The sequence below is a fragment of the Brevundimonas sp. ABV4_179 genome (genome assembly GCF_056311945.1).
On record NZ_CM149976.1, the window covers coordinates 3,016,856 to 3,070,792 of the forward strand.

Here is a 53,937-nt window from a genome sequence, read left to right on the forward strand (position 1 = left end):
AGGAATTCCATCAGGCGCAGGCCCTGTCCAAGGCCCGCCTGATCACCAATCAGGTCGAACATCACCCCTATCTGGGCATTGACCAACTGGTGGCGACCGCGGCCGAGTTGGGGTCGTCGATCACCGCCTGGTCGCCGCTGGCTCAGGGCAAGATCGCCGACGACGCCACGATCAGCGAACTGGCCAAGGCGCATGACAAGACCAACGGCCAGATCACCCTGCGCTGGCTGATCCAGCACGGGATCATCGCCATCCCGCGCACGACCAAGGAAAGCCGGGCGCGCGAGAATTTCGACATCTTCGACTTCGAACTGTCGGACGAGGAGATGCAGCGGATGGATGCGCTGGATCGTGCGGAACGGATCGGGGACTGGCTGGACCCGGCGTTCGAATGGGACAAGACTGACGCCTGACGTAGCGGAGGCGCGGATGCTGAGAGACCGGGACCGGCCGCGACTGTGGCGGGCGACCTTTGCGGTCGTGGGCTGGGCGACCCTGGGTCTGCAATACATCCTGATGGTCGGCCCCAGCCAGGGTTGGGACGTCGTCGAGCGGACCGTCAACTATTTCAGCTATTTCACCATCCTGACCAACATCCTGGTCGCCCTGGCCTTCACCGGCCCGCTGATCGACGCCGATCGCAGGCTGGCGCGCTGGAGCGCCAGCGAAGGCGTGCGGGCGGCGGTCGCCATGTACATCGTCGTGGTCGGGGTGGTGTACCACCTGCTGATCGCGCCGCACTGGCAGCCGGAGGGCCTGCTCTACGGGGTCAATCTGGTGCTGCATTACCTGATGCCGGTCGCCTTCGTGCTGGATTGGCTGTGGTTCACGCCCAAGGGTCGGCTGCGCTGGATCGACCCGGTGAATTGGCTGACCTTTCCGCTGATTTATGGCGGCTGGACGCTGGTTCATGGACTGGCGACCCACTGGTGGCCCTACGGGTTCGTGAACGTGGATGCGCTGGGCCCGGTGCGAGTGATCGCCGTGTTCGCCGGGCTGCTGGCCTTCTTCGGGCTGGTGGGGATGGCGTTGGTGGGGCTGGACCAGCTGTTCGGGCGAACGGCGCGTGACAGCGGGCCGAGAGCCGCCTAAGCCACCGCGCATGGCCTACAAATCCCTGCGTGACTTCATCCAGCAACTGGAAGCCGACGGCGAACTGGTGCGGGTGTCCGAGCCGGTGTCGACCGTGCTGGAGATGACCGAAATCCAGACCCGGCTGCTGCGGAACGGCGGCCCGGCGGTCCTGTTCGAAAAGCCGGTGATGCCGGATGGGACCATCAGCCCCATCCCCTGCCTGGCCAACCTGTTCGGCACGGTGAAGCGAGTGGCGATGGGGGTCACGCTGGAGGGCAAGGCGCGCACCACCACGGCGGAACTGCGCGAGGTCGGGGAACTGCTGGCCTTCCTGAGAAATCCGACGCCGCCGCGCGGCTTGGGCGATGCGATGGAGATGCTGCCGCTGGCGCAGACCGTCCTGTCGATGCGACCCAAGACGGTGAAGAAGGCCCCGGTGCAGGAGGTGGTTCTGAAGGGCGACCAGATCGACCTGACCGCCCTGCCCGTCCAGTCGTGCTGGCCCGGCGAGCCCGCGCCCCTGATCACCTGGGGTCTGGTGGTGACCAAGGGGCCGTCGGACGACCGCGAGGACGATTTCAACCTGGGCATCTACCGGATGCAGGTGCTGGGCAAGGACAGGGCCATCATGCGCTGGCTGGCGCATCGTGGCGGGGCGCAACACTATGCCCGGCACAAGAAGGCCGGAAAGCGCGAGCCCCTGCCCTGCGCCGTGGTTCTGGGCGCCGATCCGGGCACGATCCTGGCCGCCGTGACGCCGGTGCCGGACACCCTGTCTGAATACCAGTTCGCGGGCCTGATGCGGGGCGCCAAGGCCGAGCTTGTTCCCTGCAAGACCGTGCCGCTGATGGTCCCGGCCCAGGCCGAGATCGTGCTGGAAGGCCACGTCCTGCTGGACGAGTTCGAAGACGAAGGCCCCTACGGCGACCACACCGGCTATTACAACTCGGTCGAGAAATTCCCGGTCTTCCAGGTCAGCGCCATCACCATGCGCCGTGACCCCCTCTATCTGACCACCTTCACCGGCCGCCCGCCTGACGAGCCCAGCGTGCTGGGCGAGGCCCTGAACGAGGTCTTCATCCCCCTGCTGCGCCAGCAGTTCCCCGAGATCGTCGACTTCTGGCTGCCGCCCGAGGGGTGCAGCTATCGGATCGCGGTGGTGTCGATGAAGAAGGCCTATCCGGGCCACGCCAAGCGGGTGATGCTGGGCGTCTGGAGCTATCTGCGCCAGTTCATGTACACCAAATGGGTCATTGTCGTGGACGACGACATCGACGCCCGCGACTGGAAGGACGTCATGTGGGCCATCTCGACCAAGATGGACCCGGCGCGCGACATTACCCTGATCGAATCCACCCCCATCGATTATCTGGACTTCGCCTCGCCCGAGAGCGGTTTGGGCTCCAAGATCGGTCTGGACGCCACCGACAAGTGGGAGCCCGAAACCAAGCGCGAATGGGGCGAGGAGATCCGCATGGATCAGGTCGTGATCGACCGTGTTTCCGACATGTGGGACCGCCTGGGCCTGCCCGGCGACGGCAAGCCGATCTGGAAGTGAAGCCCATTCAACGACTTGCGAACTCATGGCAAGACGGCGGCGTTTTTTGAGAACCCAACCTTGACCGTGGCGTTGTCTTCCCGCTCCGGCGGAGGCTGAGCCTTCGCTTCATCAGGGAAGGGAAAATCCATGAAGTCTCGGACAGCGGTTAGCGCCATGGCCTTGGTCTGCGCGATGACGATGGGCCTGGCGGCCTGCGGACAGGGCGACGGAAAGAAGACGGAGGGCCGCCCGCAATCGATCGCCGCCGCCACGGGCAACGAAGCGACACAGCAGAAGCTGGGCCTCTACACCGAAGCCTTCAACAAGCTGATCGACAAGAACTGGGGCGTGCCCGAGAACTTCGACAAGTACCAGAAACTGGATATTCCGTCCGCCGATGCAACCGGTTCGATCTACTTCCCTGAGAACATCACGACGCTGGAACAGGCGATCGAGAAGCTGAAGGAAGGCAAGGCCCTTTCGGGCGGCGCGCAGAGCCAGCGGGCCGATGCGGCGGTGGACAAGCTGATCCCCCAATTGGAGGCCCTGCTGGCCCAGTGGAAGACGCTGGACCCCTATTTCGAATCCCGCGCCTATCGCGAAGACGGTCTGGCCAAGGCCAAGGCCGCGCACCCGGCGGTGATGACGGCCTATCAGGGCGCAGTCGCCGGGATCGGCGAACTGGACGCAGCCCTGTCGGAATATCAGCGCGCCCGAAACGCCGCCCAGATCACCGCCCTGAACAAGGCCGGCCACGCGGCGGAGGCCAATCTGGTCGACGCCATGCAGAAGGCCGACCACTTCACCACCGCCGTAATGGAGGACAAGGCGGAAGAAGCCGACCGCCTGCTGCCTGGCCTGGTGGCGGCGACGGCCAAGGTGCGCGAAGCCGAGGCGGCCATGGCCTCAGACGCCAAGAACAAGTCGGAGTTCAGCTCCATCGCCGACCGCCTGGATTCAATGGTCGGCTCCTGGCGCGACTACAAGCAGAGCAAGTCCGACTACGAGCGCGAAAGCATCGTCGACGACTACAACCGCGCCATTGAAGAGATGGGCGACGTGGAACTGCCAGCCTGACCAAGCGGCGCCGCCTTCGTGCATGACGGAGGCGGCGATCCCACGGTGCGGCAAAGGTTGAATGCTTGTCAGGGCGGACCAATCGGCTCACGAAAGCCGATATGAAATCCCATCTCGCAATCTCGGCCCTGCTGGCCGCCCTTGCCTGTAGCGTGAGCCCCGCCATGTCCCAGACGCTTCCCAACGCCGCCCCCTGGGACCAGGCCTTCCTGCCGCCCGTTCCCGCCTGGAATGGCGCATCCAAGGCCCTGCTGCGCGACGCCGGCGATCCGTGGGTCACGGCGTTCGAGGCCGATCCGGGCCATGACTTTTCGCCGAACTACGCCGACACCCGCGCCTGGTTCGACCGGCTGGATCAGGCCAGCGACCTGATCCGCATCGAACAGTTCGGCGTCTCGCCCGAGGGGCGGCCCATCTATGCGGTGATCGCCTCCAAGGATGGCGCGACATTTGATCCGGCAAAGCCGGTGCTGATGATCCAGGCGGGCATCCATCCCGGCGAGATCGACGGCAAGGACGCGGGCATGATGCTGCTGCGCGACATCGCCTTCTATGGAAAGGACGCCCTGCTGGATCGGGTCAATCTGATCCTGATCCCGATCCTGAGCGTCGATGGCCATGAGCGCGCATCCGCCTATTCCCGCCCCAACCAGCGCGGACCGCGCATTCAGGGCTGGCGTAACACGGCGACCAACCAGAACCTTAACCGCGACTATCTGAAGCTGGACCAGCCTGAGATGAGGGCGGTCCGGGGCCTGATCCTGAAATACCGGCCGGACCTGTATGTGGATGTGCACGTCACCGACGGCATGGATTACCAGTACGACGTCACCTACGGCTTCAACGGCGAGGACGGGGCGTTCAGCCGCTCACCCAACGGCTCGGCCTGGCTGGATTCGGTCTTCAAGCCGGCGATGAACGCGGCGTTGGAACGCGAGGGCCATATTCCCGGCGAACTGGTGTTCGGCCTGGACGACGACGATCCGAAAAAGGGCCTTTCGGACGGCGGGCTTGGCGAGCGATTCTCGAACGGTTGGGGCGCGGCCGCCCATGTGCCGACCATCCTGATCGAGAACCACAGCCTGAAACCGCACGAGCAGCGGGTCTTGGGCACCTATGTCTTCATCGAGGCGGCGATGCATTTGCTGGCCGACCAGGGCGCCGCCTTGCGGGCCGCCACCGATCAGGACAAGGCCCTGCGCCCGACGCAGATCCCCGCCAACTTCGAGGCTGACGACGCCCCGTCGTCCACCCGTCCGTTCAAGGGCATCCTGTACGAGATGTACGACAGCCCCGCCTCGGGCCGGAAGGAAATCCGTTGGCTGGGCCAGCCCGATCCAGACCTGTGGCAGATGCCCTTCTATGGCTCCAAGCCAACCCTGACCCTGACGCGCCCGGCCGCCTATTGGGTGCCGGGCTATCGCACCGACATCATCGAGCGGCTGCGCGCGCACGGGATCGAGATGGAGACTCTGACGGCGCCGCGCACGGTGAACCTGTCGATGCTGCGGCTGGTCGAGCCCAAGCTGGCCACGCGCGCCAACGAGGGTCACGTCCAGGCCTCGGTCAAATCGGTCGAGGTCGAGACGCGCGACTGGACCTATCCGCCCGGCTCGGTGCGGGCGCCGACCGACCAGCCGCTGGGCGACATCGTCGTGCTGCTGCTGGAGCCGCAGTCCAGCGAGAGCTTCTTCGCCTGGGGGATGTTCCCCGAGGTCATGAGCCGCGTGGAATATATCGAGGCCTACGCCATCGCGCCCCTGGCCGAGAAGATGCTGGCGGCGGACCCGGCGCTGAAGGCCGAGTTCGAGGCCAAGCTGGCCGCCGAGCCCGCGTTTGCGGCCGATCCACAGGCGCGTCTGGCCTGGTTCTATGAGCGCACGCCCTTCTACGACGACCACTATCTGCTCTACCCGGTCGGGCGCGAGGACTGATCGATGACCACCCCCCTCATGCTCGCCATTCAGGCCGCCGCCCTGTGGAGCGGCCTGCTGATCCTGATGATGCTGGTGTTGTCGGGCATCGTGGTCAGCGGGCGGCGCAAGCACATGGTTTCGCTGGGGGATGGCGGGAACGCCGATCTGATGGCCGCGAGCCGGGCCTTCGGCAATCTGGTGGAATATGCGACGCCCGGCATGATCGCCATGCTGCTGCTGGCCGCCGTGGGCGCGCCCGCCTGGATGGTGCATGGGGTGGGCGCGACCCTGCTGGTCGGGCGGATCGCCCATGCGCTGGGCCTGCTGTTCCAGACCGGGCCGTCGCTGGGCCGGGTCGTGGGGATGTTGCTGACCTGGGTGGCGCTGCTGACGGCCGCCGTGGGCCTGATCGCCTTCGCGGTGGTGTGAGGCGAGGGGCGCGACAGGTTGCGGTGCAGCAGGGCGTCCGCCATATCGGGGCATGACTGAAACCCTGGCTGCGCCCGTTTCCACCGATCTTCTTAACGACATCGTCAAGGCGGCTTTGAAGGCCGGCGCCGACGCGGCCGAGGCGGTCAGCGCCGACCGCCGGTCCCTGTCGCTGGGGGTGCGCAACGGTAGGCTGGAAGATATCGAGCGCGAGGAATCGCGCGACCTGGGCCTGAGAGTGTTCGTGGGTCAGCGTCAGGCATCGGTGTCGGCCTCAGATCTGTCGCCGGCGACGCAGGCCCGGCTGGTCGAACGCGCCGTCGCCATGGCGCGGCTGGCGCCGGAAGACCCCAATGCCGGCCTGGCTCCGCAGGAGCGGCTTGCGCGCGGCCCCCTGCCCGACCTGGACCTGTTCGACGCCAGAGAGCGCAGCGCCGAGGCGCTGGAAGCCGCCGCCGCAGAGGCCGAGGCCGCCGCCTTGGCCGTGACCGGCGTGGCGCGGTCCGAGGGTGGTCACGCCTCCTGGTCGTCCAGCCGTTGGCGGCTGGTGACGTCGCACGGGTTCGACGGCGCCTATGAGGGTTCGGCCTTCTCGCTGGGCGTCGGCGTCATCGCCGAAAAGGACGGGGCGATGGAGCGCGGCGGCGAAAGTCGTTCGACCCGCCACCTGTCCGACCTGCCGGGCGCCGACCAAATCGGGCGCACCGCCGGCGCGCGGGCCGTGGCCCGTGTGGGGCCGAGGAAGATCGCCTCGACCACCGCCCCGGTCATCTTCGACAATCGCATGGCCGGCCAGATCGTTTCGCCCGCGCTGGGGGCCATATCCGGCCCATCCATCGCGCGCGGCACTTCCTTCCTGAAGGATCGGTTGGGCCAGCGGGTGTTCGCGCCGGGCGTCACCCTGATCGACGATCCGTTCCGCCCGCGCGGCATGGGGTCGACCCCGTTCGACGACGAAGGCGTGGCGGTCGAGCGGCGCGCCCTGTTCGACGACGGCATTCTGACCACCTGGCTGCTGAACAGCGCATCGGCTCGTCAGTTGGGCCTGGAGACGACCGGCCATGCGTCGCGCGGCCTGGCGGGTCCGTCGGGCGTCTCGACCCATAATCTGCATATGGAGGCGGGCGAGCGCGATCTGGCGGGTCTGATGGCGGATGCGGGGTCGGGCCTGCTGGTGACGTCGATGTTCGGGCCGTCGCTGAACGGCAATACGGGCGACTGGTCCGCCGGGGTGTCAGGCTTCTGGTTCGAGAACGGCGCGATCGCCTATCCGGTCAGCGAAGTGACCGTGGCCGGCAAGCTGACCGACCTCTATCTGCGCATCCAGCGCGGCTCGGACCTGGAATTCCGGGGCGGATTCAACGTGCCCAGCCTGATGTTCGACGCGGTGGCCATCGCCGGCAAATGACGGACCTGAACGACGATCTGGAGCTTATCCGCCAGGCCGCCATCGACGCGGGCGCCCTGGCCATCGCCGAGCGCGAGGCGGGGCTGAAGATCGAATCCAAGCCGGGCGGTTCGCCCGTCACCAGCGGCGACCTGAAGGTGGACGCCATGCTGAAGGACCGGCTGCTGTCGGCGCGACCCGACTATGGCTGGCTGTCGGAAGAGACGGCCGATTCGCCGGATCGCCTGTCGAAACGGCGCATCTTCGTGGTCGATCCGATCGACGGCACGGTGGCCTATATGAAGCGGACGCCGTGGTGGTGCGTGCCCATCGCCGTGGTCGAGGACGGTGAGGTCGTCGCCGCCGTCATCCATGCGCCCGAGGTGGACGAGACCTATGTCGCCGTGCGCGGCGGCGGGGCGCGACGCAACGGCCGGGTCGTCACGGCCTCAGATGTCGATACGCTGGATGACGCCTCGATCCTGGGCGACGCGCGGCTGATCGAAGCGCCCTATTTCGACGAACCGTGGCCGGCGATGCGGTTTTCAAAGCGCAACGCCCTGGCCTATCGCATGGCCCTGGTGGCGTCGGGGGCGTTCGACGCGGCTCTGGCCCTGACGCCCAAATGGGACTGGGACGTCGCCGCCGGCTGGCTGATCGCCACGGAGGCGGGGGCCAGGGTCAGCGATCATCACGGCCGCGCCTGGGCCTTCAACCGGCCCGATCCGCGTCAGGCCAGCCTGGTTTGCGCCGCCCCTCTGATCCAGCCGATGATCGTGCGGCGCTGTAAAAACGTGCCGTTTTCGACCTGAGCCGGGGGCGGAAAAACCCCTCCCGACATTGATCCGAGGCCGTTCTCGGCCTATTGCGCGCGCAAAGCTCCCTCCCCCAATGCCTGGATTGTCGATGACCGATCAAAACACCGTTCCGCCCCAGCTTCTGCACATCGTCATCGGCGGCGAGTTGCGTCACCTGGGCGAGCCGACCTTCCGCGACCTGTCGCAGGTCGAGTTCGTCGGCGCCTTCGGCAGCTACGACGAGGCCAAGAAGGCCTGGAAGGCCCGCGCCCAGGCCACCGTGGACAACGCTCACATGCGCTATTTCATCCTGCACGCCCACAAGCTGATCGACCCGCGCGGCGACGCCTGATCCTGCGACATCGGGGCGTCCGAACCGACGCCCCGATCCGACGTTCACTCCGTATGCGAGGACGACGATGAACCTGGAGCCGCAACAGATTTTCCAACTGGTCAGCCTGCTGGCCGTACTGGCGCTGTTCAGTTTTTCGCTGCGCGGCCACATGAACTACGCCCGCTGGTTCAAGAAGTGGGAGGCCGACCGCAAGGCCCGACGCGAGGCCGAACTGGCGGCCGGGGCGCGTGAAAACGATCCCGGCGCGCCAAAGACGGGGCCCTGGGGCTGAGCCGCAGGGCTGCCCCCCCTAATCATCGGCTTGCCTATTTGGCGAGGAGTACGGCTCAAGGAGCGGCGCCCCCTACTCCCGCCGCAGCAGTCTGTCGGTCAGCAGCGTGCCCCACCATCCCGCCTTGAACTCGGCTCGGATCGCCTTGGGTTCATATTCAGGGCTGTCGATCCAGTCGATGAAGCTGATCCCTTTCGGCTCGACCTCAGCGACATATTTTTCCAGCGTATAGTCCAGCACCCCCGTCAGCCCTTCGCGCGAGTGCAGGTATTTCTTGGACAGCTGTTTCATCGCCACCGAGATCGGTTCGCCCAGATGGAAGTGGCGATAGAAGACCGCCATCATCCCCGCCCGGTCCGCACCCGACTTGCAGTGGATCAGCACCGGATACTCGATGGTCTTGAACAGATCGCGGGCGCGGTGGATGCGGTCGGGCTGCGGCGGATCGCGCGAATCCAGGGGGGCGTCGATCAGGGTCAGGCCCAGACGTTCGCAAGCCTGTTTCTCCAGCCAGTAATAGCCTTCGTCCCGCTCGCCGCGCAGGTTGATGACGGTCCTGATCCCCTTGGCCCTCCATCCGGCCAGCTGGCGCGGCGACGGCTGGTTGGTGCGCACCAGGTCCGGTCCCAGCCAGTGGGCGTTGGAAAAGGCCACGCGAAGGAACGCATGGTCCGCCCAGAAATAGTGCCAATGGGTTTTGAACCGGCCCAAGGCGGTGGTGAGATCGAAACGCGACATGGAGGCCAGATAGCGGTCAGGGGCCGCCGCGTCATCCTCCACCGACGGCTGGGGCCGCGCGCGCCTGCGGGGCGCGATTCTCGATCCAGAAGATGAAGACAGAGGCGGCGACGATCAGGGCCGCCCCCGGCCAGAACCAGGGCGACGGCGTCTGCCCCAGCAGCGACCAGCCGATCAGCCCCGCCAGCGGGGCCTTCAGGTCTGCGAACGGCTGCAGATAGGCCGCATCCGCGCGCTTGTAGGCCGAGGCCAGCAGATACTGCGCCGCCGCCGTTAGCCCGCCCAAGACCAGCAGAAGCAGCAGCCCCGTCCCTTGAGGCAGGGCGAACGGCAGGCCCGTCGCCACCCCCGCCGGCAGGACGAAGGCGAAGGCGTTGGCCAGCAGCAGGATGGCCAGATGGTTGGGCGTGATCAGCACCAGCAGCGACACCGTCAGGGTCTCGGGCGTCTCCTCCCGCGCCAGCGCCTTGGTCAGGACGTCGGTCGCGGCCCACAGGGCGGCGGCCAGGATCGGGGTCAGCGCGGGCCAGTCCAGACGCTCGGCCCCGACGCCCGACACCACCACCGCGCCGACGAAGCCGGCCAGCGCCGCGCCGAGCCGGGCGCCGGACACCCGCTCGGCCAGAAACAGCGTCGATCCGACGATGACGAACAGCGGCCCGGTGGCCAGCAGCGTCACCATCTGCCAGATCGGCACGCCCGAGGCGAAGCCGTAAACGAACACATGCACCCCCAGCGCCGAGGCGAAGGCGCGGGCCTGGTGCGCCAGCGGATGGCGGGTCTTCAGCTTGCCCAGCCCGATCCGCATCACCACCGGCGCCATAAGCACCGAGGCGATCAGATATTGCCAGAAGGCCATGCCGGTGGAGCTCATGCCGAACTGCTGCGGCAGCACCGATTGAAGCGTGTTGCCGGCCGCGAACACCAGGCTGGCCGACAGCATCAACAGCGCGCCCATTGAGGCGGAGCCGGGGTTAGACGAGGAAATCTGGTTCAATGGTCGTCCTTTCCGTAACCAGTTTCCTCAGGGTTACGGGCGACGACGCGCCAGCTCGCCGCCCGGCAGGGGGCGGCGAACGCCGACGAGGCGTTGGTCCCGTTCTCTTTCATCCGGACTATACCGTCGGCCCCGGAATCGCACCGGATCTGCTGACCTCTCCAATGCTGGAGAGCGCTCGCGGGCTTGGCGTCGCCGCCTTACCGCCGGTGGGGAATCTCACCCCGCCCTGAGAACACTGCGGGCGAACCCGCAGCCCCTAGTTAGAAAAGGCGGGTGGACTGTTCAACCACCCCGGCGTTCGGGCGTTGGATTTCCATGCCTGACAGACTGCTCCCGATGATGATCGCCGCCGCCCTGGCCCTGTCCGGTTCGTTCCCGGCGGCCGCCGCAGCCCAGGCCCCGCCGCCCGAAGACCCCGGCCTGATCGCCTATCTGCGGCAAAGGGCGCTCGGGGCGCTGGACACGACCCGCTACACCGCCGCCCTGACGCCGGACGGGCGGACAATGCTGGTCTATCTGACCGGACCGAGCTGGTGCGGATCGGGCGGATGCCGCCTTCTGGTGCTGGACCGGGCGGGCGGGACCTATCGGTCGGTCGGCGAGATCAGCGTGGCGCGGGCGCCCATTCGCCTACTGGAACGCCAGAGCCACGGCCGGCGTGATCTGGGCGTCCAGGTCGCCGGCGGCGGGATTACCGAAGCCTATGAGGCCGCCGTGCCCTTCGACGGTCGCCGCTACGCCCGCAATCCGACCGTGGCGCCCGCTGTCAGAATCGAGGATGCGCCGGGCGAGACCCTGATCCGCGCCGACGAACCGGGCCGCCCGCTGGTCCCGTCGCCCGACAAGCCTTGACTCGAGGGGCGGGTCGGACGACCGAAGGCCGATGAAAGACCCCGTCGACCAGACCATGCCCCTGCGCGTCCTGCTGGCGCGAATCTGGCGCGATTACCTGTCCCTACACCGCTGGACCCTGATCACGGCCGTCGTCTGCGCGGCCGTGACCGGCGTGCTGACCGTCACCCTGCTGCAACTGTTGCAACCCGCCGTGAACGGACTGTTTCTGGGCGGCGACCAGCCGATCACCCTGTTCAGATACATTCATGTTCAGGCCAGACACGCCTTGATCGCCATTCCCATCGCCATCCTGACAGTGGCCCTCATCCGAACCGGCGCGGCCCTATTGCAGGCAGCTCTAGTCAATCGGCTTGGCCACAGCATCGTCGGCGATATCCAGGTGCGGCTGTTCGGTCGCATGATCCGCGCCGACCTGGCGCGTCTGCGCAGCCAGCACTCGGGCGGGTTTGTCTCGTCGGTCCTGTTCGACGCCAATCTGGTGCGGGAGGCCTTCACCTCGGGCGTTGTCACCTACACCCAGAACCTGCTGATGCTGGTCGGCACCATCGTCTTCATGTTCTTCAACGACTGGCAACTGGCGATGGTGGTGCTGCTGGGCGTGCCGCTGGTGGCGCTGGTGCTGCGGCGGTTCGGCAAGCGGACGCGCAAGGCCGCGCGCGGCGCGATGGCCGAGACCGAAAACCTGTCCACCGCCCTCATGGAGAACATGGACGGGGTTCGGCTGATCAAGATCGAGAACCGCGAAGCCGCCGAAGAAGCCCGCGTCGCCGAAGTCGTCGCCCGCCGCCAGCGCCACGTCATCAAGGGCGCCAACGCCCGCGCCTTCGCCGGACCCGCGTCGGACATGGTGGCCTATGTCGTGGTCGCCGCCGTGCTAGCCTACGCCGGATGGCGGGCGCAGTCGGGGGCCATGACGGTGGGCGGGTTCGCCGCCTTCATCGCCATGCTGCTGGCGGCCGGCCAGTCGCTGCGTCAGGTGACCAATCTGGCGACCGTTATGGCCGAAGGCTTCACCGCCGCGCGTCGTCTGTTCACGGCGCTGGATATCGAGCCGGAAATCCGTGAAGCGCCTGACGCCGCCACCTTGCCCCCCGGCCCGGTCGAGGTGGTGATGGACCGGGTTTCCTTCGCCTATGCGCCGAGGACCGAGGGCGGCGCCCCGACGCTGGACGACGTATCACTGAGGGTCGCGCCGGGCGAGACGGTGGCCCTGGTCGGGCCGTCGGGCGGCGGCAAGAGCACGATCCTGAGCCTGCTGCCGCGCTTCTATGACGTGACGGACGGGGCGGTGATGCTGAACGACCGCGACGTACGCCAACTGCGGCTGCATGACCTGCGCGAACACATCGCCCTGGTGACGCAGGAGCCCTTCCTGTTCGACGACACCATCGCGGCCAACATCGCCTATGGGCGGCCCGGCGCGACACAGGCGCAGATCGAAGAGGCCGCGCGTTCGGCCGCCGCCCATGACTTCATCACCGCCTTGCCCCAAGGCTATGACACCCGTGCGGGCGAGGCGGGCCTGCGCCTGTCGGGCGGGCAGCGTCAGCGGATCGCCATCGCCCGCGCCTTTGTGAAGGACGCTCCGATCCTGCTGCTGGACGAGGCGACCAGCGCCCTGGACACCGAAAGCGAAGCCTTGGTCCAGGCGGCGCTGGAGCGGCTGATGCAGGGCCGCGCCACCCTGATGATCGCCCACCGTCTGTCGACCGTGAAGAACGCCAACCGCATCTATGTGATCGAGGCCGGGCGCGTGGTCGAGGAAGGGTCGCACGACGCACTGGTGGCGCAGGGCGGTCTCTACGCCCGACTGGCGCGGCAGCAGTCGCTGGACGGCGCCCAGCCCAGCGTGGAGACGGTGGCGTGAGGCCGCTGCGTAACCCGTTCGTCCAGTCGGCCCTGGCCTGGACCCTTGCGAAGTGGATGCAGTTCTGCTTCGCCACCATCCGTTGGACCCATGAGAACCAAGAGGCGGCGCAGACGGTCTGGTCGCAGGGCGGCGGGGTGCTGTGCGTCTTCTGGCATTCGCGCATCGGCCTGTCGCCGTCGTGTTGGCCGCTGGACCGCGCGCAGCCGGCCAAGGCCCTGATCTCGCTGTCGGCGGACGGCGAGTTCATCGCCAAGGCGGTGGCGCGTCAGGGTTTTCCCGCCGTGCGCGGATCGTCGGCCAACAAGGACAAGACGGAAAAGGCCAAGGGCGGAACACAGGCCCTGCGCGACGGTCTGAAACAGCTGAAGTCGGGCGCCCTTGCGATCACGCCCGACGGCCCGCGCGGCCCGGCCAATGTCATGGCCGAGGGTCTGCCGCTGATGGCTAAACTGTCCGGGGCGCCGGTGCTGTTCATAGGCATGTCGTGCAGCCCGGCGATCCGGCTGAACAGCTGGGACCGCGCCGTCCTGCCCCTGCCCTTTGGCAAGGGCGCCATCGTCTGGGACCGCGCCGACTATCCTGAAGGCGCTCAGATCGCCGATGTGGTTGCCGACTGGACGCCCCGCCTGAACGCGGTCGAGGCGCGGGCCGATGCAATCACCGGCCTGAAGCCATGACGCCCCTGCCGCTGATCGCCTATCGCCTGGCGACCCGCGCGCTGGAGCCCCTGGCCCCGCGCCTGCTGGATGCGCGTGCGCGGCGGGGCAAGGAAGACCCCGTGCGGGTGGACGAGCGGATGGGCTTCACCCGCGCCAAACGCCCCGCCGGCGATCTGGTCTGGCTGCACGGCGTCAGCGTGGGCGAGAGCCTGTCGCTGCTGCCCGTGGTCGAGCGGTTCGTGAAGGCGCGGCCCGACCTGAACGTGCTGGTGACCTCAGGCACCGTGACCTCGGCCCAAATTCTGGCCGAGCGGCTGCCGGCCGGGGTGATCCATCAGTATGCGCCGGTCGATGCGCCGGGCGTGGTGGCGCGTTTCCTGGAGCACTGGCGGCCGGCCCTGGGGGTCTTCGTCGAGAGCGAACTGTGGCCCAATCTGTTGCTGGAGGCGCATCGGCGCGGGGTCGGGCTGGCCCTGATCAGCGCGCGCCTGACCGAAAGGACGGTCGAGAATTGGGCGCGGTTTCCCGCCTCGGCCCGGGCTGTGACCGGCGCCTTCGATCTGGTCCTGCCACAGGACGCGGCCTCGGCCCGGCGATTGGAGACGATGGGCGCGCGCGTCGATGGGCTAGTGAACCTGAAACTGTCGGGCGAGGCCCTGCCGCACGATCCCGCCGCCTTCAGCCGCCTGTCGGCCGCCATCGGCGACCGACCGGTGATCGTGGCCGCCAGCACCCATGAGGGCGAGGAGATCGCCATCGTGCGCGCCCTGGACGGTCTGGACGAGCGGATATGCCTGATCCTGACCCCCCGCCACCCCGAGCGCGGGCCGCATATCGCACAGGCCTTGGCGCGCGAGGGCTACGCCTTCGCCATGCGTTCGCGCAGCCAGACGATCGGGCCGGACACCGATATCTATCTGGCCGACACCCTGAACGAGATGGGCCTGTTCCTGCGGCTGGCCGATGTGGTCGTCATGGGCGGATCGTTCGCCCCCGCGCTGGGCCTGCCGCCGGTCGGAGGCCACAATCCGCTGGAGCCGGCGCGGCTGGGTCGGCCGGCGATCACGGGGCCGGACGCCTCGAACTGGGCGCCGGTGACGGCGGCGCTGAGCAGCGCGGGCGGCCTGACCCTGGTGCAGGCGCCGTCAGACCTGGCGGCGGTCATCGCGCCCTTGCTGGCCGATCCGGCGTCGGCCAAGGCGATGGGAGAGCGGGCGCGTCGCGCCGCCGCCGAGGCGGGCGGCGGGCTTGATCGGCTGTGGGCCGCCCTAAAGCCGCTGACGCCCCCCCCGGCGCGGGCTGGACGATGAAGCTGAACACCCCCCGCTGGTGGTATGTGCGCGACAGCAACCACGCGCGCATGACCCGCACCATGTTGAAACCCCTGGGCTGGCTGTGGGCCGGCGTCACCGCGCGGCGCATCGCCAAAGCCGCGCCTGTCGATCCAGGCTGCGCGGTCGTCTCGGTCGGCAATCTGACGGTCGGCGGATCGGGCAAGACGCCGGTCGCGCGCGAAATCCTGCGACTGTTGCGGGCGACGGGCGTTGAGGCCCAAGGCCTGTCGCGCGGTTATGGCGGGCGGCTGGAGGGGCCGATCCGTGTCGATCCGGCGGCGCATACGGCCGCCGACGTCGGCGACGAGCCCCTGATGCTGGCGCAGGGATCGCCGGTCTGGATCGCGCGTGATCGTGTGGCGGGGGCCAGCGCCGCCGTCGCGGGCGGCGCCCAGGCCCTGGTTCTGGACGACGGCCATCAGAACCCGGCGTTGAAGAAGACCATCAGCCTGATCGTGGTGGACGGCGAGACGCGCGGCGACGAATGGCCTTTCGGGGACGGATCGGTCTTTCCTTCCGGCCCGATGCGCGAGCCCTTGAAGGCCGGGCTGGCGCGGGCCGACGCCGTAGTGGTCATGCTGCCGACCGATGTGGAGGCCGCCGATCCCGAACTGCTGGCGGTGTTCGGCGCCCTGCCCGTCTTCATCGCCCGTCTGACGCCCGAGGGGCCGCCGCCGTCGGGGCCGCAGGTCGGGTTCGCCGGCATCGCCAAGCCCTGGAAGGTCGAGCGGTCGCTGAAGGCGGCGGGCTGCGACCTGGCGGACTTCGTTCCCTTCCCCGACCATGCGGCCTACAGCGCCGAGAACATGAGTTTCCTGGCCGACCGCGCGGCCGTCTATGACGCCGGCCTGGTCACCACCGAAAAGGACTGGGTGCGGCTGACGCCCGACCAGCGCGCCCAGGTCGTCGCCTGGCCGGTCGTCGCCCGGTTCCAGGATCAGGCGGCCTTCACCGCCTTCCTGAACGATTGGCTTCAGTCGGCGCGATAGACGACGCCTGACTTCATCACGAACTTCATCCGCTCCAGTTCGGTGACGTCCGTCAGCGGATCGCCCGAGACGGCGACGATATCGGCGGGCATTCCGGGCGCGATTCTGCCGGCTTCGTTCGAAATTCGCAGGTGTTCGGCGGCGCCGACGGTGGCGGCCTGGACGGCCTCCAGCGGCGTCAGGCCGGCGCGGACCAGCAGCGCGAACTCCTGGGCGTTGTCGCCGTGGGCCGAGACGCCGCTATCGGTTCCGAAGGCGATCCGCACCCCGCCCTGATGCGCGCGACGGGCCATGTCCAGCATCTTGGGCCCCGCCTCCAGCGCCTTGGCCGTCTGGGCCGGGGTGAAGAAGTTGTCGGGCCCCGACGCGATGCGGGCCACGAAATCGCCGGCCAGCAGGGTCGGGATCAGCCAGGCGCCGTTCGCCTTGAACAGGCGGATCGACTGGTCGTCCAGATAGGTGCCATGTTCGATGGAATCGCCGCCCGCCCGCAGGAAGGCGTTGATGCCGTCCACGCCGTGGGCGTGCGCCGTCACCTGACGGCCCATGCGGTGGGCGCTGTCGACGATGGCGGTCAACTCGGGATCGCTGAACTGCTGGTTCAGACCGGCGGCGGTGTTGGACAGGACGCCGCCCGTCGCGGTGATCTTGATGATGTCGGCCCCGGCGCGAACCTGGGTGCGGACCGCGCGCATGCAGTCCTCAGGCCCCGAACAGATGCTCTCGGACGACAACAGATGCATGACGTCGTCGCGATAGCCGTTGATGTCGCCGTGACCGCCGTGGATCGACACCGACGATCCGGCCGCGATGATGCGCGGCCCCGGCACGTCACCGTTCTTCACCGCGTTCCTCAGGGCGAATATGGCTTCGTTGCCCGCACCTAGGTCCGCCACGGTGGTGAAGCCCGCCATCAGGGTGCGGCGGGCGTAACGGGCGCCGACCATGGCCCGGTCTGCATCGGACAGGGTGACCTGTTCCAGCCGCCCATTCGGGTTCTGCTGGCTGGTCAGATGGACGTGGCTGTCGATCAGTCCGGGCAGGACGAAGGCGTGTCGCAGGTCCAGAACCCTGCCCTGGGAGGCGTCGCCGACGAAGCCGTCGCGCACTTCAACGACTTGGTTCCCTCTGATCACGAGAGTTTTATCGCGCTGCACAACGCCGTTCGACGGATCAGCCAGCAACCTTCCGGCCTCGACGAACGTTGTCGTGGGTTGCGACGAAACCCTAGACGCCGTGGGGGTTTGCTGGGCATGCGCGCTCATGGCTGACGCCATCAGCGCCGCCAATGCGATTCCAAAACGCTTCATCGATGTCTCCCCCCGGCCCGTCGGCCGCAAAAATGCCCCACAAGGCTCAGGTTGCCTCGCCCGTAACCTTTTGAAACAACCACGGCCCAAGACCAACCGCAACGAGGGCGTCGCATGCGGCTATCGAGACGAGGGCTGATTCTGGGCGGTTCGGCCATGCTGGCGGGATGCGCCAGCGCGAGCGCCAGGGCGCCGCTGACCACGGCTCAGACCTTGTCCCCTGTCGCGCCGCCACAGGCCGGTCTGCCGACGATCCAGACCGCCTCGCTGACGCCGCCGCCGCTGGATCCGCGCGGCCACGTCCGCAAGGAGTTGATGGAGCGCGCCATGACCGCGCTGGACACCCATCACCGCCATCTGCCGCTGCGCGACCGGATGTATCTGGTCGATTTCAAGAAGTTCTCGGGCGAAGAACGCCTGTACGAGGTCGATCTGGTCGCCGGCGAGGTCAAGGTTCTGCGCACCTGCCACGGTCGCGGCTCCGACCCCAGCCACAGCGGCTACGCCCAACGGTTCTCCAACACCCCAGATTCCAACATGTCCTCGGTCGGCGCCTACGCCACCGCCGGCGCGAACTGGGGTCGGCAGCAGGGGCCGAACGTGCTGCTGGATGGGCTGGAATACACCAATGACAAGGCGCGCGAGCGGGCCATCATTATCCACGGCGCCGACTACGCCGACCCCGACTTCCTGGCGCGCGAAGGCAAGCTGGGCCGAAGCTACGGCTGTTTCTCGGTCGCCCACACCGACCTCCCAGGCCTGCGCGAGCGAATGGGCGAAGGCCGACTGCTGTTCGCGGCGGCGTAGGGTTTTCCAAGAGGATCTCAGATCGCGCCCTGGTGGTTTGACTGTCCCGCAAAGCGGGAATACGGTCACAGTCTCAATGGGAGGACGCCATGCTGACGATCATTCTTGCTGCGATGTTGGCGATCACCCAAGACCCCGCACCACAGTTTTCTTCAGACCGCATCTCGAGGGGTGAAGTTCAAGAACCCGTTCGGTTAGAAGATATCGATGTCGTCGGCAAAAGTTCCAACAGACTGATCCGAGACTTTGTCAATGAAGTCGCGGCCCCCAATCCCGGCCGGGGAATAGCGCGTTGGGACAATGCGGTCTGCATCGGCGCGGCCAATCTTCAACATGAGGCGGCGCAGTACATTGTCGACCGAGTTTCGACGGTGGCCGAAGACCTTGGGTTGTCTCCTGGACTTCCCGGGTGCCGCCCGAATGTCTTGATCATTGCAACCAACCAGCCTTCCGCACTGGCGACAGAACTTGTTCGCACACGTCTGCGCGCGTTTCGCACAGGCGGATCCGGCATGGATCGCGGCGCGACGGCTCTCAGGGCGTTTCAATCGTCAGAACATCCTGTCAGATGGTGGCAACAGGCCATGCCGATCAACTCCAGCAACGGACAGCGCGCCAATCGTATCCCTGGCGAGTGCAGCGACGACTGCAGTGACGCTTTTGATTACGCTCCCATCATCCCTGTGTTCGCCGCCTCGCGACTTTCCTCGCAGATCGTCGACAATATCTTTCGAACAGTTGTTCTGATCGACACGACACAGACGTCCGGCTTATCCGCTCAGCAGTTAGCCGATTATATCGCCATGATCACTTTTGCTCAAATCGACCCGCAGTCTGACACCCGCCCCTACGCGTCGATTCTCAACCTGTTCGATGCTCCCGAAACGACACAGGGACTGTCGAGCTGGGATCAAGCCTACCTCAAAGGTCTCTACAAGGCTCAGAGAACGCGCCAGAATACGCGGGCCGGGAACGGCGAAATCATCGCCTCTATCCAAAGAACGCGCCAACACCTTCGCTCATCGACTGACGACGAGGCGCTACCGCAACCGTGAATCGAGGCCAAGGCTGATCGACATCCAACCCAAAACCACCATTTCGAGGCGTCCATAGGACGAACCCGGAATGACCGTCTGAGATTTCGACCGGCTGAATGTCGACTGAACCTAGCCCCGCTCCAGCGCGCGCCAGCCGATGTCGGAGCGGTTGAAGCCGCCGGGCCAGTCGATCTGCTTGATGGCGGCATAGGCGCGTTCGCGGGCCTGGGCGATGTCGTCGCCCTCGGCGCAGACGTTCAGCACCCGCCCGCCGGAGGCGCACAGCTGGCCGTCGCCGCGGCGTTTGGTGCCGGCGTGGAAGACCTGGACGTGAGGACCGAAATCCTGGTCGGCGCCGCGAATGATCGAGCCTTCCAGCGGGCTGTCGGGATAGCCCTTGGCCGCCATGACTACGCAGATCACCGTCTGGGGCTTGAAAGCCGGCGCCGACAGGCCCGACACGTCGCCGCGCGCGCATCCCAGCAGATAGGGCACGATGTCGCCGGCCATCCGCATCATCAGCACCTGGCATTCCGGGTCGCCGAAGCGAGCGTTGAACTCAACCACCTTGGGACCGTCCTCGGTCGCCATCAGTCCGGCGTAGAGCACGCCGCGATAGGGAGCGCCCTCCTCGGCCATGTGGCGGATGGTCGGCTGGACGATCAGTTTGTCGGCCTGATGCACAAGGTCGGGGGTGAAGACAGGCGCCGGCGAATAGGCGCCCATGCCGCCGGTATTCGGCCCCAGGTCGCCGTCGAAGGCGCGTTTGTGGTCCTGAGCGCCGCCGAACAGCAGGGCCTGTTTCCCGTCGCACAGGGCGAACAGCGAGCCTTCCTCGCCGTCCATGAACTCTTCGATCACGACACGGGCGCCGGCCGCGCCGAACCGGCCGCCCAGCATCCGTTCGATCTCGGCCTCGGCGTCAGGGCGGTCGGGGCTGATCGCCACCCCCTTTCCGGCGGCCAGGCCGTCGGCCTTGATGACAAAAGGGGGACGGAAGGCGTTCAGCGCCGCCTTGGCGTCCGCGACCGTCTCATGGACGCCGTAGCCCGCCGTGGGGATGCCGTGCCGCGCCAGGAACGCCTTGGAGAAGGCCTTGGATGTCTCCAGCTGCGCGGCCTTGGCCGTGGGGCCGAAACAGGGAATGCCCGCTGCGGCCAGTCGGTCGGCCAGACCGGCGGCCAGCGCCACCTCGGGCCCCACCACCACCAGATCGGCGCGGATTTCGCGCGCCAGGGCCGCCAACCCCTCGGCGTCGTCGACCTTGACGGCGCGAAGCTCGCACAGCTTCTCGATGCCCGGATTGCCCGGTGCGGCGACCAGGCGTTTGACCAGAGGCGACTGGGCGATCTTCCAGGCCAGGGCGTGTTCGCGGCCGCCCGATCCGACGAGAAGAATGTTCATGAGACCGGGCAATGACCGGCTGGCGCGGGCCGGTCAAGCGCCCGGCAGGCTTAACACGGAATTCAGCGCGCGGGCGGCGTCCAGGCCGGCAGAGCCTGCAGCTGACCTGGCGTCAGATCGGTGACCAGATCCTTGCCGCCGTTGCGGTCGATAGGGGCCACGTCGGCGACGGGCACAAGCACCTTCATGTCGCCCGGCCCGTTCAGTTCGACCACCAGATGGGTCAGGGCGCCCGAGGCGTCCAACACCAGGGTTTCGATGTCGCCCAGATCCGCCCCGGCGCGCGATACAATGTCGGCGTCCTCCAGCTGGTCGCGGGTCATGCCGAAGGCCAGGGCGGCGTTGGTGGCGGCGACATCCGCCTGTCTGGCCGGCAGGCTTGAGGGCGTCGCGCCCGGCGCGGGCGCCTGCACTATGTCGTCGTCACGGTCAGAACAGGCCCCGACGGACGCAGTCATCAACAGGGCGGCGGCGAACGGAAGAATACGGGTCATGGGGTGTCCTGACGGCGTCAAAGCAGGGCGAAAACGACATAGGCGCCCACGCCCAGCAGGGCGATGCCGCCAATGATCAGCCACGGGCTCATGGCGCCGCCCGCGCCCGAGCGGCGCATCAGATCGCGCTCGTGCGGATCCCGGTCGGCAGGGTCTGTGTTCGGGGGATCAGCAGCCATGGTGGTTCAACGAGACAACGAAGCCCCCGTTCCCGGACGCATCGACGCAGGCTAGAGTGCCGCGCATGAGCGACGACTATGTGTTCGAAGGCCCGGCCGAGGCCCCTGCCCCGCGCGACAACAATCCGCCGCTGTCGATCTCGGAACTGTCGTTCGCGCTGAAGCGGACGCTGGAGGATCGGTTCGGCCATGTTCGGCTGAGGGGCGAGATCTCCAAGGTCAACCGCCACGCCTCGGGCCACATCTATCTGACACTGAAGGACGACAAGTCGGCCATCGACGGGGTGGTTTGGAAAGGCTCGACGCGTGGCCTGGGGGTGCAGCCCGAGGCGGGGCTGGAAGTCATCGTCACCGGCAAGATCACCTCCTATCCCGCGCGCTCGTCCTACCAGATCGTGATCGAGAGCATGGAGGCGGCGGGCGCCGGCGCGCTTCTGGCCCAGTTGGAGCGGCTGAAGGTCCGGCTGCGCGAGGAAGGTCTGTTCGAGCCGGGCCGCAAGAAGCCCCTGCCCGCCTTCCCGGCCGTCATCGGCGTGATCACAAGCCCGACCGGCGCGGTGATCCGCGACGTTCTGCACCGGATCGCCGAACGGTGGCCCTGCCGCGTGATCGTCTGGCCCGTGGTGGTTCAGGGCGAGGCCGCCTGCGGCCAAGTATCAAATGCGATTCGCGGTTTCGACGCGCTTACGCCGGACGGGCCGATCCCGCGCCCGGACATGCTCATCGTGGCGCGCGGCGGTGGATCGGTGGAGGACCTGTGGTGCTTCAACGACGAAGGTCTGGCGCGCACGGTCGCGGCGGCGCGCATCCCGATCATCTCGGCCGTGGGGCACGAGACGGATACAACCCTGATCGACTTCGTGTCGGATCGCCGGGCGCCGACCCCGACGGGCGCAGCCGAAATGGCCACGCCGGTGCTGGCGGACCTGCGCTACGCCGTGGCCGACATGGATCGGCGCATGGTCCAGGCGGGCGGGCGGCTGATCGAGGATCGGCGCACCCGGCTCCGGGCCGTGACGCGCGGCCTGCCGGCGCGGCCGGAGGATCTGCTGGCCCTGGCGCAGCAGCGGCTGGACCATGTGTCGAGCCGTCTCGGCTCTGGCCTTCAACGTAACATCGCCCTGCACGAGCGGCATCTGGCCGTGACGGGCGGCAAGCTGAGCCCGGCCTTGCTGCGCACCCGGATCGAACGGGGACAGGACCGGCTGCGCGGCGCGGGCGACCGGCTGGGCTCGGCGCTGCAGGCGGGCGTGGCGCGCGGTGAGCGGCGTTTGCTGCAGGTTTCGGCCCGCCTGTCGCCCGCACCGTTGCATCGGCGGCTGGACCAGCGAGAGGCGCGGTTGCTGGCGGCGACGACTCGGCTGGACGCGGTGCTGCCGCGCCGGCTGGAGCGGGACAAGGACCGCCTGGCGGCCCTGTCGCGAGCGCTGGCCACGCTGGACCCCGGCCGACCCAAGCCCGGCTTCGCCCGGGTCGAGGACACGGACGGCGGCTGGATCACCTCGGCCGCCGCGCTTGAGGCGGGTCAAGCGGTTCGGCTGGTGTTCGGCGACGGGGCGAAATCCGCCACGATCGACGGCGGCGAAGCCCGGGCGGCGCCTGCGCGTCCGCCGGCGAAACCGAAACCGCCCGTGGCGGGTCAGGGCGACCTGTTCTGATGCGCGGTTTTCCGCTTCGCCCCGGCGGCGCTTCCTGCTAACCGGCCCGGCATGAAGATCACCCGCCTCGCCGTCACCGCCTATGTCTTCGCGCTTCTGATCATCCTGCTGGACCAGGCGACCAAGGCCTGGGTCATCAGCGGCCTGACCCTGCACGAGGTCGGGCGCATTCCCGTCCTCCCGCCCATCCTGAACTTCAGCTGGGTGGAGAACACCGGCGTCAGCTTCGGCCTGTTCGGCGGGGGCGAGGCGCGCTGGGGCCTGGCCATCTTCTCCATCATCGTCTCGGCCGGCCTGGGCTGGTGGGCGACAAAGTCGGATCGCCGCCTTCTGATCACCGCCATCGGCTTCGTCATGGGCGGCGCGCTCGGCAATGTGATCGACCGCATCCGCTTCGGCTATGTGGTCGACTTCATCGACTTCTCCGGCACGGGCGTTTTTCCCTGGGTGTTCAACGTGGCGGACAGCGCCATCACCATCGGCGTGGTCTTGCTTATTCTCGACAGCCTGCTGTCGGATAAGCCCGCCAAAGCCTGAGCGGCTTTCCATTTTCTAGGCCCTGATTCACGATCTCGGCGGGATCGCCCGCCTCGAACGATCAGGCTCTAGGTTGGCGCGGCCCCCGAAAAGTCGTAATCACCCCGTCTTCACTATGCCAACGGCGCCGTCGCGGCGCTTCGTGCATAAGCCGATCAGAGCCTGAAACCATGCGTATCCGCAGCGTCGCCGTCCTGACCCTCGTCGCCTCCTCCGCGCTCGCCGTTTCGGCCTGCGGCAGCCTGAAGCAGGGCATCGGTCTGACCAAGGTGGTGCCGGACGAGTTCGTCACAGTCTCGACCGCCCCGCTCAGCGTGCCGCCGGAATACGGCCTGCGTCCGCCCGCGCCCGGCCAGCCGCGCCCGCAGGAACTGGCCCCCGAAAGCGCCGCCCGTCAGATCCTGCTGGGTCAGCGTCAGGCCGTCACCCGCACGCCGGGCGAGCAGGTTCTTGTGGCCCAGGCCGGCGGCGAACAGGCCGATCCCCTGGCCCGCTACGTCGTGGACGACGAGTTCGGCGACCTGGCGCACAAGGACGAAAGCTTCGCCAATCGCCTGATGTTCTGGCGCAAGAACGACCCATCGACCCAGACGGCGACCGTTCGCCAGACCGCCGAGGGCCAGAAGACCATAGACGCCGCCACCGAGGCCGAGCGTCTGCAGGCCCTGACCGGCGGCCGTCAGGCCATCACCATCCAGCCGCGCCGCAGCGGCGGCTTCAAGCTGCCGGGTCTGTAAGACCCGCATCGGATCGGACGCTTGCCACCGCGGCGTCCGTCCTTATTGTGAACGGACCTGATGGAGCCGTTCCCATGACCGAAACTCTCGATATCGCCGCCCTGTCCGGGGTCGAACAGCTGCGCCTGGGCCTGAGCGGCGGCTTCGTCGCCCCCATCGCCCGCACGGTCGGTTTCGAGCTGACCGAAGTTGAGGAAGGCCGGGTGGTGTTCGAGGCGGTGCCGACGGCCGCCGTCTATAATCCGCTCGGTTCTGTGCATGGCGGCTGGATCGCCACCGTGCTCGATTCGGCCTGCGGCTGCGTGGTGCATTCGACGCTGCGGCCGGGCCAGACCTATACGACGCTGGAGCTGAAGACCGTCTTCCACAAGGCGTTGAGCGCCGGCACGCCGGTCCGCGCCGAGGGGCGAATCGTCCAGGCCGGCCGCCGCGCCGCCTTCGCCGAGGCCGATCTGCGCGGTCTGGACGGGCGGCTTTACGCCACCGCGACCTCGACCTGCCTGGTCATGGAGCGATAGGCCGCCAGCAAGCGTTTGCCGCGCCTCGCTTTAGCCGCTATCAGCGGCGAGCGTTCAATGATCGGCCGCCGATTGTCGTGCGCCCCTTTTCGCTGTCGGAAATATAAGCTGATGCGTCGCGTCCTCACCGCCCTGGCCGCCTTCTCGATCGCGGCCTCCGTCCTGCCGGTCGCCGCCGAGGCCCAATCCCAGCGTCAACGCCAACGCGGGGGCCAACAGCAGCAGGCGTCGGGCGACGACGCCGCTCCGCGCCGCGCGCCGCGAATCGCTCCCTTGCGCCGCCGCGTCAACGCCGGCCCCTGCCCCTATGTGAAGGTGTTGTACGACGCCGCCCGTTATGTCGAGCTGGAAGGCGGTCGCGCCGCCGTGGCCAATGTCGGCTATACCGGCGAGATCGAGGGCGTGTCGTCCGATTGTGAATACCGTGAGAGCGATCCGATCCGCGTGGACATGAGCGTGCTGTTCAACCTGGGCCGCGGCGCTCAGGCCGCCGGCGACCAGCGCACCTATCGCTACTGGATCGCGGTGACCGAGCGGAACACCGCAATTCTGTCCAAGGAATATTTCGACCTTCCGGTGAACTTCCAGGGCCAGCGCACGGCGTCCGTGACCGAAGAGCGCACCATCGTCATCCCGCGCGCCGAGGCCACCACCAGCGGCAGCAACTTCGAGATCCTGGTCGGTTTCGACGTGACGCCGGAAATGGCCGAGTTCAACCGCTCGGGCAGCCGCTTCCGCGTCAACGCCGGAACGACGCCCGCACCTGCGCCCGCTGCCGCCGCACCCACGAGCGAATAAATGGCTGATCTCAAGACCGTCCTCAGCGAAGCGGTCGGCGCCGCCTTCGCCGCCGAAGGCGTGGAGGCGGCCCTGGCGCGCGTCACCCCGTCCGACCGCCCCGACCTGGCCGACTTCCAGTCCAACGGCGCCCTGGCCGCCGCCAAGGCGATGAAGGCCAACCCGCGCGAACTGGCGGGCAAGATCGCCGAACGCCTGAGCGCTGATCCGCGTTTCGCCTCGGTCGAGGTGGCCGGTCCCGGCTTCATCAACCTGAAGATCGCCGATGCGACCCTAGCCGAACGCGCCGAGGAAGTGGCGGCGGACGCCGATCACGCGGGCGCGGCGGTCGTCGCCGATCCGCGCAAGGTCGTCATCGACTTCGGCGGCCCGAACGTGGCCAAGCCCATGCACGTCGGCCATCTGCGCAGCGCCATCATCGGCGAGAGCCTGAAACGGCTGTTCCGTTTCCGCGGCGATGACGTCACCGGCGACGCCCACTTTGGCGACTGGGGTTTCCAGATGGGTCTGCTGATCGTCGCCTGCGGCGACGAAGGCCTGGCCGACGCCTTCATGGCCGAGGGCGACGGTCCCTTCCCGGCCGAAACGCCCGTGACCCTGGCCGATCTGGACCGGCTTTATCCGCTGGCCGCCGGCAAGGCCAAGGAAGACGCAGGTTTCCGCGACCGCGCCCGCAAGGCGACGGCCGAACTGCAGAACGGCCGCCCCGGCTACCGCGCGCTATGGAGCCACTTCGTCGCGGTCAGCCGCGAGGCGCTGAAACGCGAATATGGCGATCTGTCGGTCGATTTCGACCTGTGGAACGGCGAGAGCGACGCCGATCCGGTGATGCCGGAAATGCTGGCCCACCTGACGGATGCGGGCCTGCTGGTCGAGGACGACGGCGCCCAGGTTGTGCACGTCGCCAAGCCCGGAGAGACGCGCAAGAAGAAGCTGGCCGACGGATCGGTTATCGAAGCCCCCTCGCCCCCGCCCCTGCTGGTCATCAGCTCGGAAGGTTCGGCCATGTACGGCACGACCGACCTGGCCACCATTCTGGACCGCAAGAAGTCGATCGGCCCTGACCTGATCCTGTACGTCGTCGACGAACGTCAGGCCGAGCATTTCGAACAGGTGTTCCGCGCCGCCTATCTGGCCGGATATGCGCCCGAAAAGTCGCTGGAGCATCTGGGCTTCGGCACCATGAACGGTCAGGACGGCAAGCCGTTCAAGACCCGCGCCGGCGGCGTGCTGAAACTGCGCGACCTGATCGACCAGGCGACGGACAAGGCCCGCGAGCGGCTGCATGAGGCCAAGCTGGGCGACGATCTGTCGCCTGAAGCGTTCGAGGCTATCGCCCACAAGGTGGCCATCGCCGCCCTGAAGTTCGCCGACCTGTCGAACGCGCGCACGACCAGCTACGTCTTCGACCTCGACCGCTTCATGAGCTTCGAGGGCAAGACCGGGCCGTATCTGCTGTATCAGGCGGTTCGGATCAAATCCCTGTTGCGTAAGGCCGCCGAACAGGGCGTGTCCGCCGGACCCATCGTCATCGCCGAACCCGCCGAACGCGACCTGGCCCTAACGCTGGACGCCTTCTCGACCGCCGCAGCCGACGCCTACGACAAGCGGATGCCGCACCTGGTCGCCGAACACGCCTATCGCGTGGCCCAGTCCTTCTCGAAATTCTACGCCGCCTGCCCCGTGCTGGTCGCGCCGCACGAGGACACGAAACGGTCGCGCCTGGCCCTGTCGGCGGCGGCCCTGCGCCAGCTTGAAATCGCGCTGGATCTCTTGGGCATCGACACGCCGGAGCGGATGTAGGGTATAGACCGGGCGACATCCTCCCGGAGATCGCCCATGTCCCTCGACGCCTATATCGCAGGCCTGCCAAAGGCTGAACTCCACCTGCACATCGAGGGTAGTCTCGAGCCGGAACTGATGTTCGAACTGGCCCAGCGCAACGGCGTGTCCATTCCCTACGACAGCGTCGAGGCGGTGCGCGCGGCCTATGACTTCTCCAATCTGCAGGACTTCCTGGACATCTATTACGCCGGGGCGGCGGTGCTGCTGACTCGGCGGGATTTCGAGGATCTGGCCTTCGCCTATTTCCAGCGCGCGGCGGCGGACAATGTGCGTCACGCCGAAATCTTCTTCGACCCGCAGACGCATACGGATCGCGGCGTGCCGTTCGGCGTGGTGGTCGAGGGACTGATCGCCGGCATGGACCGGGCCAAGGCGGAGTTGGGCGTGTCGAGCGGCTTGATCCTCAGCTTCCTGCGCCACCTGACCGAAGATGAGGCCTTCGCCACCCTGGAGTCGGCCAAACCCTATCTGCATCACTTCATCGGCGTGGGTTTGGATTCGTCGGAGGTCGGCCATCCGCCGTCCAAGTTCCAGCGCGTCTTCGCCGCCGCCCGTGACCTGGGCCTGAAACTGTGCGCCCATGCGGGCGAGGAAGGCCCGCCCGCCTATGTGCACGAGGCGCTGGACCTGCTGCACATCGACCGCATGGACCACGGCAACCGTTCGATGGAGGATGAGGCCCTCATCGAGCGCCTGGCCGCCGAGCAGATGACCCTGACGGTCTGCCCGCTGTCGAACCTGAAGCTGTGCGTGGTCAAAGACCTGAAGGATCATCCGGTCCCGGAGATGCTGCGCCGGGGCCTGCACGTGACCCTGAACTCGGACGACCCGTCCTATTTCGGCGGCTATGTGAACGCGAACTACAGCCAGTTGGCGGCGGCGGTCGGCCTGACGCGGGACCAGGTGACGCAACTGGCCAGGAACAGTTTCGAGGGCTCGTTCCTGGGCGACGCCGAAAAGGCCACGCGGCTGGCCGAGGTCGAGGCCTACGCGGCGAGTGGGCTTTAGACCAGCAGCGTCGCCGCCTCGGTCTCCGTGACGCCCAGCGCGCGGAAACTGTCGTGGGCGGCCGCCGCTGTTTCCGGCGAGATCGCACGGGTGGCGTCGGTGACCAACACCGCCGCGAACCCCTCGCGCACCGCGTCCTCGGCGGTGAAACGGACGCAGTAGTCCAGCGCCAGACCCGCCAGGAACACCCGCGTCACCCCCAGTTCCCGCAACAGGCCCGCAAGGCCCGTCGGCGTCCGGTGGTCATTCTCGAAGAAGCCCGAATAGCTGTCGACCGCGGGGTTGTAGCCCTTGCGGATCACGGCCAGCGCCCGGGTCACCACCGGCGCGACGTCGGGGTGGAAATCGGCGCCGGGCGAGCCTTGCAGACAGTGATCCGGCCACAGCATCTGACGCCCATAGGCGACCTCGATCTCGGTGAAGGGCGTCGCGCCGGGATGGTTGGAGGCGAAACTGATCTGATTCGGCGTATGCCAGTCCTGGGTCACCACGACCCGGTCGAACCGTTCCGCCAACCGCACGATCAGCGGCATGATCCCTGCCCCGCCCGACACGGCCAACGCCCCGCCTTCGCAGAAGTCGTTCTGCGGATCGATGACCAAGAGCGCGTCGGTAGGCCCGATCCGCATCAGGCGGCGGCCAGGGCGTCGATTTCGTTCGCCGAGCCCAGAGCGACCGGGATGCGCTGGTGCAACTGCGTCGGCTGGACGTCCAGGATCGGCTGCACCCCGTCCGTCGTCGCCTTGCCGCCCGCCTGTTCGACCAGCAAGGCCATCGGATTGCCCTCGTACATCAGGCGCAGCTTGCCCGGCTTGTTCGGCTCACGGCTGTCCCACGGATAGATGAAGACGCCGCCGCGCATCAGGATGCGGTGAACGTCCGCCACCATGGCCGCGACCCAGCGCATGTTGAAGTTCTTAGCCCGAGGACCGTCCGCCCCCTTCAGCAGACCATCGACATAGCGCTGCACCGGCTCGGCCCAGTGGCGCTGGTTTGAGACATTGATCGCGAACTCCTTGGTGTCGCGCGAAATGGCGATGGTGTCGTGGGTCAGGAACCACTGACCGTCCTGCGCCAGGGTGAAGCCCTTCACGCCGTCTCCAATCGTCAGCACCAGCATGGTCTGCGGCCCATAGACGGCGTAGAGCGCCGCGACCTGTTGACGCCCCGGCTGAAGGAAATCGGCCTCGCTGGGACTGGCGGACGGCGACTTCAGCACCGAGACGATGGTGCCGACCGGCGCATTGATGTCGATGTTGGACGACCCGTCCAGCGGGTCGAACAGGGCCAGATATTCGCCCGCCGCATTCGTCGCGATCTCGGCCGTATCCTTCTCTTCGGAGGCCACGCCCGCGATGGCGGGACAGGCCAGCAGCGCCTGGGTCAGCATGTCGTCGGTGATGACGTCCAGCTTCTTCTGCTCTTCGTCCTGGACGTTGATCTGGCCCGAGGCGCCCAGGGCCCCGACCAGGGCGCCGCCCGCCACGACCCGGCTGATCTCGGCGCAGGTCCGGCCCACGACGGTCAGCACCGTCTTCAGGCCGTCCGCCACATCCAGGGCGGCGATATGGGCGTCTAGGCTGGTGCGGGTCATGCGGGTCGGTCCGATGCGGCTGAGGCGTACCGCGTTCTTGGCGGGCGGGACGCGCCGCCGCAAGAAAAACCCTCTTGTCACCCTACCCCGTCATCCCAGGCCCTGCGCCTGGGACGACGGATGTCATGGTGCAGGATCAGATCGGCAGGATCGCCGTGCCGAAGGCCCGCTTCAGTTCATGGGCCGCGAACGTCTGCGCCGCCGCCGCGTCGGGCACCACCATGGCCATGCCGAAGAACTCGTGCGTCGAGCCGTGGAAGGTCTTGTGGCGCACGTCAACGCCTGCCTGCTCCAGCTTTTCGGCCAGCAGTTCGCCTTCCGACCGCAGCGGGTCGATCTCGGCGCAGATCACGGTCGAGGACGGCAGGCCGCTGAGGTCGGCGTTCTCGACGATGTTGATGCGCGGGTCCTGCGCGTCGGCCTCGTTGGCGAAGATATGCTTCACGAACCATTTCATCATCGGCTTGTTCAGCGGCTTGGCGTCGGCGTTCTCGACGTAGGATTCATTGTCCATGTCCACGCCAGCCACCGGATAGACCAGCACCTGATGCACCGGCAGGGTCACGCCCGCGTCGCGCGCCATCATCGATACGCCGATGGCCAGGTTGCCGCCCGCGCTCTCGCCCATGACCGCCACCTTTTGCGGGTCGCCATTGAAGCTCTGGGCGTTCTCCAGCACCCAGCGATAGGCGGCCAGGGCGTCGTCGTGGGCGGCGGGGAAATGATGTTCAGGCGCCTGGCGATAATGGACCGAGACCACGATGGCGTCAGCCATCTTGGACACGCCGCGCGGCCCGCCGTCATAGACGTCCAGATCGGCGATCACGAAACCGCCGCCGTGGAAATAGACCACGACCGGATGCAGCTTGTCCTCGGAATGGTCGTGCGGCTTGTAGATTCGGGCCTGGATCGGTCCGGCGGCGCCAGGGATGGTGATGTCGGTGGTCTTCACGCCCAGATCGTCGGATTTCGGCTCCTTGCCGGCCTTGCGCAGCAGGGCGTGAACGGCGTCGGTCGGCGTGGGCTGCTGGCGCGCCTCCTCGGGCGACAAGGTCTCGATCGGCTTGCCGCCGAGCGAAGCCAGTTCATCCAGCACCTTCTGCATGGGGCCATCGGCCTTGGCGGGGGTGTCGCGCGGCTTGTCGTTGTCGCCGAACAGCTTGTCTATAATCGACATTTTCGTTTTCCTGGGTTGGGGTTGGGGGCTCGGGACGACAACCCGCCCCGGCAGACCTTGTTCCGCCGACGCTTGACTTGGCGCCGGAGTCGATGCCTTAGGTCGAACGCTCTCGCGGGAGAGTTCGGGGACGGGAAACCGGCCGCGACGCCGAAGGCGCAACCGCCCCGGAAACGCTCAGGCAAACGGACCGCGACAGCATACGGACGCTGGAAAGTCGCTCTTGATGGGCGCGCCGACGGAGCAAGGCGACATGATTTGGTCGCCGGAATCTCTCAGGCTTCAGGACAGCGGGGGCGCGAGGACCGGCGGAGCTCCGCCCCAACACGCGACCGCGAAAGCCTGAACCATGACCGACCAAGCTCTTAAAACCACGCCGCTGAACGCCGCGCACCGCGCCTTGGGCGCCCGCATGGTGGGTTTCAGCGGCTATGACATGCCGGTTCAGTACGAGGGCGTCCTGGCCGAACACCGCTGGACCCGCGAACACGCCGGTCTGTTCGACGTGTCCCACATGGGCCAGTGCAAGATCACCGGCGCGGACGCCACGGCGCAGTTCCAGCGCTTCGTCCCCGGCGACTATGAAATCCTGAAGGACGGCAAGCAGAAATACACCCTGCTGCTGAACACCGACGGCGGCATCATCGACGACCTGATGGCGGGCCGCCCCGACCACGACGGCCTGTTCGTCGTCGTCAACGCCGGCAACAAGGACGAGGACTTCGCCTTCTGGAACGCCAATCTGGAAGGCGACGCCAAGCTGACGGTGCTGGACCGCGCCCTGATCGCCATTCAGGGGCCGGAAGCCGCCGAGGTCATGGTCGCCCACGAGCCCGTGCTGGCCGAGATGGGCTTCATGGAGACGGCCCGGCTGATGCTGTTCGGCGTCGACGCTTACGTCTCCCGCTCGGGCTACACAGGCGAAGACGGCTATGAGATTTCCGTCCCGGCGGACCAGGCCGAACGCATCTGGAACACCCTCCTGGAAGACGCCCGCGTCAAGCCGATCGGCCTGGGCGCCCGCGACAGCCTGCGCTTGGAAGCCGGTCTGCCGCTGCACGGCCACGACATCGACCCGACCACCTCGCCGGTCGAGGGCGCCCTGACCTTCGCCCTGTCCAAGTCGAGGAAGGAACGAGCCGACTTCAACGGCGCCGACCGCATCCTGAAGGAACTGGCCGACGGCCCCTCGCGTGTCCGCGTCGGCCTGCACGTCAAGGAAGGCGCCCCGGCCCGCGAAGGCGCAGAGATCGCCGACGCCGACGGAAACATCATCGGCAAGGTCACCTCGGGCGGCCCCTCGCCCACCCTGGGCCACAACATCGCCATGGGCTTCGCGCCCCCGGCATTCGCCGCCCTGGGCACCGAGTTGAAGGTCATCGTGCGCGGCAAGTCCGCCGCCGCCGAGGTGGTCGCCATGCCCTTCGTGGCCCAACGCTATTACCGCAAGCCGAAGGCGTAACATTCAGCCTGTCACCCTCGGGCTTGACCCAAGGGCCGGGCGATCAACCGCTCGTGCGAAGACATCGACGCACGAACCGCACAACATCCGATCCTCGTGTCAAGCCCGAGGACCGGGACAGGAGAGAAAACATGAAGTTCACCAAGGATCACGAGTGGGTCAGCCTGGACGGCGACATCGCCACCGTCGGCATCTCCAAACACGCCGCCGACGCCCTGGGCGACGTGGTGTTCGTTGAAGTGCCCGAGGTCGGCAAGACCGTCACCAAGGGCGACAGCTTCGCCGTGGTCGAGAGCGTCAAGGCCGCCTCGGACGTCTACGCCCCCGTCTCGGGCGAGGTGGTCGAGGCCAACGACGCCCTGTCCACCGCCCCGGAAACCGTCAACTCCAGCGCCGAAAGCGACGGCTGGTTCGCCAGGATCAAGGTCTCGGACGCCTCGCAACTGGACGCCCTGATGGACCAGGCCGCCTACGACGCCTTCCTGACCACCCTCTGATTTCCCCTTCCGCTCAGCCCCGCGAAAGCGGGGACCCAGTTCTTTCGCGAGAACAGTGCTGGGATGGGCGGAAACTCCTCCGGCCACATTGGTCGCCCAAAGCACTAGGTCCCCGCTTTCGCGGGGATGAGCGGATTAGAAAATGCGCTACCTCCCCCTGACGCCCGACGACCGCACGGCGATGCTCGCCGCCATCGGCGCGAAATCCATCGACGATCTGTTCGTTGACGTGCCCGAAAGCGCGCGTCTGAACGGGCCTGTGGACCTGCCCCGCGTGGCGGGCGAACTGGAGGTCGAGCGCGCCCTGTCCGCCATGGCGGCCAAGAACGCCACGGCCGGCGCCGTGCCCTTCTTCTGCGGCGCGGGAGCCTACAAGCACCATGTCCCGGCGACGGTGGATCATGTGATCCAGCGGTCCGAGTTCCTGACCAGCTACACCCCCTACCAGCCGGAAATCGCGCAGGGCACGCTGCAATACCTGTACGAGTTCCAGACCCAGGTCGCGAACCTGACCGGGATGCCGGTCGCCAACGCCAGCCTTTATGACGGCTCGACCGCCATGGCCGAGGGCGTGCTGATGGCGACGCGCGTCACCCGCCGCAACAAGGCGGTGATCTCCGGCGGCGTCCACCCCCACTACGTCAAGGCGACCGAGACCGTGGTCCACGCTGTCGGCGTGGAAACTCAGGTTCTGGCCCCGGCGTTCGACGCCGAGGCCGCCGTCATCGACCAGATCGGCCCGGACACCGCCTGCGTCGTCGTTCAGACCCCCAATGTCTTCGGCACCGCCACCGACGTGACCAAGATCGCCGAGGCCGCCCATGCGGCGGGCGCCCTGCTGATCGTGGTGGTGACGGAAGCCGTGTCGATGGGCCTGTTGAAATCGCCCGGCGAAATGGGCGCCGACATCGTCGCGGCCGAAGGCCAGTCGATCGGCAACGCCCTGAACTTCGGCGGTCCCTACGTCGGCCTGTTCGCCACGCGCGAGAAGCTGATCCGCCAGATGCCGGGGCGCCTGACCGGCGAGACCGTGGACGCCGACGGCGAACGCGGCTTCGTCCTGACCCTGTCGACGCGCGAGCAGCATATCCGCCGCGACAAGGCCACCTCGAACATCTGCACCAACTCCGGCCTCTGCACCCTGGCCTTCACCATCCACATGAGCCTGCTGGGCGAGACGGGCCTGCGCAAACTGGCCCTGCTGAACCACGAAAAGGCCGTCGCCACGCGCGACGCCCTGGCCGCCATTCCGGGCGTGGACGTCCTGACGCCGCGCTTCTTCAACGAGTTCGCCATTCGCCTGCCGAAAAACGCGGCCGAGGTCGTGGACGCCCTGGCCGGTCATCACATCCTGGCGGGCGTGCCCTACAGCCGTCTGGCCCCCGACGCCGGCATGGACGACATCCTGCTGGTCGCCGCAACCGAGACGACGCTGGAGGCCGACATCCAAATCCTCGCCAAGTCCCTCTCCAAAGTCCTGGCCGCCTAAGGGAAACCGATCATGAGCACCATGAACACCGTCGGCCGCCCCACCGCTCCGAACCAGGTCCAGACCAAGCCCGCCACCCTGACCGGCGGACGCGGCCTGTTGCAGAACGAAGCCCTGATCTTCGAGGGCGACGGCTGGGGCAAGACCGGCGTCGATCTGCCGGAGCCCAGGACCGATGCGTCCGACCTGGGCGACCTGGTCCGCAAGGATCCGATCGGCCTGCCCGGCCTGTCGGAGCCCGAGGCCATGCGCCACTATGTGCGCCTGAGCCAGAAGAACCACGCCATCGACCTGGCCATCTATCCGTTGGGTTCGTGCACGATGAAGCACAACCCGCGCCTGAACGAGAAGATGGCGCGTCTGCCGGGCTTCTCGGACATCCACCCGCTGCAGCCGCAATCGACGGTTCAGGGCGCGCTGGAGCTGATGGATACGCTGGCCCACTGGCTGAAGACCCTGACCGGCATGCCCGCCGTCGCGCTTTCCCCGAAAGCGGGCGCGCACGGCGAACTGTGCGGCCTGATGGCCATCCGCGCCGCGCACGAGGCCAAGGGCGAGCATGAGCAGCGCCGCAAGGTGCTGGTCCCCACGTCCGCCCACGGCACCAACCCCGCCACCGCCGCCTTCGTCGGCTATTCCGTCGTCGAGGTCGCCCAGACCGAAGACGGCCGCGTGGACGTCGCCGATCTGGCGTCCAAGCTGGGCCCGGACGTCGCCGCCATCATGGTGACCAACCCCAACACCTGCGGCCTGTTCGAGCGCGACATCATCGAGATCGCGCGCCTGACGCATGAGGCGGGGGCCTATTTCTACTGCGACGGCGCCAACTTCAACGCCATCGTCGGCCGGGTGCGCCCCGGCGACCTGGGCGTCGACGCCATGCACATCAACCTGCACAAGACCTTCTCGACGCCCCACGGCGGCGGCGGTCCGGGCGCGGGTCCGGTGGTCCTGTCCGAGGCCCTGGCCCCCTTCGCCCCCGCCCCCTGGGTCGTGCATGACGAAGGCGGCTATCGTCTGATCGAGCGCGAGGAGGACGAGGCGGCCCAGGCTTTCGGCCGTCTGTGCGCCTTCCAGGGGCAGATGGGCATGTATGTGCGCGCCCTCAGCTACATGATGTCCCACGGCTCGGACGGCCTGCGTCAGGTGGCCGAGGATGCGGTGCTGAACGCCAACTACATCAAGGCCCGCCTGCAGGACCTGATGAGCCCGGCCTTCCCCGACGGCCCCTGCATGCACGAGGCCCTGTTCGACGACGAATGGTTGAAGGGCACCGACATCACAACGCTCGACTTCGCCAAGGCGATGATCGACGAGGGCTTCCACCCGATGACCATGTATTTCCCGCTGGTCGTCCACGGCGCCATGCTGATCGAGCCGACGGAGACCGAGTCCAAGGCCGAACTGGACCGCTTCATCCACGCCATGCGTCTGCTGGCCCAAGCCGCGAAGGCGGGCGACGTCGACCGCTTCAAGGGCGCGCCCTTCCACGCCCCGCTGAAACGCCTGGACGAAACCCGCGCCGCCCGCGCGCCGGTGCTGCGCTGGTCGGCGCCGGAAGGCTCCAACCAGGCGGCGTAAACACTCATCCCGTCATCCCAGGGCTTGTCCCTGGGATCCATACGCCCGGTGTTCGACAGCCGCGACCGCTGCGGACATACCCGGCGTATGAATCCTCGCCACAAGGGCGAGGATGACGGCGGATGGGTGCAGCCTCGCCCACCGCGCCCGCGACGCCGCCAAGCGCAGCCGATGCGCTGGTCCAAAACCCTTCACGATCCATCCATTCCGCTGCAGGATGGCGTCATGACCCAATGGACCACCCACGACATCCCCGATCAGACCGGCAGGCTGGCCGTCATCACCGGCGCGACCGGCGGGCTGGGGCTGGAGACCGCTCTTGTGTTGGCGGGCAAGGGCGCGGAGGTCATTCTGGCGGCCCGCAATCCGGCCAAGGGCGTCGAGGCCGAACGGCTGATCCGCGCCCGGCATCCTGGCGCCGACGTGCGGTTCGATCCGCTCGACCTGAGCGACCTGGCCTCCGTCGCGGCCTTTGCCGACCGGCGCCTGGTCGCCGCCCGGCCTATCGACATCCTGATCGACAACGCGGGCGTCATGGCCCTGCCCCACCGCAACACGACCGTGGACGGGTTCGAGACCCAGTTCGGCGTGAACTATCTGGCGCATTTCGCCCTGACCGGCCGGCTGCTGCCCCTGCTGAGCGCCGGCGCGTCCAGGCCGGCTGGCGCGCGGGTGGTGCAGTTGTCCAGCATCGCCCATCGCGGCGGGCGCATCCATCTGGACGACCTGAACTTCACCTCCGGCTATCGCCCCTTTGCGGTCTATCAGCAGTCCAAGCTGGCCATGCTGATGTTCGCCCTGGAGCTGCAGCGGCGCAGCGACGCCCACGACTGGGGCCTGACCAGCGTGGCCGCCCACCCTGGCGTGGCGCGCACCGATCTGGTGGCCAATGGCCAGGGCGACGGCGGCGATCCGGCCGCCTGGGCGTCCCGCCTGTTCATCCGTCTGTTCGGCCAATCCAGCGCCGCCGGCGCTTTGCCCAGCCTGATGGCCGCCACCCTGCCCCAGGCCCGGCCCGGCGGCTATTACGGCCCGCAAGGGTTCCAGGAGTTGGCGGGACCGCCCGGCGCCGCCCATATCGCGTCGCAGGCCAGGAAAGAGGCCGTGGCGCAGCGTCTGTGGTCGGAATCCGAAGCCCTGACCGGCGTGCGTTACGGCTGAGCCGCGCCGCGCCCCGGATCACCGCCCGATCATGAGCAAAGCTTAATCCGCATGACACCGATCCGCCATCGAAGCCGCGCCTGAATGGCGTGTGGCGCGGTCGTCACGGTCGCCCTTTCCTTTCCCGACGAGGGATCGCGCGATCGGGGCGGCCGTTGTCACACCGACTATGGCTTCCCATCTGGCGTGTTCGTGACCTCCCTGCCTGTCGCCCTCCCCCCGTTCGCCAAGCCCCGCAGCCGCACGCTGCGGGCGGTGCGACGCTGGGCGCTGATGATCGGCGGGCTTCTGATCGTGCTGCTGGGCATATTGATCGCCCCCCTGCCTGGCCCCGGGGGCGTGCCGGTCATCGCGGTCGGTCTGGTGCTGATCCTGAAAAGCTCGTTCTGGGCCAAGCGACAGTTCATCCGCGCCCAATACGCCCGGCCCAAATGGGTCTATCCCTTCCGCCGTTTGATGCGAAAGAAGCCCGAGTTCGCGCCCGTCTTCTGGCAACAGGCGCTGCGGGCCGAGAAGGCGGTCGTCAAACGGTCCGGTCGTCGCCTGTCGCGCGGCCGCAAACAGCTGCGTCGCTATTTCCGCAAGTTGGTCCGCTAGTTGACGTCTATCTCGCGGTTGCGTTGCTGCAACCGCTGACCACGGCATCGTGAACCCTGCCGCCCTCGGACAGGCATATCCTGACCCAGCGTTATCAGAGAACCACTCAAGGCGTTGGGAGGCGCTAAGGTCATGATGTCACGCGTACAAAAGGGTCTGATCGCCGGGGTTGCGGCGACCGCGGCCGCCTCGTTGCTCGAAATCCCCAATATGTTCCTGAACTGGTTCGATCCGTTTCAGGGCGTGATCGCCTCGATGATCGGCATGCCCGGCAATCTGGCGGTGGGCTGGGTGATCCACCTGATCAGCGGGGTCTTCATCCTGGGTCCGCTATTCGCGATCCTGTGTCCCCGCCTACCGACCGACACGCCCGAAACCAAAGGCATCGTCTTCGCGGTCGGCGCCTGGATCATCATGATGGCCGCCATCGTGATGTTCGGAAACTATCGCACCTTCACCGCCGGCGCCGGCTTCGGCACCTTCGCCTGGCTGCTGATCACCCATGCGGTGTTCGGCATCGTGCTGGGCAATGTCTATGCCCGGCTAGTCAGCCGCGACAAGCGGATGGGCGCGACCGTCATGGGCGGCGCCCCCGCCCACTAAGCCGCATCTGAACCGACCAGCAAAAAGGCCCCCGACGTCGTCGTCGGGGGCCTTGATGTCTTTGGACCAACCGGCCTCAGTTGAGGCGGTCGCCGATCTGCGCGATGGCGCCGTCCAGCAGCGGGTCCTTGGCGCCCGAGGCCAGGCGCGCGGCCAGGATCTGCTCGGCGGACCGGGCGGCCAGGTCGGCGGCGGCCGCCTTGACCTCTGCGGAGGCCTGGGCCTCGGCCTGGGCGATGCGGTTCTCGGCCATGGTCTGGCGGCGAGCCAGGGTCTCTTCCAGCTTGACCTTGGTCTCGGCCTCCAGGCGACGGGCGTCGGCTTCGGCCTGGGCCATCATCTCGGCGGCCTGGGCCTCGGCCTCGGCCTTCTCCTTACGGATCTGGGCCAGCAGGGCCTCGGCTTCGGCGCGCAGGCGGGCGGCCTCGTCAAGGTCGGCCTGAATCTTGACGGCCTTGGCGTCCAGCGCCTTGGCGGCGATCTTGGGCACGCCGGCGGCGACCAGGATGGCGAAGAACAGGATCAGGCCGATCCCGACCCAGATCTCCGCATTGGCGAAGCTCCAGATGCCGTGCTCAAAGATCAGGTTCATCAGGCGGCTCCCTTGACGGCGGCCAGTTCGGCGGCGGTCGCGCCCTTGCCGGTCAGACGCTCGACCATGGCGGCGGTCGTGTCGGCGGCGATGGTGGAGACATTGCTCATGGCGGCGTCGCGCGTCTTGCCGATGGCGGCCTCGGCCTCGGCGATGCGGGCGTTGACGACCGCCTCTTCCGAAGCCTGACGGGCGTTGGCCTCTTCGGCGACGCGGGCCTTGGCGGCGGCGGCCATGGCGCGGGCGTCGGCCCGGGCCTTGGCGACCTCAGCCTGGGCTTCGGCGGCCTGGCCGGCGGCCTCGGCCTGAACCTGACGGGCCGTGGCGACGGCGTTGGAAATGGTGTCGGCCCGCTCATCCATCACCTTGCGAAGGCGCGGAGCGAAGACCTTGGAGACCAGGACGTACAGGATGACGAACAGGATCAGCAAATAGCCGATCTGGCCCGCCCAGTGTTCGAACTGGAATTGCGGCAGGCCGCCCGAGCCGTGCTCGGCGGGGGTCGCCGTCTCGGCGTGCAGGTCCGCTTCGACCGAAGGCGGGACCGCGTCGATGGTGTGGGTGCTGGCCATGAACCGTCTGCTGCAGAATCAGATGAAGCGGCGCGCGGGCGAACCCCGCGCGCCGTGATCGGCTGATATCAGCCGAAGATCATCAGGATGCCGAGCACGAAGGCCAGGATGCCCAGGGCTTCGGCCAGGGCGGCGCCGACGAACAGGTTGCCGACTTGGCCGGCGGCGGCCGAGGGGTTGCGCAGGGCGCCGGCCAGGAATTGGCCGAAGATGTTGCCCACGCCCAGGGCCGAACCGATCATGCCCAGGGTGGCGAGACCAGCGCCGATGTACTTGGCGGCTTCAGCGTCCATGATTGTATTCCTAGATTAAAGTCGTTGGTGGTTGGGGTGAAGAGACTGGTCCGGCCCTTTAGTGGGCGTGGTCCAGGTTGACCACATCATTAAGATAGATGCAGGCCAGAACGGCGAAGACGAAGGCCTGGAGGAAGGCCACCAGGAACTCCAGCGCGGTCAGGGCGACGACCATGCCCAGCGACAGAGCCGCGACCGGGAAGGCCAGCAGACCGATGCCGCCGCCCAGACCCAACAGGCCCAGAGACACGACGAAGCCGGCGAAGATTTTCAGCGCGACGTGGCCGCCCAGCATGTTGCCGAACAGACGCAGCGCCAGGGTCACCGGACGAAGCAGGAAGGAGACGAACTCGATCAGGCCCACGACCGGGCGCAGCAGCAGCGGCGCGCCCATGGGCCAGAACAGCTTGAAGAAGCCCAGGCCGTTCTTGGCGAAGCCGACCACCAGCACCAGGCCGAAGGTGATCAGGGCGAAGGTGGCGGTGATGGCCAGCTGCGACGTCGCCGTGAAGGTCAGGAACAGACCCAGAATGTTCATGCCGAGGATCAGGATGAACAGGGTGAAGACGAACGGGAAATACTTGCGGCCGTCATGACCGATGATCGAATCGGCCAGATTGTCGATCAGGCCGAACACGCCCTCGCCCGCCGCCTGCAGGCGGCCCGGCACGATCTTGGCGTTCGACGTCACGGCGGTCAGGAAGCCCACGATCAGCAGGAAGGCGACGGTCATTGCGATGTGGGAATTGGTGATCGCCAGATCGACGGTCCCCACCACGGGCAGGGTCACGTCGCCAAGGTCGACGACCTTCTGAATCTGAAACTGATGAATCGGATCGGCCATGAAGCCCTATCGTTCCCCGTCTTCGTCGGCCTCGACATAGGGTTCGGCCGGAGCCGACGTTCCCAACGCCTTGGCCTGCGCCATCAGCCGGTTGGCTGTGCGACGCGCCATGTAAATCGACAAGGCGAAGCCCAGAAGGACCCCGCCGATCAAACCCCACGGGCGGGTCCCGAAGACCCAGTCCGCGATGAAACCGAACGCCAGACCCACGAAGACGCCGCCGAGCAGTTCGGCGATGATCTTATAGGCCTGACCCGACACCTGCTGGCCGGTCAGCTCGGCGGATTTCTCCACCGTGGTCCGCGCCTCCAATGCGGATGCGCTCTCTTGGAGGCGTTTGATCGCCTCTTCGCGCGATTCCGACATAAGGGACAGGACCTGTTTGCTCGACGTCCGGACGATGGGTCCGAACGGGTCTGAATTCGGCGCGGAAACTAATCGTGAGCGGCCATCAGGTCAAGGCGTCGTGATATCGACCTAAGTTGCTGGAAATGCTCCGCTTTCAGAACGCACGCACAAGCCGTGACGATGCGCCGCGATTGCGGACGACAGAATCCCGCCGCGTTTGCGCCGGCCGACATGGCGATGCGGTGCGGAAACGACTAGGTTGGCGCCATGAACGCCCACGTCCCGCCGCCCGCGCCCTCGCCTCGTCCGATCACCGTGCGCCTGGCGACGCCGCGCGGCTTCTGCGCCGGGGTGGACCGGGCGATCCAGATCGTGGAGCGGGCCATCGAAAAATACGGCGCCCCCGTCTATGTGCGGCACGAGATCGTTCACAACCGCCATGTGGTCGAGCGGCTGAAGGCCATGGGCGCCGTCTTCGTCAAGGAGTTGGACGAATGCCCGGACGACCGCCCGGTCGTCTTCTCCGCCCACGGCGTGCCCAAGTCGGTGCCCGCCAACGCCCGCGCCCGCGACCTGCTGTTCCTGGACGCCACCTGCCCCCTGGTGTCCAAGGTCCATGTCGAGGCCGAGCGCCACCACGCCGCCGGCAAGCACATCATTCTGATCGGTCACGCGGGCCACCCGGAGGTGATCGGCACCATGGGCCAGCTGCCGCCCGGCGCCATCAGCCTGGTCGAGACCGAGGAAGACGCCGAACGGTTCCAGCGGCCGGGCGACGCCCCCCTGGCCTATGCGACCCAGACCACCCTGTCGGTGGACGACACCGCCGGCATATTGAAGGTGCTGAAGCGCCGCTTCCCCGAACTGCCCGATCCGCACAAGGAAGACATCTGCTACGCGACCACCAACCGCCAGGACGCGGTCAAGGCGCTGGGCGAGGGCTGCGAACTGGTGCTGGTGGTGGGGTCCAAGAACTCGTCCAACTCGGCGCGCCTGGTCGAAGTGGCGATGCGCGCGGGCGCTCGCGCCGCCTATCTGGTGGATGACGCCTCTCAGGTGGACTGGGCCTGGTTCGACGGGGTGGATACGGTCGGCGTCACCGCAGGCGCATCCGCGCCCGAGCCGCTGATCGAGGCCCTGGTCGACGCCATCCGCGCCCGTTTCGACGCCACGGTGACCGAGGACGCCGGCGCGCGCGAGACCGTGACCTTCAAACTGCCGCGCCTGCTGACGGCCTGAACGCGCCCATGCACGGCGCAGACGTTCCGTTGCCATCAGCGGCAGTCCCCCATCAACGCGGGATAAACGCCATGATCAAACGCGCTGTTTCCATCGTGCTGCCCTTGGCTGCGCTGGCCGCCTGTGCGCAGCCGGTCGGCGACACCGGCGCGAAGCCGGTCGGCATGGTCATCCCGCCTCCAAATACTGCGGCGACATCGGCGGTCGGCTGGAGATCCGTACTGGCGCCGACGGCGGCCAGACCGGCATGTGCCACCTGCCCGACAATCGCGTCATGGAGGAATGGGCGCTGTTCCGCAGCGCCCACCCGCCGTCCTGAGCGCCCGGCGCTAGGCCCGCGCCAGCGGAAGCGGGACGCGGAACAGGCTGCCCACGCCCGGCGTGGACACAACCTCGATCCTGCCGCCCATCAGCACCGCCAACCCATGGGCGGCGGTCAGGCCCAGACCCAGACCCTCGGCGGTGCGGGTGCTGCTCTCGTCGCCCTGGGTGAAGGCTTCGAACAGGCGCGTCACATCGTCGGGCGTCATGCCCGGCCCGGTGTCCTCGACCTCCAGCACCAGATCATCGTCGGCTCGGGCGCGCAGCGTCACCTGGCCCGACCGGGTGAAGCGCACCGCATTGTCGGCCAGGGCGGCCAGCATCTTCTCGATATGGACCGGGTCGCCCAGCCATTCCCCTTCGACCGCCTCGACGTGCAGAGCCAACCCCTTGGTCGCCGCCGCGCCTTCGAAGTCATGCGCGACCCGCTGCAGCAGGTTGTCGGGGCGGAACGGCCGTCGCTCCAGCATCACCGCCCCGTCGCGCAGCCGCACCACGTCCAGCAACTCCTCGACCAGCCGCAGTTGCTGACGCCCCGAAGCCTTCAGGATTTCCAGCCGTTCGCGTTGCTGGGGCGTGATGGCGTCGGCGCCGATCACCTCGGCCATGCCCAGGACGCCGTTCAGGGGGGTGCGCAGTTCATGGCTGACGTTGGACAGGAACCGCGCCTTGGCCTGGTTCGCGGCCTCCGCCTTGTCCAGCGCCGCCGACAGGGCGGCTTCCGACGCGCGCAGGCGCCGGATGTCGTGCGCCACCCGCCACAGCAGGGCGCCGCCGCCCACCAGCAGCAGCGTCAGCAGCATCAGCAGCAGCGGCCCGGCCTGACGCAAGATATCCGCACCCGGCCGTTCCGGCGTCCAGACGATCCGGCCCAGCAGCACGCCGTTGGGATCGCGGATATCGACCGCCCCACGCCCCTGCGGCGGCGGCGCATCGCCGATGGAGAAGGCGGGATCGATCAGGCCCAGGCGGTCGTGAATCTGCGGAACGATGGTCTCGAATCGCCTGAACGACGCCACCGCCGGATCCGACGCCGGGACCTGCCCCTTCAGCGTGTGCCGCACGATGGTCGAGGTGCCCATCAGATAGACGGTCCCGTTCACCTTCACTATGGCCGGCTTCAGCGTCACGGCGTCCAGCGCCACGGTCGAACGGTCGCGCCGCGCCGCCGCCGCTCTCAGCGCATCGACGATGGGGCGCGCGGACTGGGCGAACGGGTCGGCGGCGTCGGCCCCGGCCGGTCCCCCGTTCTTGGAGATGCGAAACAGCCGCCCGGCGTCGTCATAGCCCAGGGTGACGGGCAGTTTGCTCTGCGCCTCGTAATAGCCGCCCAGATGCCGGTCCCACCAGGCGACGTCGCCGGCGCCCGTCATATGATCGACCGCGTCGTCCCAGACCGAGGCCGTGGTCAGATCCTCGCCTATGGCCTGCAGGGCCCGGGCGACGCGGCGCTCGACCAGCTTCTGCTCCTTGACGGCCTGGTGTGCGTCGATGGCCTGGCTGACGACCGCCAGAACCGCGATCATCCCCGCCATCGAACCGATCAGCAGGATCGCCGCGATTCGGAAGGCGACCCACGCTTGCGGGCCGGATTTTGAAGCAACGCCACGAGACATGACGAACCGCTACCATTGGCCCGATAAGACAAGATGAACGCCCCGCCGATGCGCGGATCGGATCAACGGTCGTCGTTGACGAAGTCCTGGGCGAACTCGGGCGCCTCTTCGTCGATAGGCAGGGTTCCGTCCTCGTCGTCGGCCTCGGAGGCGCGGCTGGGGTCTGGAACCTCGAACCCGACCGGCAGCGACAGGTCCAACAGGCCCGCCGCCTTCATCTCCTGCACGCCCGGCAGGTCGTACAGGGTCGCCAGGCCGAAATGCTCCAAAAAGCGGTCGGTCGTCGCATAGGTCACGGGCCGGCCCGGCGTCCGCCTGCGTCCGCGCAACCGCACGAAGCCCATCTCCAGCAACAGGTCCAGCGTGCCTTTTGAGATGCTGACGCCCCGCACGCTCTCGATCTCGGCGCGAGTGACGGGCTGGTGATAGGCGATGATGGCCAGGGTCTCCAGAGCGGCCTTGGACAGGCGGCGCGGCTCTTCGCGCTCTTGGGTCATCATGAAGGCCAGGTCCGGCGCCGTGCGGAACCGCCAGCGGTCGGCGACGCACTCCAACTCCACCCCCCGTCCCTCGTAACGGGCGCGCAAGGCGGCGATGGCGCGCGCGACATTGCAGTTCTGGGGCAAACGGGCGGCGATCTCGGCGGCCGTCAGCGGGCCCGCGGCGGCGAACAACAGCGCCTCGACCCGGCGCTCGATCTCGGCCTCGTCGGGTTGGAACGACAGGTCAGACATCAAGATATCCGCTCATCCCCTCAGTTCCAGCGGCTGCCCCTGCCCGCGCCGTTTCAGATAAAGCTCGGCGAACGCCTGCGCCTGCCGGATGTCCATCGCGCCCTCCTTCACCAGCTCCAGACTGGCCGACAGGGTCGAGGCGGTAAAGCTGGCCTGGCTGGGGCCGGCCTCGTCCTGGCGCATCGGCGCCACCCTTTCCAGCGGGGTCCAATCGGCCAGTTTCGGCATAATCTCTCGCAGCCAGTCGCGCGCGGCCTCCAGCGGAAAGGCCTCGACCCGCTGACCGGGCGCATAGCGCCGGGCCTCCTCGCGCCGACGCTGCACCACATAGGCGCTCATCAAGTCGTACAAGCTGGCGTCGATACGGTCGGACGGCACGATCACCGTCGCCTCCGGGTCGCCGCGCGTGAAGACGTCGCGCTTCAACTGAGGCCGCGCCATCAGCTGTTCGACGGCCTTCCGCATCGCCTCCAGCTTCTGCAGGCGGAACGCCAGGGCGGCGGCCATCTCCTCGGCCGGCGGCTCCTCGGCCTTGCCCTTGTCGGTGCGAGGCAGCAGCAGGCGCGACTTCAGATAGGCCAGCCACGACGCCATCACGAGGTAATCGGCCGCGAGGGCGAAGTTCCTGCGCCGCGCCTCATGCACGAAGGCCAGATACTGTTCCGCCAACTGCGTGATCGACAGCTTCAGCAGATCGACCTTCTGGTTTCGCGCCAGAGCCAGCAGGACGTGCAGCGGCCCCTCGTATCCGTCCAGGTCGACGACGAAGGCCTCCCGCTCCTCGACCTCGGCGACGGCGGTGAAGTCCAGATTGGGCTGGAAGGCGTCGGTCATGCGGCGACTAGGCCTGGGCCTCTCCCACGTCCGGCCCCTTGGCGACATCCAGCCGCCCGCCCATCGCCTCGAAGAAGCGCTGATGCCCGGCCGCCGCGTCCAGCGGTTCAGGCGCGCGCACGATCCGCGCCAGCGCCGCCTCGGCCCGCGCCCTGGCCTTGCCCTTCAGCTTGCCGGTCGCCTCGGCCACCGCCTGCATCTCGGCCAGATCGCCGTTGCAGTGCAGGACCACGTCGCACCCGGCCTTCAGCGACATATCCGCCCGCTCGCCCAGCGATCCGCTAAGCGCCTGCATCGACAGGTCGTCAGTCAGGAGCAGGCCGGTGAAGCCCAGATGCTCGCGCATCGTCCGCACCGCCTTCTTCGACTGGGTCGCCGGCCGTTTCCGGTCCAAGGCGGTGAAGACGATGTGCGCCGTCATCGCCATCGGCATGTCCGACAGGGCCTTGAACGGCGCGAAATCCCAGCCGTCCAGCGTCTCGAAATCGGCATGGACCGTCGGCAGGTCCTTGTGGCTGTCGGCGAAGGCGCGTCCGTGGCCGGGCATATGTTTGAGGCAGGGCAGAACCCCGCCGGCCAGCAAACCTTCCGCCGCCGCCCGGCCCAGCAGGGCCACCGTCTGCGGATCGCGGCCATAGGCCCGGTCGCCGACGATGTCGTGCGCGCCCGGCACCGGCACGTCCAGCACCGGCAGCAGATCGACGGTGATCCCGACATCCCGCAGGTCATGCGCCATCAGCCGGGCGCCCCGCCGCGCCAGTTCGCGCGCGCGCATCGGATCGTTCGCGGCCTTAAGATAGGCGTCGCCCGGCGGATATTTGGGCCAGTGCGGCGGTCCCATCCGCTGAACCCGTCCGCCCTCCTGGTCGATCAGGATCGGGGCATCGGGGTCGCCGACGCAGGCCCGCAGGTCTTCGGTCAGCGCCCGCAGCTGCTCCGGCGTATCGATATTGCGCCGAAACAGGATGAAGCCCCACGGCCGCGCCTTGGCGAAGAAGGCGCGCTCGTCCTCCGTCAGCCGATGACCGGCGCAGCCGTAGAGGGCGGCGGACGTCACCGAACGATGCAGTCCCGGCCCGCCGCCTTCAGCGCATTGCAGAAGGCCGTGGCCCGTTCGCGCGACAGGCCCGAGAAGGCGGTGCGGTAAAGCGTCGATCCGCTGGAGGTCGTCACCTCGGTCACGCGCTTTTCGGCGCCCGACGCATATTGGCCAAAGCGGCCGGCCACGGCGGCGTATTCCCGGTCCGCGATCTCGGTCGAGGAGAAGGCGCCGATCTGGACCGAGGCCGAACCGCGCGCGGCGGCAGGGGCGGCCGGCGCAGGCGTCGTCGCGGCGGGCGCGGTCGCCGGGCGGGTCGCAGGCGTCGTCGGGGCAGGCGTGGTCGGGGCCGGGGCCGGCCTGGCGGGCGTCAGCCCCTGGCCTGTCGGGGCGACCGGCGCGGGGGCGGCCGGGCGCGGCTGGGGCGTTTCGGGCGGCGGGGTGAAGGTCACCGGCGCGTCCGTCGTCTCGGTCTCGTCGCGATAGACGCGCACGCCGGCGGCCGGGTCGATGGGCTGGGCGTCGATAGGTGCGGGCGTCTTCATTTCACCCACGGGCTGTCCTACCGCCGGCGGCGCGTCGGTCGAGGCGCGCATGCCCGAACGGTAGAAGAAGATCACCGCCACGATCAGCAGCAGCAGGACCACCGCGCTGACGATCAGCGTCACCGGCGGCGCCTTGCCCCCGCCCGAGCCGACATTGCGGCCGCTGCGCGGATCATAACTGTTGCGGCGGAACGGCAGGTCGTCGTCGGTGGGGGGCGTATAGGCGCCCCGGCCCGGCTTGTTGTCGTCTTCGAATGACATGGTCGCGCTCCGCCGTCTGTCCGGCGCGAATCGGGCGCCGAACGTTCACTTTACGCCCCCGCGTCCGTCTTTCGAATCACAGATCGAGCGCCAGGTCGAGGCTGAACAATTTCTGGTGGACTTCTATCGCATAGCGGTCGGTCATGCCGGCGATATAGTCGCAGACGGCCCGCGCCCGCCGCGTCCGGTCCTGCGTCAGAGCCGGCTCGCCCCATTCCGGCGGCATCACCTCCGGCTCGGCCATGAACAGTTCGAACAGTTGCGACAGCACCCGCCGCGCCTGGCTGCGCGTGCGGTTGACGCGGTAATGGCGATACATCCGCTCGAACAGGAACTTCCTCAGGATCGCCAGGTCGGCGTGCATCCCGGCCGAAAAGTCCACCATCGTCCGCTTGGCCGTTCGCACATCCTCGGTCGTGACGATCCGATCCTGCTCCAGCCGCGCCTGCGTCTCGGCCAGCACGTCCTCGACCATCACACCGATCATGCGCCGCACGGCCTCGATCCGCAGCATCCGCTCGTCGATTTCGGGCCAGTCGCGCCGCGCCTCGGCCAGCATCGGCCCGATCAGCGGCACCTGGGCCAGGTCCGCCAGGGTGAACAGCCCCGCCTGCACCCCGTCGTCCACGTCGTGGTTGTTGTAGGCGATGTCGTCGGCGATGGCGGCGCACTGGGCCTCCAACGAGGCGAAGGTGTCCAGCCGCAGGTCCCAGCCCGCCTCGCCCCCGGCCGCATAGGGCCGCACCACCGACCAGGCCAGCTCCTCCAGCCGGTGCGACACAGGGCCATTGTGCTTGATGACCCCTTCGACCGTCTCCCAGCTCAGGTTCAGCCCGTCGAACTGCGGATAGCGGTTCTCCAGCTCCGTCACGACGCGGAAGCTCTGGACGTTGTGGTCGAAGCCGCCATAGCTCGCCATCTGCACCACCAGCTCGTCCTCGCCCGCATGGGCGAAGGGCGGATGGCCCAGGTCGTGGGCCAGGGCGATGGTCTCGGCCAGATCGTCGTCCAGCCTCAGCGCATGGGCCAGCGACCGCGCGATCTGCGCCACCTCCAGCGAATGGGTCAGGCGGGTGCGGTAATGATCGCCCTCGTGCGCCACGAAGACCTGGGTCTTCTCCTTCAGCCGACGAAACGCCGTTGCATGGATGATGCGGTCGCGATCGCGGGCGAAGGGCGTCCGGGTGCGGCTGGGCGGCTCGAAGAAGCGGCGGCCCAGGGTCAGTTCGGGGCGTTCTGAGTAGGTCGCGCGGTCTGAATGGCTCAACGGATCAACTTTGCAGCGGGCGACCCTTTGCGATTGGCCGCACGCGCCTCATATAGACACGCGTGAGCACCGTCCAATCCACAGAACCATCCACACCCGCCTTCTCCGTCGCCACACGCGCGCCGGAGGGCATCACCCTGGCCGCCGGCGCCGCCAGGCGCCTGGCCAGGCTAGGCGCCGCCGAGGGCAAGACCCTGTTGCTGCGCGTCGCCGTGGACGGCGGCGGCTGCTCGGGCTTTCAGTATCGGTTCGAACTGGTCGAGGCGGCGCAGGACGACGACCTGCGCGTCGAATGCGACGGCCAGGCGGCCCTGGTCGATCCCGTCTCGGTCCCCTTCCTGAAGAACGCAGAGATCGCCTTCGTCGACGAACTGGCCGGCGCCCAGTTCGTCGTCAGAAACCCCAACGCCGCCTCCAGCTGCGGCTGCGGCGTCAGCTTCTCGATCTGACAGGCGCGCGGCCCACACACCGGCGTCATCCTCGGCCATGTGCCGCGCCGCCCCTGCCTCGTCATCATTTCAAAAAGCCTCCGCCAACCACCGATCCACGACTTGCATTTAGGCAAGTTCCTAATTAGGGATGAGCCTATGAACACCGTGTTCAAGGCCCTGTCCCATCCCGTCCGCCGCCGCATAATCGCGATGCTGCGCGCCGGCCCTCTGGCCTCCGGCGACATCGCCGCCGCCTTCGACATGAGTTGGCCCACCATCACCGGCCACCTCAACGCCCTGAAGGAGGCCGGCCTGGTCAGCCCCGAACGCGACGGCCAGACCATCCGCTATCGCCTGGAGATTTCCGCCGTCGAGGAGGCCATGGCCTTCCTGATGGACATCGCCGGCACGGGGAAACCCTCCGCCATCCCCATCACCAAGACTGAAGGAAATCGTGGATGAAGGACCGCCTGTCGCTGCTGGACTATCTGACCGTTGCGATCTTCACGCTTCAGGGCGCCTTCGCCCTGCATGTCGGTTTGAACGGCCCGACAACGCCGGTTCCGGTGCATTTCGGCCCGGACCTGCAACCGGATCGCTGGTCGGACCGGACCGAACTGGCCCTGACGCTGGGCGGGATGGCTTTTCTGGGGCTGATCGTGTGCGCGGGGCTGGGCCTTGGCGCCGTGCGGGCCGAAGCGACGGGCGATCAGCCTCGAAATCGGTCGCTCAGGATCGGACAGGGTATCGGCCTGTTCACCGTCACGGTCCTGGGCGTTCTCATCGCCTGGGCCAGTCTTGGGCAAACAAGTCTGGGGCAAACGGGTGTCGAGACGCGCGGCGGCGTCATGATGGGCGGCCTGTCGCTGGTCCTGGCCGGCGTCGGCGCCTTCCTCGGCCGGGTGTCGCCCAATCCCTTCGTCGGGGTTCGCACACCATGGGCCTACAAGAGCCGCCGGGCGTGGGATCGGTCCAATCGGCTGGCCGGAAGACTATTCTTCCTGATCGGGCTGTGCGGCCTGATCGCCGCCCCTGTCACGCCCCAGCCTTTCGGCCTCACCGCCCTGACCGTCGGCGCCATCGTCATCAGCCTGATCGCCGTCTTCGAAAGCTGGCGCGTCTGGCTCACCGATCCCGACCGCCAGCCCTTCTGACACCCTTCGCAAACGGACACCGATCATGTTGAGCCTGATCCTCGCCGCCGCCCTGACCAGCGCGCCTGTCGCGACCGCGATCACCCTGCCCGCCCAGCCTGCGCCGCTGCATGGCGTGCTGCTGACGCCCGAGAACCCCAGCGCGGTGGCGGTGATCCTGCCCGGATCAGGGCCCACCGACCGCGATGGAAACAGCCCGATGGGCGTCCGGGCTGGAACCTATCGCCTGCTGGCCGAGGGTCTGGCGGCGCAAGGGATCGCCACCGTCCGCATCGACAAGCGCGGCGTCGCCCAGAGCGCGGCGGCGGGCGGGGATGAGGCTGCGCTCCGCTTCACCGACTATTCCACAGACGCCCGCGCCTGGGCGGCTGAGGCCGCATCGCGCGCGGGCAAGCCCTGCGCCTGGCTGATCGGCCACAGCGAGGGCGCGCTGGTCGCCGTGAAGGCGGTCGAGGGCGGCGACGACAAGGTCTGCGGCCTGATCCTGCTGTCGGGCGCCGGGCGTCCGGCGGGCGTGGTCCTGCGCGAACAGTTGGATAACGGCCTGCCGGAACCGCTGAAGGCCCAGGCCTTCGCCGCCCTCAGCGAACTGGAGGCCGGACGCACCGTCGCCGATGCGCCGCCCGCTCTGGCGGCCCTGTTCCGGCCCTCGGTCCAGCCCTATCTGATCTCGTGGCTGCCGCTGGACCCCGCCGCCCTGCTCGCCGCCTATGACGGCCCCGTCTTCATCGGTCAGGGAACCACCGACCTCCAGATCGGCGTCACGGACGCCCAGACCCTGGCCGCCGCCGACCCCAAGGCGACGCTGAAACTCTGGGACGGCGTCAACCACCTCCTCAAGACCGCCCCCGCCGACCGCGCAGCCAACATGGCCACCTACGCCGATCCGGCCCTGCCGCTCGCGCCGGGCGTGGCGGAGGATGTGGGGGCGTTTATTCGGGCGAATGAAATGTGATGGAAGCAACGACTGGGTAGTCACTAGGCCCGCACGTCCAACCCCTCACTTGGCGTGTGCGCACATCGTATGTACCAGAAGCGAATAGAAATTTTGAGCTATCGAGCGAAAGCTTATCCTGATCCGCACGGAGCAAATGACGCCCCGCCGGGTAGTCCTCACTCGATGCACCCCTATAGAGACGAACACTGACTTTGGAGGTATCGGACCCAAGCCAAGGGCCGCTCACCATCCAAAGCAACCCTCGAATGTCATTCGCCCAGAACCAAGAAGTTGGCCGCCAACCATAGTACCGCGACGGCCAGCGTTCGACCGAGCCAATGCACGGGTCTTGCTCAAGCGACCGATCAATCTCATCGGCTAAAGCGCGGCTTGGGGGACGTGTGGTTGTCAGACTTAATGTCAGTAAGCCGACAATCATCAAAGCTGCTGTGACGATCAGCGCACGTTTCGTATTTCGTTTGATGGGCAGCGCCATGGCTTGACCATACCGATGGTCGCTTAATCTGCAACGCCCACCTCTCCCCGGGCCTCATCCGCCAGCACGAAGAACCGCTCCCGCACCTCGGCCGCGAACGGGTTGTCGCGTTCGATGGTGCGGAAGACGGCGGGGCTGTCGTAGCGGACCATGTCGACGGCCTGCATCAGCCGGTCGAAACTGGCCGTCGTCATCCGCGTCGGCAACGGCTCCATGTTCAGCAGGACCCGCGCGATCAGATGGGTCAGGCCCTGGACCACGGCGGCCTCGCGGTCATGCTCCTCCGGCGTGACCAAAAACACCTTCAGACCCAGCGCGAGGCGGCAGAAGGCGGCGACGCGGCGGGCGTCCGCAGCCTCTCGCACCGGACAGACGGCGATCCTCAGGCCAGCGATGCCGTCCTTGCCGCTTTGGGGGCCGAACAGCGGATGGGCGCCGACGATCCGTACGCCGGGCGGCAGCAGGGCGTCCATCGCCTGCGCCGGCTTCACCTTCACTGACCCCACGTCGATCACCAGGGCGTCGGGCGCCAGATGCGGGCGGATGGCGATCAGCGTCGCCTCCAGCGCCTCGACCGGCACGGCCAGCACCACCGTGGGACAGGCGGCGGCGGTCGCCAGGTCGGTCAGCGCAGCCACGCCCTCGCCGTCCGTCGCCGCCGGATCATGGGCGAGGATGTCGAACCAGGACGACAGATGCCGCGCCGTCAGCCGCCCGAAGGCGCCGAAGCCGATCAGGCCGAGCGTTTCCCTCACAGCGTCTCCATGAACCGCACCGGCCGCCCGTGCGCCGATCCGATCAGTTCGCCGTCCTGCATCACCACCCGCCCGCGCACGATGGTCGCCATCGGCCAGCCGGTCGCCTCCACCCCGTCGAACGGGGTCCAGCCGCAGCGCGTCGCCTGCTGGTCGTGCGTGATCGTCCGTTTCGCCTTCAGATCGACGATGGTCAGGTCGGCGTCATAGCTGACGGCCATCCGCCCCTTGTTGGCCGTGCCGAACACCCGCTGCGCGCCCGCCGAGGTCAGGTCGATGAAACGCTCCAGCGACAGCCGCCCGTTGGCCACATGCGTCAGCATCAGCGGCACCAGCGTCTGCACCCCCGGCATCCCGGACGGAGAGGCCGGATAGGGTTTGGCCTTTTCCTCCTTGGTGTGCGGCGCGTGGTCCGAGCCCAGCACATCGGCCACGCCCTGCTGCATCCCCCACAGCCACAGGGCGTCCACATGCTCCTGCGACCGGATCGGCGGGTTCATCTGGGCGTAGCTGCCCAGCCGCTCATAGGCTTCCGGCCCGACCAGGGTCAGGTGCTGGGGCGTGATCTCGACGGTGGCGACGTCCTTGTGGAAGCGCAGATACTCCATCTCGTCCTTGGTCGTGACGTGCAGCACATGGATGCGGGCGCCCGTCTCCTTGGCCAGACCGACCAGACGCCGGGTCGAGCGGATGGCGCTCTCGGCGTCGCGCACCTCGGGGTGGCTGGTCCAGTCGCCGGTGCGGGCCAGGCCCCGCCGCTCGACCAGCCGGTATTCGTCCTCGGAGTGGAAGGTGGCGCGGCGGCGCACATTGGACAGAACCTTCCTCACCCCTTCGTCGTCGGCGATCAGCAGGTCCCCGGTCGAGGCGCCCAT

At 67.7% G+C, this 53,937-nt stretch carries 60 protein-coding genes and 3 riboswitches (2 of these 63 only partly in view); of the genes, 38 read left to right on the forward strand and 22 right to left on the reverse strand.

The window, feature by feature from the left end; genetic code table 11:
• The 10 genes from ACYX4P_RS14790 to ACYX4P_RS14835 all read left to right on the forward strand — a co-directional run.
• Window positions 1–413, forward strand: the 3' portion of a protein-coding gene (locus ACYX4P_RS14790) for an aldo/keto reductase (protein ID WP_248118860.1). Its footprint begins 430 nt before the window's first position; only the last 413 of its 843 coding nucleotides appear in the window; its start codon lies beyond the left edge, outside the window; it ends in the stop codon at window positions 411–413.
• 16 nt (window positions 414–429) lie between these two features.
• Window positions 430–1,092 (forward strand): Pr6Pr family membrane protein, encoded by a 663-nt coding sequence (locus ACYX4P_RS14795; protein ID WP_248118859.1) that lies wholly within the window; start codon window positions 430–432, stop codon window positions 1,090–1,092.
• Between the two features lie 10 nt (window positions 1,093–1,102).
• A complete protein-coding gene (locus tag ACYX4P_RS14800) occupies window positions 1,103–2,632 on the forward strand; it encodes a UbiD family decarboxylase (protein ID WP_248118858.1) in 1,530 nt (509 codons plus the stop codon).
• Window positions 2,633–2,761: 129 nt separating this feature from the next.
• Window positions 2,762–3,691, forward strand: a complete 930-nt coding sequence (locus tag ACYX4P_RS14805; RefSeq protein WP_248118857.1) for a DUF3829 domain-containing protein — start codon at window positions 2,762–2,764, stop codon at window positions 3,689–3,691.
• Between the two features lie 101 nt (window positions 3,692–3,792).
• Window positions 3,793–5,625, forward strand: a complete 1,833-nt coding sequence (locus ACYX4P_RS14810) for a M14 family metallopeptidase (protein WP_248118856.1) — start codon at window positions 3,793–3,795, stop codon at window positions 5,623–5,625.
• A gap of 3 nt (window positions 5,626–5,628) precedes the next feature.
• Window positions 5,629–6,036 carry an MAPEG family protein gene (locus tag ACYX4P_RS14815; RefSeq protein ID WP_248118855.1) on the forward strand — a complete coding sequence of 136 codons (408 nt, stop codon included), beginning with the start codon at window positions 5,629–5,631 and terminating at the stop codon, window positions 6,034–6,036.
• Between the two features lie 52 nt (window positions 6,037–6,088).
• Window positions 6,089–7,444 carry a TldD/PmbA family protein gene (locus ACYX4P_RS14820; protein ID WP_248118854.1) on the forward strand — a complete coding sequence of 452 codons (1,356 nt, stop codon included), beginning with the start codon at window positions 6,089–6,091 and terminating at the stop codon, window positions 7,442–7,444.
• On the forward strand, window positions 7,441–8,235 hold the full coding sequence (locus tag ACYX4P_RS14825; RefSeq protein ID WP_248118853.1) for a 3'(2'),5'-bisphosphate nucleotidase CysQ: 795 nt from the start codon (window positions 7,441–7,443) through the stop codon (window positions 8,233–8,235). The genes ACYX4P_RS14820 and ACYX4P_RS14825 overlap by 4 nt, the downstream gene beginning before the upstream one ends.
• 94 nt (window positions 8,236–8,329) lie before the next feature.
• Entirely contained in the window at window positions 8,330–8,572 is a 243-nt protein-coding gene (locus ACYX4P_RS14830; protein WP_248118852.1) for a DUF4170 domain-containing protein, read from the forward strand.
• A gap of 67 nt (window positions 8,573–8,639) precedes the next feature.
• On the forward strand, window positions 8,640–8,846 hold the full coding sequence (locus ACYX4P_RS14835) for a hypothetical protein (RefSeq protein ID WP_248118851.1): 207 nt from the start codon (window positions 8,640–8,642) through the stop codon (window positions 8,844–8,846).
• A 72-nt stretch (window positions 8,847–8,918) separates the two neighbouring features.
• Here ACYX4P_RS14835 and ACYX4P_RS14840 read toward each other — a convergent pair whose 3' ends face one another.
• Window positions 8,919–9,584 carry a protein tyrosine phosphatase family protein gene (locus tag ACYX4P_RS14840; RefSeq protein ID WP_248118850.1) on the reverse strand — a complete coding sequence of 222 codons (666 nt, stop codon included), beginning with the start codon at window positions 9,582–9,584 and terminating at the stop codon, window positions 8,919–8,921.
• A 31-nt stretch (window positions 9,585–9,615) separates the two neighbouring features.
• The gene (locus tag ACYX4P_RS14845; RefSeq protein WP_248118849.1) at window positions 9,616–10,581 is read right to left on the reverse strand and encodes a DMT family transporter; all 966 of its coding nucleotides are present in this window, start codon (window positions 10,579–10,581) and stop codon (window positions 9,616–9,618) included.
• Between the two features lie 97 nt (window positions 10,582–10,678).
• A riboswitch (FMN riboswitch) is annotated at window positions 10,679–10,822 on the reverse strand.
• 77 nt (window positions 10,823–10,899) lie between these two features.
• Here ACYX4P_RS14845 and ACYX4P_RS14850 point away from each other — a divergent pair.
• From ACYX4P_RS14850 to lpxK, 5 genes are read left to right on the forward strand one after another with little or no spacing between them, the layout of a single operon-like run.
• Window positions 10,900–11,436, forward strand: coding sequence for a hypothetical protein (locus tag ACYX4P_RS14850; protein WP_248118848.1), 537 nt, complete (start codon window positions 10,900–10,902; stop codon window positions 11,434–11,436).
• Window positions 11,437–11,467: 31 nt separating this feature from the next.
• Window positions 11,468–13,306, forward strand: a complete 1,839-nt coding sequence (locus ACYX4P_RS14855; RefSeq protein WP_248118847.1) for an ABC transporter ATP-binding protein — start codon at window positions 11,468–11,470, stop codon at window positions 13,304–13,306.
• Window positions 13,303–13,986, forward strand: a complete 684-nt coding sequence (locus ACYX4P_RS14860) for a lysophospholipid acyltransferase family protein (protein WP_292046093.1) — start codon at window positions 13,303–13,305, stop codon at window positions 13,984–13,986. The genes ACYX4P_RS14855 and ACYX4P_RS14860 overlap by 4 nt, the downstream gene beginning before the upstream one ends.
• Window positions 13,983–15,278, forward strand: coding sequence for a 3-deoxy-D-manno-octulosonic acid transferase (locus tag ACYX4P_RS14865; protein ID WP_248118845.1), 1,296 nt, complete (start codon window positions 13,983–13,985; stop codon window positions 15,276–15,278). Before ACYX4P_RS14860 ends, ACYX4P_RS14865 begins: the two co-directional genes overlap by 4 nt.
• Entirely contained in the window at window positions 15,275–16,291 is a 1,017-nt protein-coding gene (gene lpxK, locus ACYX4P_RS14870) for a tetraacyldisaccharide 4'-kinase (protein WP_248118844.1), read from the forward strand. Before ACYX4P_RS14865 ends, lpxK begins: the two co-directional genes overlap by 4 nt.
• On the opposite strand, the gene ACYX4P_RS14875 is transcribed toward lpxK, so the two are convergent.
• Complete coding sequence (locus tag ACYX4P_RS14875; protein ID WP_248118843.1) at window positions 16,276–17,601, reverse strand: metal-dependent hydrolase family protein; 1,326 nt, start codon at window positions 17,599–17,601, stop codon at window positions 16,276–16,278. The genes lpxK and ACYX4P_RS14875 overlap by 16 nt on opposite strands.
• On the opposite strand from ACYX4P_RS14875, the gene ACYX4P_RS14880 reads away from it, so the two are divergent.
• The 3 genes from ACYX4P_RS14880 to ACYX4P_RS14890 all read left to right on the forward strand — a co-directional run bounded on the left by ACYX4P_RS14880 (window position 17,555) and on the right by ACYX4P_RS14890 (window position 19,463).
• Window positions 17,555–17,740 carry a hypothetical protein gene (locus ACYX4P_RS14880; protein WP_248119149.1) on the forward strand — a complete coding sequence of 62 codons (186 nt, stop codon included), beginning with the start codon at window positions 17,555–17,557 and terminating at the stop codon, window positions 17,738–17,740. The two genes, ACYX4P_RS14875 and ACYX4P_RS14880, sit on opposite strands and share 47 nt — an antisense overlap.
• On the forward strand, window positions 17,716–18,408 hold the full coding sequence (locus ACYX4P_RS14885) for a murein L,D-transpeptidase catalytic domain family protein (protein WP_248118842.1): 693 nt from the start codon (window positions 17,716–17,718) through the stop codon (window positions 18,406–18,408). The genes ACYX4P_RS14880 and ACYX4P_RS14885 overlap by 25 nt, the downstream gene beginning before the upstream one ends.
• A gap of 89 nt (window positions 18,409–18,497) precedes the next feature.
• A complete protein-coding gene (locus ACYX4P_RS14890) occupies window positions 18,498–19,463 on the forward strand; it encodes a hypothetical protein (protein ID WP_248118841.1) in 966 nt (321 codons plus the stop codon).
• Between the two features lie 111 nt (window positions 19,464–19,574).
• Here ACYX4P_RS14890 and purD read toward each other — a convergent pair whose 3' ends face one another.
• The 3 genes from purD to ACYX4P_RS14905 form a co-directional block, all read right to left on the reverse strand.
• A complete protein-coding gene (gene purD, locus ACYX4P_RS14895; RefSeq protein WP_248118840.1) occupies window positions 19,575–20,849 on the reverse strand; it encodes a phosphoribosylamine--glycine ligase in 1,275 nt (424 codons plus the stop codon).
• 62 nt (window positions 20,850–20,911) lie between these two features.
• Window positions 20,912–21,343 carry a PRC-barrel domain-containing protein gene (locus ACYX4P_RS14900; protein WP_248118839.1) on the reverse strand — a complete coding sequence of 144 codons (432 nt, stop codon included), beginning with the start codon at window positions 21,341–21,343 and terminating at the stop codon, window positions 20,912–20,914.
• Window positions 21,344–21,360: 17 nt separating this feature from the next.
• A complete protein-coding gene (locus ACYX4P_RS14905) occupies window positions 21,361–21,522 on the reverse strand; it encodes a hypothetical protein (protein WP_248118838.1) in 162 nt (53 codons plus the stop codon).
• A gap of 65 nt (window positions 21,523–21,587) precedes the next feature.
• On the opposite strand from ACYX4P_RS14905, the gene xseA reads away from it, so the two are divergent.
• The 7 genes from xseA (at window position 21,588) to ACYX4P_RS14940 (ending at window position 28,623) form a co-directional block, all read left to right on the forward strand.
• Complete coding sequence (gene xseA, locus ACYX4P_RS14910) at window positions 21,588–23,180, forward strand: exodeoxyribonuclease VII large subunit (RefSeq protein WP_248118837.1); 1,593 nt, start codon at window positions 21,588–21,590, stop codon at window positions 23,178–23,180.
• A 51-nt stretch (window positions 23,181–23,231) separates the two neighbouring features.
• On the forward strand, window positions 23,232–23,717 hold the full coding sequence (gene lspA, locus ACYX4P_RS14915) for a signal peptidase II (protein WP_248118836.1): 486 nt from the start codon (window positions 23,232–23,234) through the stop codon (window positions 23,715–23,717).
• 170 nt (window positions 23,718–23,887) lie between these two features.
• A complete protein-coding gene (locus ACYX4P_RS14920; protein WP_248118835.1) occupies window positions 23,888–24,454 on the forward strand; it encodes a DUF3035 domain-containing protein in 567 nt (188 codons plus the stop codon).
• Between the two features lie 74 nt (window positions 24,455–24,528).
• A complete protein-coding gene (locus ACYX4P_RS14925) occupies window positions 24,529–24,972 on the forward strand; it encodes a PaaI family thioesterase (protein WP_248118834.1) in 444 nt (147 codons plus the stop codon).
• Between the two features lie 111 nt (window positions 24,973–25,083).
• The gene (locus tag ACYX4P_RS14930) at window positions 25,084–25,770 is read left to right on the forward strand and encodes a Tat pathway signal sequence domain protein (protein WP_248118833.1); all 687 of its coding nucleotides are present in this window, start codon (window positions 25,084–25,086) and stop codon (window positions 25,768–25,770) included.
• Complete coding sequence (argS, locus tag ACYX4P_RS14935) at window positions 25,771–27,573, forward strand: arginine--tRNA ligase (protein WP_248118832.1); 1,803 nt, start codon at window positions 25,771–25,773, stop codon at window positions 27,571–27,573. It abuts the gene before it with no gap.
• A gap of 36 nt (window positions 27,574–27,609) precedes the next feature.
• Window positions 27,610–28,623, forward strand: a complete 1,014-nt coding sequence (locus tag ACYX4P_RS14940; RefSeq protein ID WP_248118831.1) for an adenosine deaminase — start codon at window positions 27,610–27,612, stop codon at window positions 28,621–28,623.
• Here ACYX4P_RS14940 and ACYX4P_RS14945 read toward each other — a convergent pair.
• From ACYX4P_RS14945 to ACYX4P_RS14955, 3 genes are all read right to left on the reverse strand, one after another.
• A complete protein-coding gene (locus ACYX4P_RS14945; protein WP_248118830.1) occupies window positions 28,620–29,252 on the reverse strand; it encodes a nicotinamidase in 633 nt (210 codons plus the stop codon). The two genes, ACYX4P_RS14940 and ACYX4P_RS14945, sit on opposite strands and share 4 nt — an antisense overlap.
• A complete protein-coding gene (locus ACYX4P_RS14950) occupies window positions 29,252–30,217 on the reverse strand; it encodes a class 1 fructose-bisphosphatase (protein WP_248118829.1) in 966 nt (321 codons plus the stop codon). The genes ACYX4P_RS14945 and ACYX4P_RS14950 overlap by 1 nt, the downstream gene beginning before the upstream one ends.
• 136 nt (window positions 30,218–30,353) lie before the next feature.
• Entirely contained in the window at window positions 30,354–31,394 is a 1,041-nt protein-coding gene (locus ACYX4P_RS14955; RefSeq protein ID WP_292074895.1) for an alpha/beta hydrolase, read from the reverse strand.
• 105 nt (window positions 31,395–31,499) lie between these two features.
• Window positions 31,500–31,597, forward strand: a riboswitch (glycine riboswitch).
• A gap of 4 nt (window positions 31,598–31,601) precedes the next feature.
• Window positions 31,602–31,687: riboswitch (glycine riboswitch) on the forward strand.
• Window positions 31,688–31,743: 56 nt separating this feature from the next.
• Between ACYX4P_RS14955 and gcvT the strand changes: the two genes are divergently transcribed.
• From gcvT to ACYX4P_RS14990, 7 genes are all read left to right on the forward strand, one after another.
• A complete protein-coding gene (gene gcvT / locus ACYX4P_RS14960; protein ID WP_248118827.1) occupies window positions 31,744–32,856 on the forward strand; it encodes a glycine cleavage system aminomethyltransferase GcvT in 1,113 nt (370 codons plus the stop codon).
• Window positions 32,857–32,987: 131 nt separating this feature from the next.
• On the forward strand, window positions 32,988–33,353 hold the full coding sequence (gene gcvH, locus ACYX4P_RS14965; RefSeq protein ID WP_248118826.1) for a glycine cleavage system protein GcvH: 366 nt from the start codon (window positions 32,988–32,990) through the stop codon (window positions 33,351–33,353).
• 142 nt (window positions 33,354–33,495) lie between these two features.
• The gene (gene gcvPA, locus ACYX4P_RS14970) at window positions 33,496–34,842 is read left to right on the forward strand and encodes an aminomethyl-transferring glycine dehydrogenase subunit GcvPA (protein ID WP_248118825.1); all 1,347 of its coding nucleotides are present in this window, start codon (window positions 33,496–33,498) and stop codon (window positions 34,840–34,842) included.
• A 12-nt stretch (window positions 34,843–34,854) separates the two neighbouring features.
• Window positions 34,855–36,423, forward strand: coding sequence for an aminomethyl-transferring glycine dehydrogenase subunit GcvPB (gcvPB, locus tag ACYX4P_RS14975; RefSeq protein WP_374321878.1), 1,569 nt, complete (start codon window positions 34,855–34,857; stop codon window positions 36,421–36,423).
• A gap of 225 nt (window positions 36,424–36,648) precedes the next feature.
• Window positions 36,649–37,584 carry an SDR family oxidoreductase gene (locus ACYX4P_RS14980; RefSeq protein WP_248118824.1) on the forward strand — a complete coding sequence of 312 codons (936 nt, stop codon included), beginning with the start codon at window positions 36,649–36,651 and terminating at the stop codon, window positions 37,582–37,584.
• Between the two features lie 192 nt (window positions 37,585–37,776).
• Entirely contained in the window at window positions 37,777–38,181 is a 405-nt protein-coding gene (locus tag ACYX4P_RS14985) for a hypothetical protein (protein ID WP_248118823.1), read from the forward strand.
• A gap of 132 nt (window positions 38,182–38,313) precedes the next feature.
• A complete protein-coding gene (locus tag ACYX4P_RS14990) occupies window positions 38,314–38,784 on the forward strand; it encodes a DUF6789 family protein (protein ID WP_292048220.1) in 471 nt (156 codons plus the stop codon).
• Between the two features lie 76 nt (window positions 38,785–38,860).
• Here the strand turns inward: ACYX4P_RS14990 and ACYX4P_RS14995 are convergent, their stop codons facing one another.
• From ACYX4P_RS14995 to ACYX4P_RS15015, 5 genes are all read right to left on the reverse strand, one after another.
• Window positions 38,861–39,376 (reverse strand): F0F1 ATP synthase subunit B, encoded by a 516-nt coding sequence (locus tag ACYX4P_RS14995; protein ID WP_248118821.1) that lies wholly within the window; start codon window positions 39,374–39,376, stop codon window positions 38,861–38,863.
• Window positions 39,376–39,948 (reverse strand): F0F1 ATP synthase subunit B family protein, encoded by a 573-nt coding sequence (locus ACYX4P_RS15000; protein WP_248118820.1) that lies wholly within the window; start codon window positions 39,946–39,948, stop codon window positions 39,376–39,378. The genes ACYX4P_RS14995 and ACYX4P_RS15000 overlap by 1 nt, the downstream gene beginning before the upstream one ends.
• Before the next feature lie 68 nt (window positions 39,949–40,016).
• The gene (locus ACYX4P_RS15005; RefSeq protein WP_008261286.1) at window positions 40,017–40,241 is read right to left on the reverse strand and encodes a F0F1 ATP synthase subunit C; all 225 of its coding nucleotides are present in this window, start codon (window positions 40,239–40,241) and stop codon (window positions 40,017–40,019) included.
• A gap of 58 nt (window positions 40,242–40,299) precedes the next feature.
• A complete protein-coding gene (locus ACYX4P_RS15010; RefSeq protein WP_248118819.1) occupies window positions 40,300–41,085 on the reverse strand; it encodes a F0F1 ATP synthase subunit A in 786 nt (261 codons plus the stop codon).
• A gap of 6 nt (window positions 41,086–41,091) precedes the next feature.
• On the reverse strand, window positions 41,092–41,451 hold the full coding sequence (locus tag ACYX4P_RS15015; RefSeq protein WP_248118818.1) for an AtpZ/AtpI family protein: 360 nt from the start codon (window positions 41,449–41,451) through the stop codon (window positions 41,092–41,094).
• Window positions 41,452–41,700: 249 nt separating this feature from the next.
• On the opposite strand from ACYX4P_RS15015, the gene ispH reads away from it, so the two are divergent.
• Window positions 41,701–42,672, forward strand: coding sequence for a 4-hydroxy-3-methylbut-2-enyl diphosphate reductase (gene ispH / locus ACYX4P_RS15020; protein ID WP_248118817.1), 972 nt, complete (start codon window positions 41,701–41,703; stop codon window positions 42,670–42,672).
• Window positions 42,673–42,886: 214 nt separating this feature from the next.
• Window positions 42,887–42,991 carry a putative hemolysin gene (locus ACYX4P_RS15025; RefSeq protein WP_374321881.1) on the forward strand — a complete coding sequence of 35 codons (105 nt, stop codon included), beginning with the start codon at window positions 42,887–42,889 and terminating at the stop codon, window positions 42,989–42,991.
• Window positions 42,992–43,001: 10 nt separating this feature from the next.
• Here ACYX4P_RS15025 and ACYX4P_RS15030 read toward each other — a convergent pair whose 3' ends face one another.
• The 6 genes from ACYX4P_RS15030 to ACYX4P_RS15055 all read right to left on the reverse strand — a co-directional run bounded on the left by ACYX4P_RS15030 (window position 43,002) and on the right by ACYX4P_RS15055 (window position 49,289).
• Complete coding sequence (locus ACYX4P_RS15030) at window positions 43,002–44,609, reverse strand: sensor histidine kinase (RefSeq protein WP_476069920.1); 1,608 nt, start codon at window positions 44,607–44,609, stop codon at window positions 43,002–43,004.
• A gap of 62 nt (window positions 44,610–44,671) precedes the next feature.
• The gene (gene scpB / locus ACYX4P_RS15035; protein ID WP_248118814.1) at window positions 44,672–45,343 is read right to left on the reverse strand and encodes an SMC-Scp complex subunit ScpB; all 672 of its coding nucleotides are present in this window, start codon (window positions 45,341–45,343) and stop codon (window positions 44,672–44,674) included.
• 12 nt (window positions 45,344–45,355) lie between these two features.
• Entirely contained in the window at window positions 45,356–46,177 is an 822-nt protein-coding gene (locus tag ACYX4P_RS15040; RefSeq protein WP_248118813.1) for a segregation and condensation protein A, read from the reverse strand.
• Between the two features lie 7 nt (window positions 46,178–46,184).
• Window positions 46,185–47,234, reverse strand: a complete 1,050-nt coding sequence (gene nagZ / locus ACYX4P_RS15045; protein WP_248118812.1) for a beta-N-acetylhexosaminidase — start codon at window positions 47,232–47,234, stop codon at window positions 46,185–46,187.
• On the reverse strand, window positions 47,231–48,022 hold the full coding sequence (locus ACYX4P_RS15050) for an SPOR domain-containing protein (RefSeq protein ID WP_248118811.1): 792 nt from the start codon (window positions 48,020–48,022) through the stop codon (window positions 47,231–47,233). The genes nagZ and ACYX4P_RS15050 overlap by 4 nt, the downstream gene beginning before the upstream one ends.
• Window positions 48,023–48,098: 76 nt before the next feature.
• On the reverse strand, window positions 48,099–49,289 hold the full coding sequence (locus ACYX4P_RS15055) for a deoxyguanosinetriphosphate triphosphohydrolase (RefSeq protein WP_476069924.1): 1,191 nt from the start codon (window positions 49,287–49,289) through the stop codon (window positions 48,099–48,101).
• Window positions 49,290–49,420: 131 nt separating this feature from the next.
• On the opposite strand from ACYX4P_RS15055, the gene ACYX4P_RS15060 reads away from it, so the two are divergent.
• The 4 genes from ACYX4P_RS15060 (at window position 49,421) to ACYX4P_RS15075 (ending at window position 51,829) form a co-directional block, all read left to right on the forward strand.
• Window positions 49,421–49,738: a HesB/IscA family protein gene (locus ACYX4P_RS15060; protein ID WP_248119138.1), complete on the forward strand. Its 318-nt coding sequence runs from the start codon at window positions 49,421–49,423 to the stop codon at window positions 49,736–49,738.
• 138 nt (window positions 49,739–49,876) lie between these two features.
• Entirely contained in the window at window positions 49,877–50,182 is a 306-nt protein-coding gene (locus tag ACYX4P_RS15065; RefSeq protein ID WP_248118809.1) for a metalloregulator ArsR/SmtB family transcription factor, read from the forward strand.
• Window positions 50,179–50,874 carry an SdpI family protein gene (locus ACYX4P_RS15070; RefSeq protein ID WP_248118808.1) on the forward strand — a complete coding sequence of 232 codons (696 nt, stop codon included), beginning with the start codon at window positions 50,179–50,181 and terminating at the stop codon, window positions 50,872–50,874. Before ACYX4P_RS15065 ends, ACYX4P_RS15070 begins: the two co-directional genes overlap by 4 nt.
• A 25-nt stretch (window positions 50,875–50,899) precedes the next feature.
• Window positions 50,900–51,829 carry an alpha/beta hydrolase gene (locus ACYX4P_RS15075; RefSeq protein WP_248118807.1) on the forward strand — a complete coding sequence of 310 codons (930 nt, stop codon included), beginning with the start codon at window positions 50,900–50,902 and terminating at the stop codon, window positions 51,827–51,829.
• 501 nt (window positions 51,830–52,330) lie between these two features.
• Here ACYX4P_RS15075 and ACYX4P_RS15080 read toward each other — a convergent pair.
• The gene (locus ACYX4P_RS15080) at window positions 52,331–53,062 is read right to left on the reverse strand and encodes a prephenate dehydrogenase/arogenate dehydrogenase family protein (protein ID WP_248118806.1); all 732 of its coding nucleotides are present in this window, start codon (window positions 53,060–53,062) and stop codon (window positions 52,331–52,333) included.
• A protein-coding gene (locus ACYX4P_RS15085; RefSeq protein WP_248118805.1) for a dihydroorotase crosses the window boundary here: on the reverse strand, window positions 53,059–53,937 show its 3' portion. Its footprint extends 453 nt past the window's final position; the window shows 879 of its 1,332 coding nt (coding positions 454–1,332); the start codon falls outside the window, past its right edge; the stop codon is at window positions 53,059–53,061. Before ACYX4P_RS15085 ends, ACYX4P_RS15080 begins: the two co-directional genes overlap by 4 nt.

Bases quoted from the DNA above. Each gene is read 5' to 3' on its own strand.
- ACYX4P_RS14805 (WP_248118857.1), top strand. From the start codon at position 2,762: ATGAAGTCTCGGACAGCGGTTAGCGCCATGGCCTTGGTCTGCGCGATG.
- ACYX4P_RS15005 (WP_008261286.1), bottom strand. From the start codon at position 40,241: ATGGACGCTGAAGCCGCCAAGTACATCGGCGCTGGTCTCGCCACCCTG.
- ACYX4P_RS14865 (WP_248118845.1), top strand. From the start codon at position 13,983: ATGACGCCCCTGCCGCTGATCGCCTATCGCCTGGCGACCCGCGCGCTG.
- ACYX4P_RS15065 (WP_248118809.1), top strand. From the start codon at position 49,877: ATGAACACCGTGTTCAAGGCCCTGTCCCATCCCGTCCGCCGCCGCATA.
- ACYX4P_RS15050 (WP_248118811.1), bottom strand. From the start codon at position 48,022: ATGTCATTCGAAGACGACAACAAGCCGGGCCGGGGCGCCTATACGCCC.
- ACYX4P_RS14825 (WP_248118853.1), top strand. From the start codon at position 7,441: ATGACGGACCTGAACGACGATCTGGAGCTTATCCGCCAGGCCGCCATC.
- ACYX4P_RS14925 (WP_248118834.1), top strand. From the start codon at position 24,529: ATGACCGAAACTCTCGATATCGCCGCCCTGTCCGGGGTCGAACAGCTG.
- ACYX4P_RS15030 (WP_476069920.1), bottom strand. From the start codon at position 44,609: ATGTCTCGTGGCGTTGCTTCAAAATCCGGCCCGCAAGCGTGGGTCGCC.
- ACYX4P_RS14810 (WP_248118856.1), top strand. From the start codon at position 3,793: ATGAAATCCCATCTCGCAATCTCGGCCCTGCTGGCCGCCCTTGCCTGT.
- ACYX4P_RS14940 (WP_248118831.1), top strand. From the start codon at position 27,610: ATGTCCCTCGACGCCTATATCGCAGGCCTGCCAAAGGCTGAACTCCAC.
- purD (WP_248118840.1), bottom strand. From the start codon at position 20,849: ATGAACATTCTTCTCGTCGGATCGGGCGGCCGCGAACACGCCCTGGCC.
- ACYX4P_RS14920 (WP_248118835.1), top strand. From the start codon at position 23,888: ATGCGTATCCGCAGCGTCGCCGTCCTGACCCTCGTCGCCTCCTCCGCG.
- ACYX4P_RS14840 (WP_248118850.1), bottom strand. From the start codon at position 9,584: ATGTCGCGTTTCGATCTCACCACCGCCTTGGGCCGGTTCAAAACCCAT.
- gcvT (WP_248118827.1), top strand. From the start codon at position 31,744: ATGACCGACCAAGCTCTTAAAACCACGCCGCTGAACGCCGCGCACCGC.
- ACYX4P_RS14835 (WP_248118851.1), top strand. From the start codon at position 8,640: ATGAACCTGGAGCCGCAACAGATTTTCCAACTGGTCAGCCTGCTGGCC.
- ACYX4P_RS14885 (WP_248118842.1), top strand. From the start codon at position 17,716: ATGCGGCTATCGAGACGAGGGCTGATTCTGGGCGGTTCGGCCATGCTG.
- ACYX4P_RS14820 (WP_248118854.1), top strand. From the start codon at position 6,089: ATGACTGAAACCCTGGCTGCGCCCGTTTCCACCGATCTTCTTAACGAC.
- ACYX4P_RS14980 (WP_248118824.1), top strand. From the start codon at position 36,649: ATGACCCAATGGACCACCCACGACATCCCCGATCAGACCGGCAGGCTG.
- ACYX4P_RS14930 (WP_248118833.1), top strand. From the start codon at position 25,084: ATGCGTCGCGTCCTCACCGCCCTGGCCGCCTTCTCGATCGCGGCCTCC.
- gcvPA (WP_248118825.1), top strand. From the start codon at position 33,496: ATGCGCTACCTCCCCCTGACGCCCGACGACCGCACGGCGATGCTCGCC.
- scpB (WP_248118814.1), bottom strand. From the start codon at position 45,343: ATGTCTGACCTGTCGTTCCAACCCGACGAGGCCGAGATCGAGCGCCGG.
- ACYX4P_RS14905 (WP_248118838.1), bottom strand. From the start codon at position 21,522: ATGGCTGCTGATCCCCCGAACACAGACCCTGCCGACCGGGATCCGCAC.
- ACYX4P_RS14890 (WP_248118841.1), top strand. From the start codon at position 18,498: ATGCTGACGATCATTCTTGCTGCGATGTTGGCGATCACCCAAGACCCC.
- ACYX4P_RS14945 (WP_248118830.1), bottom strand. From the start codon at position 29,252: ATGCGGATCGGGCCTACCGACGCGCTCTTGGTCATCGATCCGCAGAAC.
- ACYX4P_RS14990 (WP_292048220.1), top strand. From the start codon at position 38,314: ATGATGTCACGCGTACAAAAGGGTCTGATCGCCGGGGTTGCGGCGACC.
- ACYX4P_RS15075 (WP_248118807.1), top strand. From the start codon at position 50,900: ATGTTGAGCCTGATCCTCGCCGCCGCCCTGACCAGCGCGCCTGTCGCG.
- ACYX4P_RS14880 (WP_248119149.1), top strand. From the start codon at position 17,555: ATGGCTGACGCCATCAGCGCCGCCAATGCGATTCCAAAACGCTTCATC.
- ACYX4P_RS14850 (WP_248118848.1), top strand. From the start codon at position 10,900: ATGCCTGACAGACTGCTCCCGATGATGATCGCCGCCGCCCTGGCCCTG.
- argS (WP_248118832.1), top strand. From the start codon at position 25,771: ATGGCTGATCTCAAGACCGTCCTCAGCGAAGCGGTCGGCGCCGCCTTC.
- ACYX4P_RS15000 (WP_248118820.1), bottom strand. From the start codon at position 39,948: ATGGCCAGCACCCACACCATCGACGCGGTCCCGCCTTCGGTCGAAGCG.
- ACYX4P_RS14995 (WP_248118821.1), bottom strand. From the start codon at position 39,376: ATGAACCTGATCTTTGAGCACGGCATCTGGAGCTTCGCCAATGCGGAG.
- ACYX4P_RS14955 (WP_292074895.1), bottom strand. From the start codon at position 31,394: ATGTCGATTATAGACAAGCTGTTCGGCGACAACGACAAGCCGCGCGAC.
- lpxK (WP_248118844.1), top strand. From the start codon at position 15,275: ATGAAGCTGAACACCCCCCGCTGGTGGTATGTGCGCGACAGCAACCAC.
- ACYX4P_RS15015 (WP_248118818.1), bottom strand. From the start codon at position 41,451: ATGTCGGAATCGCGCGAAGAGGCGATCAAACGCCTCCAAGAGAGCGCA.
- ACYX4P_RS14795 (WP_248118859.1), top strand. From the start codon at position 430: ATGCTGAGAGACCGGGACCGGCCGCGACTGTGGCGGGCGACCTTTGCG.
- lspA (WP_248118836.1), top strand. From the start codon at position 23,232: ATGAAGATCACCCGCCTCGCCGTCACCGCCTATGTCTTCGCGCTTCTG.
- ACYX4P_RS15010 (WP_248118819.1), bottom strand. From the start codon at position 41,085: ATGGCCGATCCGATTCATCAGTTTCAGATTCAGAAGGTCGTCGACCTT.
- ACYX4P_RS14950 (WP_248118829.1), bottom strand. From the start codon at position 30,217: ATGACCCGCACCAGCCTAGACGCCCATATCGCCGCCCTGGATGTGGCG.
- ispH (WP_248118817.1), top strand. From the start codon at position 41,701: ATGAACGCCCACGTCCCGCCGCCCGCGCCCTCGCCTCGTCCGATCACC.
- ACYX4P_RS14830 (WP_248118852.1), top strand. From the start codon at position 8,330: ATGACCGATCAAAACACCGTTCCGCCCCAGCTTCTGCACATCGTCATC.
- gcvPB (WP_374321878.1), top strand. From the start codon at position 34,855: ATGAGCACCATGAACACCGTCGGCCGCCCCACCGCTCCGAACCAGGTC.
- ACYX4P_RS15040 (WP_248118813.1), bottom strand. From the start codon at position 46,177: ATGACCGACGCCTTCCAGCCCAATCTGGACTTCACCGCCGTCGCCGAG.
- xseA (WP_248118837.1), top strand. From the start codon at position 21,588: ATGAGCGACGACTATGTGTTCGAAGGCCCGGCCGAGGCCCCTGCCCCG.
- gcvH (WP_248118826.1), top strand. From the start codon at position 32,988: ATGAAGTTCACCAAGGATCACGAGTGGGTCAGCCTGGACGGCGACATC.
- ACYX4P_RS14855 (WP_248118847.1), top strand. From the start codon at position 11,468: ATGAAAGACCCCGTCGACCAGACCATGCCCCTGCGCGTCCTGCTGGCG.
- ACYX4P_RS14900 (WP_248118839.1), bottom strand. From the start codon at position 21,343: ATGACCCGTATTCTTCCGTTCGCCGCCGCCCTGTTGATGACTGCGTCC.
- ACYX4P_RS14800 (WP_248118858.1), top strand. From the start codon at position 1,103: ATGGCCTACAAATCCCTGCGTGACTTCATCCAGCAACTGGAAGCCGAC.
- ACYX4P_RS14875 (WP_248118843.1), bottom strand. From the start codon at position 17,601: ATGAAGCGTTTTGGAATCGCATTGGCGGCGCTGATGGCGTCAGCCATG.
- ACYX4P_RS15070 (WP_248118808.1), top strand. From the start codon at position 50,179: ATGAAGGACCGCCTGTCGCTGCTGGACTATCTGACCGTTGCGATCTTC.
- ACYX4P_RS14815 (WP_248118855.1), top strand. From the start codon at position 5,629: ATGACCACCCCCCTCATGCTCGCCATTCAGGCCGCCGCCCTGTGGAGC.